65 protein-coding genes, 1 tRNA gene and 2 pseudogenes (2 of these 68 running past the window's edge) are annotated in these 56,183 nt (G+C 34.4%); 31 read left to right on the top strand and 37 right to left on the bottom strand.

Translation table 11 applies throughout. The annotated features are described in order from the left end of the window. Positions 1-1,423: the 3' portion of a YfhO family protein gene (locus FBR08_RS00925; RefSeq protein ID WP_158960734.1), read on the top strand. The gene continues 1,046 nt to the left of window position 1, outside the view; only the last 1,423 of its 2,469 coding nucleotides appear in the window; its start codon lies beyond the left edge, outside the window; its stop codon occupies positions 1,421-1,423. Between the two features lie 101 nt (positions 1,424-1,524). Here the strand turns inward: FBR08_RS00925 and pstB are convergent, their stop codons facing one another. The 6 genes from pstB to FBR08_RS00895 all read right to left on the bottom strand — a co-directional run bounded on the left by pstB (position 1,525) and on the right by FBR08_RS00895 (position 6,397). Then, positions 1,525-2,271 carry a phosphate ABC transporter ATP-binding protein PstB gene (gene pstB / locus FBR08_RS00920; protein ID WP_158960731.1) on the bottom strand — a complete coding sequence of 249 codons (747 nt, stop codon included), beginning with the start codon at positions 2,269-2,271 and terminating at the stop codon, positions 1,525-1,527. Continuing rightward, positions 2,261-3,118 (bottom strand): phosphate ABC transporter permease PstA, encoded by an 858-nt coding sequence (pstA, locus tag FBR08_RS00915; RefSeq protein ID WP_158960728.1) that lies wholly within the window; start codon positions 3,116-3,118, stop codon positions 2,261-2,263. Before pstA ends, pstB begins: the two co-directional genes overlap by 11 nt. Then, a complete protein-coding gene (gene pstC / locus FBR08_RS00910; protein WP_158960725.1) occupies positions 3,108-3,998 on the bottom strand; it encodes a phosphate ABC transporter permease subunit PstC in 891 nt (296 codons plus the stop codon). Before pstC ends, pstA begins: the two co-directional genes overlap by 11 nt. Further along, a complete protein-coding gene (locus FBR08_RS00905; protein ID WP_233266184.1) occupies positions 3,988-4,770 on the bottom strand; it encodes a substrate-binding domain-containing protein in 783 nt (260 codons plus the stop codon). Before FBR08_RS00905 ends, pstC begins: the two co-directional genes overlap by 11 nt. 280 nt (positions 4,771-5,050) lie before the next feature. Next, on the bottom strand, positions 5,051-5,941 hold the full coding sequence (locus FBR08_RS00900; protein WP_158960719.1) for a hypothetical protein: 891 nt from the start codon (positions 5,939-5,941) through the stop codon (positions 5,051-5,053). An 84-nt stretch (positions 5,942-6,025) separates the two neighbouring features. After that, positions 6,026-6,397 (bottom strand): hypothetical protein, encoded by a 372-nt coding sequence (locus FBR08_RS00895; protein ID WP_158960716.1) that lies wholly within the window; start codon positions 6,395-6,397, stop codon positions 6,026-6,028. A gap of 179 nt (positions 6,398-6,576) precedes the next feature. On the opposite strand from FBR08_RS00895, the gene FBR08_RS00890 reads away from it, so the two are divergent. Continuing rightward, a complete protein-coding gene (locus FBR08_RS00890; RefSeq protein ID WP_158960713.1) occupies positions 6,577-6,912 on the top strand; it encodes a type II toxin-antitoxin system HigB family toxin in 336 nt (111 codons plus the stop codon). Beyond that, positions 6,909-7,271: a helix-turn-helix domain-containing protein gene (locus FBR08_RS00885; protein WP_158960710.1), complete on the top strand. Its 363-nt coding sequence runs from the start codon at positions 6,909-6,911 to the stop codon at positions 7,269-7,271. Before FBR08_RS00890 ends, FBR08_RS00885 begins: the two co-directional genes overlap by 4 nt. A 75-nt stretch (positions 7,272-7,346) precedes the next feature. Here FBR08_RS00885 and FBR08_RS00880 read toward each other — a convergent pair whose 3' ends face one another. Continuing rightward, positions 7,347-9,353 (bottom strand): hypothetical protein, encoded by a 2,007-nt coding sequence (locus FBR08_RS00880; protein WP_158960707.1) that lies wholly within the window; start codon positions 9,351-9,353, stop codon positions 7,347-7,349. A gap of 380 nt (positions 9,354-9,733) precedes the next feature. Here FBR08_RS00880 and FBR08_RS00875 point away from each other — a divergent pair, with 380 nt between their 5' ends. Continuing rightward, a complete protein-coding gene (locus FBR08_RS00875) occupies positions 9,734-10,774 on the top strand; it encodes an alpha/beta hydrolase family protein (RefSeq protein ID WP_158960704.1) in 1,041 nt (346 codons plus the stop codon). A gap of 164 nt (positions 10,775-10,938) precedes the next feature. After that, positions 10,939-11,412: a hypothetical protein gene (locus FBR08_RS00870; protein WP_158960701.1), complete on the top strand. Its 474-nt coding sequence runs from the start codon at positions 10,939-10,941 to the stop codon at positions 11,410-11,412. Between the two features lie 67 nt (positions 11,413-11,479). Here FBR08_RS00870 and FBR08_RS00865 read toward each other — a convergent pair whose 3' ends face one another. Both FBR08_RS00865 and FBR08_RS00860 read right to left on the bottom strand, forming a co-directional pair. After that, entirely contained in the window at positions 11,480-12,601 is a 1,122-nt protein-coding gene (locus FBR08_RS00865; RefSeq protein WP_158960698.1) for a hypothetical protein, read from the bottom strand. Between the two features lie 329 nt (positions 12,602-12,930). Then, positions 12,931-13,323: a hypothetical protein gene (locus FBR08_RS00860; protein WP_158960695.1), complete on the bottom strand. Its 393-nt coding sequence runs from the start codon at positions 13,321-13,323 to the stop codon at positions 12,931-12,933. 195 nt (positions 13,324-13,518) lie between these two features. Between FBR08_RS00860 and FBR08_RS00855 the strand changes: the two genes are divergently transcribed. Further along, the gene (locus FBR08_RS00855; protein WP_233266182.1) at positions 13,519-14,640 is read left to right on the top strand and encodes a hypothetical protein; all 1,122 of its coding nucleotides are present in this window, start codon (positions 13,519-13,521) and stop codon (positions 14,638-14,640) included. Positions 14,641-14,653: 13 nt separating this feature from the next. Here FBR08_RS00855 and FBR08_RS00850 read toward each other — a convergent pair whose 3' ends face one another. From FBR08_RS00850 to FBR08_RS00825, 6 genes are all read right to left on the bottom strand, one after another. Next, positions 14,654-15,001: a hypothetical protein gene (locus FBR08_RS00850; protein ID WP_158960692.1), complete on the bottom strand. Its 348-nt coding sequence runs from the start codon at positions 14,999-15,001 to the stop codon at positions 14,654-14,656. A gap of 138 nt (positions 15,002-15,139) precedes the next feature. After that, positions 15,140-15,517: a hypothetical protein gene (locus tag FBR08_RS00845; RefSeq protein WP_158960689.1), complete on the bottom strand. Its 378-nt coding sequence runs from the start codon at positions 15,515-15,517 to the stop codon at positions 15,140-15,142. A gap of 182 nt (positions 15,518-15,699) precedes the next feature. Continuing rightward, on the bottom strand, positions 15,700-16,182 hold the full coding sequence (locus FBR08_RS00840; RefSeq protein WP_158960686.1) for a DUF3592 domain-containing protein: 483 nt from the start codon (positions 16,180-16,182) through the stop codon (positions 15,700-15,702). Positions 16,183-16,296: 114 nt separating this feature from the next. Then, entirely contained in the window at positions 16,297-16,764 is a 468-nt protein-coding gene (locus FBR08_RS00835) for a hypothetical protein (RefSeq protein WP_158960683.1), read from the bottom strand. A 97-nt stretch (positions 16,765-16,861) separates the two neighbouring features. Continuing rightward, complete coding sequence (locus FBR08_RS00830) at positions 16,862-17,425, bottom strand: hypothetical protein (protein ID WP_158960680.1); 564 nt, start codon at positions 17,423-17,425, stop codon at positions 16,862-16,864. Between the two features lie 92 nt (positions 17,426-17,517). After that, positions 17,518-18,312, bottom strand: coding sequence for a hypothetical protein (locus FBR08_RS00825; protein WP_158960677.1), 795 nt, complete (start codon positions 18,310-18,312; stop codon positions 17,518-17,520). 211 nt (positions 18,313-18,523) lie between these two features. Here FBR08_RS00825 and FBR08_RS00820 point away from each other — a divergent pair, with 211 nt between their 5' ends. Both FBR08_RS00820 and FBR08_RS16825 read left to right on the top strand, forming a co-directional pair. Continuing rightward, on the top strand, positions 18,524-19,162 hold the full coding sequence (locus FBR08_RS00820) for a CPBP family glutamic-type intramembrane protease (protein WP_158960674.1): 639 nt from the start codon (positions 18,524-18,526) through the stop codon (positions 19,160-19,162). A gap of 138 nt (positions 19,163-19,300) precedes the next feature. After that, entirely contained in the window at positions 19,301-19,495 is a 195-nt protein-coding gene (locus FBR08_RS16825) for a DUF5808 domain-containing protein (RefSeq protein ID WP_233266180.1), read from the top strand. A gap of 124 nt (positions 19,496-19,619) precedes the next feature. Here FBR08_RS16825 and FBR08_RS00815 read toward each other — a convergent pair whose 3' ends face one another. The 3 genes from FBR08_RS00815 to FBR08_RS00805 form a co-directional block, all read right to left on the bottom strand. Further along, entirely contained in the window at positions 19,620-19,829 is a 210-nt protein-coding gene (locus FBR08_RS00815) for a hypothetical protein (RefSeq protein WP_158960671.1), read from the bottom strand. A 205-nt stretch (positions 19,830-20,034) separates the two neighbouring features. Further along, on the bottom strand, positions 20,035-20,430 hold the full coding sequence (locus FBR08_RS00810; RefSeq protein ID WP_158960668.1) for a hypothetical protein: 396 nt from the start codon (positions 20,428-20,430) through the stop codon (positions 20,035-20,037). A gap of 164 nt (positions 20,431-20,594) precedes the next feature. Next, a complete protein-coding gene (locus FBR08_RS00805; RefSeq protein WP_158960665.1) occupies positions 20,595-21,065 on the bottom strand; it encodes a lipocalin family protein in 471 nt (156 codons plus the stop codon). Between the two features lie 290 nt (positions 21,066-21,355). On the opposite strand from FBR08_RS00805, the gene FBR08_RS00800 reads away from it, so the two are divergent. Further along, positions 21,356-21,832, top strand: coding sequence for a DUF6932 family protein (locus FBR08_RS00800; RefSeq protein ID WP_158960662.1), 477 nt, complete (start codon positions 21,356-21,358; stop codon positions 21,830-21,832). Positions 21,833-21,896: 64 nt separating this feature from the next. On the opposite strand, the gene FBR08_RS00795 is transcribed toward FBR08_RS00800, so the two are convergent. From FBR08_RS00795 to FBR08_RS00740, 12 genes and pseudogenes are all read right to left on the bottom strand, one after another. Further along, positions 21,897-22,568, bottom strand: coding sequence for a DUF4328 domain-containing protein (locus FBR08_RS00795; protein WP_158960659.1), 672 nt, complete (start codon positions 22,566-22,568; stop codon positions 21,897-21,899). A gap of 117 nt (positions 22,569-22,685) precedes the next feature. After that, a pseudogene (locus tag FBR08_RS17105) lies at positions 22,686-22,847 on the bottom strand (PDDEXK nuclease domain-containing protein); the annotation flags it as partial. Positions 22,848-22,995: 148 nt separating this feature from the next. Further along, entirely contained in the window at positions 22,996-23,370 is a 375-nt protein-coding gene (locus FBR08_RS00785) for a hypothetical protein (protein ID WP_158960657.1), read from the bottom strand. A gap of 373 nt (positions 23,371-23,743) precedes the next feature. Then, entirely contained in the window at positions 23,744-24,040 is a 297-nt protein-coding gene (locus FBR08_RS00780) for a Bor family protein (RefSeq protein WP_158960654.1), read from the bottom strand. A 10-nt stretch (positions 24,041-24,050) separates the two neighbouring features. Next, on the bottom strand, positions 24,051-24,737 hold the full coding sequence (locus tag FBR08_RS00775) for a nucleotidyl transferase AbiEii/AbiGii toxin family protein (protein ID WP_158960651.1): 687 nt from the start codon (positions 24,735-24,737) through the stop codon (positions 24,051-24,053). Positions 24,738-24,739: 2 nt separating this feature from the next. After that, on the bottom strand, positions 24,740-25,243 hold the full coding sequence (locus FBR08_RS00770) for a helix-turn-helix transcriptional regulator (RefSeq protein ID WP_158960648.1): 504 nt from the start codon (positions 25,241-25,243) through the stop codon (positions 24,740-24,742). 423 nt (positions 25,244-25,666) lie between these two features. Next, positions 25,667-25,948 (bottom strand): annotated as a pseudogene (locus FBR08_RS00765) (ATP-binding protein); the annotation flags it as partial. A 704-nt stretch (positions 25,949-26,652) separates the two neighbouring features. Continuing rightward, positions 26,653-27,225: a hypothetical protein gene (locus FBR08_RS00760; protein ID WP_158960645.1), complete on the bottom strand. Its 573-nt coding sequence runs from the start codon at positions 27,223-27,225 to the stop codon at positions 26,653-26,655. Between the two features lie 9 nt (positions 27,226-27,234). Next, positions 27,235-27,708, bottom strand: coding sequence for a hypothetical protein (locus FBR08_RS00755; protein ID WP_158960642.1), 474 nt, complete (start codon positions 27,706-27,708; stop codon positions 27,235-27,237). 774 nt (positions 27,709-28,482) lie between these two features. Beyond that, entirely contained in the window at positions 28,483-29,076 is a 594-nt protein-coding gene (locus FBR08_RS00750; protein ID WP_158960640.1) for a hypothetical protein, read from the bottom strand. Between the two features lie 166 nt (positions 29,077-29,242). After that, positions 29,243-30,025 carry a hypothetical protein gene (locus tag FBR08_RS00745; RefSeq protein ID WP_158960637.1) on the bottom strand — a complete coding sequence of 261 codons (783 nt, stop codon included), beginning with the start codon at positions 30,023-30,025 and terminating at the stop codon, positions 29,243-29,245. A 170-nt stretch (positions 30,026-30,195) separates the two neighbouring features. Further along, positions 30,196-31,587 carry a KAP family P-loop NTPase fold protein gene (locus FBR08_RS00740; RefSeq protein ID WP_158960634.1) on the bottom strand — a complete coding sequence of 464 codons (1,392 nt, stop codon included), beginning with the start codon at positions 31,585-31,587 and terminating at the stop codon, positions 30,196-30,198. Positions 31,588-32,404: 817 nt separating this feature from the next. On the opposite strand from FBR08_RS00740, the gene FBR08_RS00735 reads away from it, so the two are divergent. Together FBR08_RS00735 and FBR08_RS00730 are read left to right on the top strand one after the other, a co-directional pair. Continuing rightward, a complete protein-coding gene (locus FBR08_RS00735; protein WP_158960631.1) occupies positions 32,405-32,878 on the top strand; it encodes a hypothetical protein in 474 nt (157 codons plus the stop codon). 424 nt (positions 32,879-33,302) lie between these two features. Continuing rightward, complete coding sequence (locus FBR08_RS00730) at positions 33,303-33,836, top strand: hypothetical protein (RefSeq protein ID WP_233266176.1); 534 nt, start codon at positions 33,303-33,305, stop codon at positions 33,834-33,836. Between the two features lie 75 nt (positions 33,837-33,911). Here FBR08_RS00730 and FBR08_RS00725 read toward each other — a convergent pair whose 3' ends face one another. Together FBR08_RS00725 and FBR08_RS00720 are read right to left on the bottom strand one after the other, a co-directional pair. Then, positions 33,912-34,310, bottom strand: a complete 399-nt coding sequence (locus FBR08_RS00725) for a helix-turn-helix domain-containing protein (protein WP_158960628.1) — start codon at positions 34,308-34,310, stop codon at positions 33,912-33,914. Positions 34,311-34,516: 206 nt separating this feature from the next. Beyond that, positions 34,517-35,185 carry a class I SAM-dependent methyltransferase gene (locus FBR08_RS00720; RefSeq protein WP_158960624.1) on the bottom strand — a complete coding sequence of 223 codons (669 nt, stop codon included), beginning with the start codon at positions 35,183-35,185 and terminating at the stop codon, positions 34,517-34,519. Between the two features lie 1,562 nt (positions 35,186-36,747). Between FBR08_RS00720 and FBR08_RS00715 the strand changes: the two genes are divergently transcribed. The 9 genes from FBR08_RS00715 (at position 36,748) to FBR08_RS16815 (ending at position 41,991) form a co-directional block, all read left to right on the top strand. Further along, on the top strand, positions 36,748-37,296 hold the full coding sequence (locus FBR08_RS00715) for a hypothetical protein (RefSeq protein ID WP_158960621.1): 549 nt from the start codon (positions 36,748-36,750) through the stop codon (positions 37,294-37,296). After that, complete coding sequence (locus tag FBR08_RS00710) at positions 37,293-37,616, top strand: hypothetical protein (RefSeq protein WP_158960618.1); 324 nt, start codon at positions 37,293-37,295, stop codon at positions 37,614-37,616. The genes FBR08_RS00715 and FBR08_RS00710 overlap by 4 nt, the downstream gene beginning before the upstream one ends. Before the next feature lie 128 nt (positions 37,617-37,744). Next, positions 37,745-38,350: a hypothetical protein gene (locus FBR08_RS00705; RefSeq protein WP_158960615.1), complete on the top strand. Its 606-nt coding sequence runs from the start codon at positions 37,745-37,747 to the stop codon at positions 38,348-38,350. A gap of 202 nt (positions 38,351-38,552) precedes the next feature. Continuing rightward, positions 38,553-39,038: an imm68 putative immunity domain-containing protein gene (locus tag FBR08_RS00700; protein ID WP_158960612.1), complete on the top strand. Its 486-nt coding sequence runs from the start codon at positions 38,553-38,555 to the stop codon at positions 39,036-39,038. A gap of 130 nt (positions 39,039-39,168) precedes the next feature. Then, on the top strand, positions 39,169-39,420 hold the full coding sequence (locus FBR08_RS17100; RefSeq protein WP_158960609.1) for an Imm17 family immunity protein: 252 nt from the start codon (positions 39,169-39,171) through the stop codon (positions 39,418-39,420). A gap of 3 nt (positions 39,421-39,423) precedes the next feature. Then, positions 39,424-39,543 carry a DUF2625 family protein gene (locus tag FBR08_RS17095; protein ID WP_158960606.1) on the top strand — a complete coding sequence of 40 codons (120 nt, stop codon included), beginning with the start codon at positions 39,424-39,426 and terminating at the stop codon, positions 39,541-39,543. Between the two features lie 1,265 nt (positions 39,544-40,808). Then, positions 40,809-41,129 carry a hypothetical protein gene (locus FBR08_RS00685; protein WP_158960603.1) on the top strand — a complete coding sequence of 107 codons (321 nt, stop codon included), beginning with the start codon at positions 40,809-40,811 and terminating at the stop codon, positions 41,127-41,129. A 26-nt stretch (positions 41,130-41,155) separates the two neighbouring features. After that, the gene (locus FBR08_RS00680) at positions 41,156-41,452 is read left to right on the top strand and encodes a helix-turn-helix domain-containing protein (RefSeq protein ID WP_158960600.1); all 297 of its coding nucleotides are present in this window, start codon (positions 41,156-41,158) and stop codon (positions 41,450-41,452) included. Positions 41,453-41,544: 92 nt separating this feature from the next. Then, complete coding sequence (locus FBR08_RS16815) at positions 41,545-41,991, top strand: hypothetical protein (protein WP_233266174.1); 447 nt, start codon at positions 41,545-41,547, stop codon at positions 41,989-41,991. Positions 41,992-42,104: 113 nt separating this feature from the next. On the opposite strand, the gene FBR08_RS00670 is transcribed toward FBR08_RS16815, so the two are convergent. After that, a complete protein-coding gene (locus FBR08_RS00670; RefSeq protein WP_158960597.1) occupies positions 42,105-43,379 on the bottom strand; it encodes a hypothetical protein in 1,275 nt (424 codons plus the stop codon). Positions 43,380-44,264: 885 nt separating this feature from the next. Further along, positions 44,265-44,349: transfer RNA gene (locus tag FBR08_RS00665), tRNA-Ser, on the bottom strand. Between the two features lie 233 nt (positions 44,350-44,582). Between FBR08_RS00665 and FBR08_RS00660 the strand changes: the two genes are divergently transcribed. From FBR08_RS00660 to FBR08_RS00650, 3 genes are all read left to right on the top strand, one after another. Next, a complete protein-coding gene (locus tag FBR08_RS00660) occupies positions 44,583-45,530 on the top strand; it encodes a hypothetical protein (RefSeq protein ID WP_158960594.1) in 948 nt (315 codons plus the stop codon). An 87-nt stretch (positions 45,531-45,617) separates the two neighbouring features. Then, positions 45,618-46,670 (top strand): hypothetical protein, encoded by a 1,053-nt coding sequence (locus tag FBR08_RS00655; RefSeq protein WP_158960591.1) that lies wholly within the window; start codon positions 45,618-45,620, stop codon positions 46,668-46,670. Positions 46,671-46,681: 11 nt separating this feature from the next. Then, on the top strand, positions 46,682-47,020 hold the full coding sequence (locus tag FBR08_RS00650; protein WP_158960588.1) for a n-acetylglutamate synthase: 339 nt from the start codon (positions 46,682-46,684) through the stop codon (positions 47,018-47,020). A gap of 38 nt (positions 47,021-47,058) precedes the next feature. On the opposite strand, the gene FBR08_RS00645 is transcribed toward FBR08_RS00650, so the two are convergent. Together FBR08_RS00645 and FBR08_RS00640 are read right to left on the bottom strand one after the other, a co-directional pair. After that, a complete protein-coding gene (locus tag FBR08_RS00645; RefSeq protein WP_158960586.1) occupies positions 47,059-48,081 on the bottom strand; it encodes a quinone-dependent dihydroorotate dehydrogenase in 1,023 nt (340 codons plus the stop codon). Positions 48,082-48,274: 193 nt separating this feature from the next. Further along, the gene (locus tag FBR08_RS00640) at positions 48,275-48,649 is read right to left on the bottom strand and encodes a DoxX family protein (RefSeq protein WP_199268616.1); all 375 of its coding nucleotides are present in this window, start codon (positions 48,647-48,649) and stop codon (positions 48,275-48,277) included. Positions 48,650-48,820: 171 nt separating this feature from the next. Between FBR08_RS00640 and FBR08_RS00635 the strand changes: the two genes are divergently transcribed. From FBR08_RS00635 to FBR08_RS00600, 8 genes are all read left to right on the top strand, one after another. Continuing rightward, entirely contained in the window at positions 48,821-49,195 is a 375-nt protein-coding gene (locus FBR08_RS00635; RefSeq protein ID WP_158960583.1) for a winged helix-turn-helix transcriptional regulator, read from the top strand. A gap of 105 nt (positions 49,196-49,300) precedes the next feature. Continuing rightward, entirely contained in the window at positions 49,301-51,253 is a 1,953-nt protein-coding gene (gene thrS, locus FBR08_RS00630; protein ID WP_158960580.1) for a threonine--tRNA ligase, read from the top strand. A 103-nt stretch (positions 51,254-51,356) separates the two neighbouring features. Further along, a complete protein-coding gene (infC, locus tag FBR08_RS00625) occupies positions 51,357-51,863 on the top strand; it encodes a translation initiation factor IF-3 (RefSeq protein ID WP_158960577.1) in 507 nt (168 codons plus the stop codon). Positions 51,864-51,926: 63 nt separating this feature from the next. Then, positions 51,927-52,124 (top strand): 50S ribosomal protein L35, encoded by a 198-nt coding sequence (gene rpmI, locus FBR08_RS00620; protein WP_158960574.1) that lies wholly within the window; start codon positions 51,927-51,929, stop codon positions 52,122-52,124. Positions 52,125-52,237: 113 nt separating this feature from the next. Then, a complete protein-coding gene (gene rplT / locus FBR08_RS00615) occupies positions 52,238-52,582 on the top strand; it encodes a 50S ribosomal protein L20 (protein ID WP_158960571.1) in 345 nt (114 codons plus the stop codon). A 458-nt stretch (positions 52,583-53,040) separates the two neighbouring features. After that, on the top strand, positions 53,041-54,138 hold the full coding sequence (locus tag FBR08_RS00610) for a DegT/DnrJ/EryC1/StrS family aminotransferase (protein ID WP_158960568.1): 1,098 nt from the start codon (positions 53,041-53,043) through the stop codon (positions 54,136-54,138). Beyond that, positions 54,138-55,433, top strand: a complete 1,296-nt coding sequence (locus FBR08_RS00605) for an O-antigen translocase (protein ID WP_158960566.1) — start codon at positions 54,138-54,140, stop codon at positions 55,431-55,433. Before FBR08_RS00610 ends, FBR08_RS00605 begins: the two co-directional genes overlap by 1 nt. After that, positions 55,434-55,859: a sugar 3,4-ketoisomerase gene (locus tag FBR08_RS00600; protein WP_158960563.1), complete on the top strand. Its 426-nt coding sequence runs from the start codon at positions 55,434-55,436 to the stop codon at positions 55,857-55,859. It begins immediately after the preceding gene. Here FBR08_RS00600 and FBR08_RS00595 read toward each other — a convergent pair. Continuing rightward, positions 55,842-56,183, bottom strand: partial view of a glycosyltransferase gene (locus FBR08_RS00595; protein WP_233266171.1) — the 3' portion only. Its footprint extends 750 nt past the window's final position; 342 of the gene's 1,092 nt are visible here — the last part of the coding sequence; its start codon lies beyond the right edge, outside the window; the stop codon is at positions 55,842-55,844. The two genes, FBR08_RS00600 and FBR08_RS00595, sit on opposite strands and share 18 nt — an antisense overlap.

Genomic DNA, 56,183 nt, shown 5'->3' with positions numbered 1-56,183 from the left:
TATCGTTTTTTTTCTCGCCGTTTTGTGTTTCCTTGCAGATAAGCGAAAGATCAAATACGTTTTTCTTGCTAGTATTGTAGTAACGCTCTTCTTGTCCTGGGGAAAAAACTTTCCTTGGTTGACGAATTTATTTATTGACTATGTGCCTTTATACGATAAATTTAGAGCGGTTTCTTCTATTCAAGTTATCGTGGAGCTGTGTATGCCTATCCTCGCTATTATGGGCTTGCAAACCTATTTTAAATTAGCACCACAAGATCAGAGCAAATACTTACTTCAGAGCGGTGGTGTTTTTTTTGCTTTAGTCGTTGTCCTTTGGTTGGGAAAACAAGGATTTAGCTTTACTTCTTATCGCGACCAAATGTATGTGCAAACAGAACAAGGACGCGCCTTTTTAACAGAGTTGATCAAAGAAAGACAACGCGTGTATACTAGCGATTTACTGCGTTCTTCTCTATTTGTTGGCGCTGTTATCGTTGCGCTGTTCATGGTGTCTAAAAAGTATCTATCTGTTGTGGTTGCTACTGTTATCGTAGGGGGATTCATGGTGACCGATTTAGTGCTTATAGACCGTAACTACGTGAATGACGATAATTTTGTCACTTCTTATGAGATGAGTGTTCCCTTTAAAATGAGCAAAGCAGATGAATATATCCTCCAAGATAAAACATACTATCGCGTATATAACCCTCAAGGACGCTTACAAGCCAGAACCAATTTCTTCCATAAATCAGTGGGTGGTTATAGTGCGGTTCGACCACAAAAGGCAGATCAAGTATTCCTTTATCAGGTAGAACCTCAATTGCATACGCTAATCGGCCATATCAATCCAGAGACCTTGACTTTAGAAGAGAGTCTCCCCGTATTAGATATGCTCAATGTCAAATATCTGATTTTAGAAACAGAAGATAGAGAGGAAGTGCCTGTGGTCAATCCTGGAGCAAATGGTCCTGTGTGGTTCGTTCAATCTTTGAAAGTAGTTGAAACCGCTGATGATGAAATGAAAGCGTTGGCTACTTTAGACACAAAAAGAGAAGCAGTGGTCAATGGAACCAAGTTTGCTGAAATAACAAAACAAACCGCTTTTGTCGTTGATTCAACAGCAACAATTACGCGAAGTGCCCATCGTCCAGATCAGTTGGAGTATGAAGTAAACAATGAACACGAGGGATTTGCCGTATTCTCAGAGGTGTATTATCCAAAAGGATGGAATGCCTATCTCGATGGTCAACTTATTCCGCATTATGAAGTGAATTATTTATTGCGCGGATTGCCAATCCCAGCGGGAAAACACAAGTTGGAATTTAAATTTGAACCAGAGGTCATTCAAAGGGGAACGACAATCACGTTACTTACTTTAGTAATGGGACTATTACTTTTTGGTTTGGCTATTTTATATCAATACAAAAAAGGGAAAAAATAAAACAACAAAAGGCAACTCATATTCAAAAGAGTTGCCTTTTCTTATACTTGTTTATTTACGACTACAGATGGTTTATGTTGAATAACAAAACGCACTTGTTTTTACCCAAACACCCCATTGATGTAATTCTTCGTCATTTCGTGTTTCGGATTTTCAAAAATATCTTGGGTTAAACCACTTTCTTTTACTTCTCCTAAATACATGAAATACGTTTGATCTGCGATGCGTTGGGCTTGTTGCATATTGTGCGTCACAATGGCAATGGTGTATTTCTCTTTTAGATGAAGAATTAATTCCTCAATTTTAATCGTACTCACTGGATCTAATGCCGAACAAGGCTCATCCATTAAAATAACTTCTGGACGCAGCGCCACGGCTCTGGCAATACAAAGGCGTTGTTGTTGTCCTCCTGATAAACGATGCGCAGGCATTTTTAAATCGTCCTTTACTTCATCCCATAAGAAGGCCTCTGTCAACGCTTTTTCAATCACACTTTTGTCGTGCGGAAGGTTGTTTATTTTCAAACCGTAAGCAATATTGTCATAGATGCTCTTCGGAAAGGGATTTGCCTTTTGAAACACCATTCCAATGCGTTTTCTAATTTCTGTTACGGGTATATTTTTTGCATAGATATCTTGATCTTCTAATTGGATTGTTCCCTGAATTTTAGCATAAGGAACCAAGTCGTGCATGCGATTAAAGCTGCGCAATAACGTACTTTTTCCACATCCAGAAGGACCAATTAAAGCGGTAATTTTATTTTCTTCAAATTGTACACTTACATTCTTTAAAACGTGTTTGCTTCCAAAGCTAATGTTTAAGTTGTTCGCTGATAATTTAGTTTTCATTTTTTCTGAATTTATAACGGATATAAAATGCGCTTAAGTTTAATAAAAACACCACAAGAATTAAGATTAAAGCTGTTCCATAAGCAATCGGTCTTACTTCATCAATGGATTGGTGTTGTGTAGATAACATATATAAGTGATACGGAAGTGCCATAAACTCTTGGTTGATGTATCCGTTGGTATCGCTGATGTAAAAGGCGGCTCCCGTAAATAGGATGGGAGCGGTTTCTCCAGCTGCTCTTGACAGGGTAAGTACAACACCTGTTAAAATACCTGGAACAGCAGAAGGAATTACCACGTCTTTAATGGTTTCAAATTTAGTAGCACCCACAGCCAAAGCCGCTTCTCTGGTACTGTTGGGAATTTGCATTAAAGCCTCTTCTGTGGTGGTGATAATGTACGGAAGAGACAGTAGACCTAAGGTCAATCCCGCTGCCAGAAGGGAAGTTCCCAATTGAAGGGTTTGCACAAATAAAGCCAATCCAAACAAACCGTATATAATAGAAGGTACACCCGATAAATTTCGAATAGCTGCACGAATGATACGCGTTAACCAGTTGTTTTCCGCATATTCATTCAAATAGATTGCACAACATACACCAAAGGGAATACTGAACAAGGCCGTGATGAGTGTAATGAGTACAGTTCCAATGATTGGAGTTAAAATTCCCCCTTTAGTCATTCCTTCTTTAGGAACGCTAGAGATGAATTCCCAAGAGATACTTCCTGCTCCTTTGCTGACAATTTCCAAGAGGATAACAACCAAGAAAAAGCAAACGATAAGCGTTGTTCCAACAAGGGTTCCCCATTCAATGATAGAAGATAATTTAAATTTATTAAGCTGCATGGTATTTTCTTAATCGGTTGATAAAATATTCACCTACAAGATTCGCTATTAAAGTCATGAAAAACAGTACTGTAGCTAAGGCGTATAATCCGTAGTAGTGCGTGGTTTGGTAGGGTACTTCACCCATTTCAATGGCGATTGTTGCGGTCATGGTTTTTACCGAATCGAAGAATCCAGACGGAATTAAGGCGGCATTACCTGTAGCCATTAACACGGTCATTGTTTCTCCAATAGCGCGACCTACCCCCAACATAATCGCTGAGATAATACCAGGAGCAGCTGCGGGAATAATCACTTTTCGCAGGGTTTGCCACTTGGTTGCTCCAACGCCATAACTCGCTTCTTTATAGGTTTTAGGTACGGCGTGAATCGCATCTTCTGCAATGGTGATAATGGTTGGCAAAGCCATAACAGCAAGTAGAATGGCGCCGTTTAATGCATTTAATCCGTTGGGTAATCCAGCCATATCGGCTAAACCTGGACTTACGACAACAATACCAAGAAATCCAATCACAACAGAAGGAACAGCAGCTAACATTTCAATCGCTGGTTTTAAAATGTTTTTCAATCGCGTACCGGCATATTCAGAGATAAAAGCAGCCGTACCAATGCCCAAAGGAATAGCAATTAACATGGCTCCAAAAGTGACAAGCGTTGTGCTCAAGATTAAAGGAAGCATCCCATAAGCTGGCGTTTTGGCTGTCGGATTCCATTCCATACCCGTGATGAAATCAAGGGGCTTTACAGCTGCAAAAAAGGAAAAAGAATTGTAAATTAACAAGGCTAAAATTCCGCCTAACAAACAAAGGACTAAAAGCCCTGTCGCTTTAAAGATATATTGAAAGACAATATCTAAACTTATTCTAACTTTATATTTCATTTTGTGGTCGTTCTATGATGTAATACCCGTGATCCTTAATCAATTGTTTACCTGTTTCGCTACTTTCAAAATCGATAAAGGGCTTTACCTTTTCCCAAGAGTCTTCCAAAATAAATTGATACAAGGGGCGCTGAAAAAAGTAGAGACTATTATTGATAGCATGTGAGTCAATCGGAGAATAGGCAATTGAAGAAGCAGTTTCTTTGATGCTGAGAATTTTTACCGTCGGATTCGTTGCTGTTTCATGAGAAATATAACCCGCGCCAACATAGCCAATACCCGATTTGTCCGTTTTGATTCCCTCGAGGATTTGAGCATTCCCGGTCATCTCCTTGGCCGCATTTGAAAATTCTATTTTGAGTTTTTTCTTGATAAAAGAGTGAGTACCTGAACTACTCTGACGCCCGTAAATGTTGATGGGAAGATCAATGGAAGTCAGCTGATTCCAATTGGTGATTTCCCCTTTCATGATTTTGGCTAGTGTTTCTAAATCAATTACTTCGAGAGGAAGATCCTTGTGTACCACAAAAGCAGTTGCATCTTCTGCAAAAATTACCGTGCGTACTTTGATGTTCTTGTCTTCGAATTGTTGGATTTCTTTATCAGATAAAGGACGAGAAGAGTTCGCAATATCCGCTTGACCATTTAACAAAGAGGTAATTCCGATTCCCGATCCACCACCGGAGATTGCAATACTAAAATCGGCATCCACTTCTGTGTATTTCTCTGCTAAGTTTACCGCGAGGTTTACTTCTGTATCCGATCCCTTCATCTTGATCGAATGGTTCTTGTCTCCACAGGAAAATAGTAGGAAAGACGAGAAAATAAGCAGACTTTTTTGTGTAAGAATGTATAGCTGTTTCATTACCACAAAAAACATCGTTTACTTTGAAGTAAAAGTTACTACAATGTTATCAATAGGTTAACGATGTATTGAAAATGTGAGAATGGTAATACAGTATTCTCATAGTCGTTAAATGAGCGATTTTCGTAGATATAAAAGTGATGTGATACGATAGCTAGAAGATAAGCCCTTATAAAATAGAGTAAAGCTATTGAACGACAGTCAAAATGTGATTTACGATTTCGTGATTAATCCCTAATTTTCCACGCCAAGCCGAAAGCGGGAAATTCACTTCTGTTCGGTGGTTTGGTGCCTCTTGATGGAGTTGTTCTTCCCAAGCGCGTACTTGATGATAAGGAGAGAAACGGTGTAGCATACTGTAATCCTCAACGAGTTTGTTGTTTAAGATGCCTAAAGCAGCTAAAATACGCAACAACCAAGTTCTGGAGGTGCTATTGCTATTAGGAAGTATTTTCGCTTTGGAAATTCGTTGTAATAAATCTGTAGGTGTTTCCTTTTCAGTCGCTTGTTCTATGCAGGCAATCAGCTTTTTAAAAACCGCTATATCGTCCTTACTCGCTTTTATCGAATCAAAGGTTGAGATTTCTTTCAGATCCAAAAGCGTTTCCGTATAACCGCCAATGCGACAATAGCCGATATACAAATCATACAAGTTCTTCCCTTCATTTTCCCAATTATCTTTGGGTAACCCACATATTTTACAAGGATTTCGAAAGGCGTCTTCCTCAAAAGGTTCAAAATGATGATCGGGGAGATGCTTCGCATACCCATAACTAATTATAGGCTGTAAGCCGCGATGAAATCCAGTGCCAATGGCTTGGATAAATAAGTGGTAGATTTTAGCCTCTAGTCCCTCTTGATTGACGATTGTTCTCAGATTCTGAACAACCTGATTGTGTTGGTAATGTTCGATTTGATTTACTTCGTAGCCACTAGCAGCTAATAGGGAAAGGTCTTTTTCTTTTACATTATCAGGTTGTAGTTGATACGTATACACCTGTTTATCGGAATCATACGCGACTGTATTTTGGTGTAAATAAACTTTAGAGAGTATCTTGATTAGTTTTGGATCGATCATAGGGATTGGGTTGTGCTGTAGGTAAGGCTAAAGTAATTGAAATCGGTGGAGTAGGAGTATAAAGGAAAGGTGTTTCCTTCGCGTTTATTTTAATGTATTCTGATATTTTTTTCTTTTAAAGCCGTTGTAGTCTTCAATGATAATACCATGGTCCGTTTTAAAATAGATGGAATCTGAATCTTTGCTCTTTATTACGGAGTCGCCAATTTTTAGTTGATCAAATAGGGTTCTTTGAATCCTTAATTCTGGACCATTGTGGAGGTATATCGTATTTGCCCGTGTTGGGTTTTTATCTAATTTATCTTGTACCGTTGCTTTAAATTCTACTTTTCTGAAGTTGAAATAATCACTTTTGATAGGATAATTTGTAGAAGTAAACCAGATGAATACCCCAAAGATGATAGCAAAAATGCTAAGTATAATAAATCGTGGCTTTGCGAAAGTATCATCTTTCATTGGATCTCTTATTTGTTCCTTTTTTTTTAGCTTACAACTTTTATTATTCGGTTGGAGGCATTTTTCTTTTCTGCTAAATTAATAAAATGCAAGTTGAAATGAAGATTACTCGCATTAAATTTTAGTATGCGTAGGAAACAAAAGTTTTCTATTTGCAAACTTTTGTTTAAATTTGATCTATGAAAATCTTAGTTAAGAAAACAATTCTATTTTATATCACTAAATATCCAGTGGCAGAAATTCCGCTCTTAGTTTGGTATAATGAATTTTCAAAACATACGTTTAAGAATTTTAATGAATTAAAGCGCGTTTATGGAAATGCAAGTATTGTGAATAATAACAGGGTTGTTTTTAATATCAAAGGCAATGATTTTCGCTTGGTAGTTTCGATAAATTTTGTGCAAGAAGCATGTTATGTCATTTGGTTTGGATCACATCAGGAGTATGATAAGATTAAGGTGGAGACGATTACTTTTGACACCACAATTTTAATAGGTAAAAAGGAAAAAGAATGAATTGGAAAGTATTGAAAACAGAAGAAGATTATACTAAAGCTTCTATGCGTATGATGGAAATTTTTCATGCAGAACCAAACACACCTAAAGGGGATGAGTTGGAGTTGTTATTGGTTTTAGTTAAGGATTATGACGAAAGAAATTATCAGTTACCTGAACTAGATGCGCTTGAAGTTATTAAATATAAAATGCAGGAAAAAGGATTGAAAGCAAAAGATTTAGAATCCATTATTGGAACTAAAGGTCACGTTTCTGCTGTTCTTTCAGGAAAGAGAGAAATCACCTTAAAAATGGCCCAAAAGCTAAAGGATTATTTGAGTATTCCTGCGGAAGTATTTCTACATAAAGCGGAATCATAGGGTTGTGCTTTATACCATTCAATTTTAGCGTTAAGTAGTGGTTGGGATGGTTTTAGAAGCACAAGATATGCCTATTTAGCTATCGCTTGAATAAGCAAAGGAAACAGGTTCAGGATGATCCTCTTTGAGATAATCCTGGGAGGCTAAATAGTTCATCCAAGAAACGGCTCTTTTTCTTGGACTACAAGCATACATGTGATTGGACATGCACAATTTTGTGGGGTAACCCAACGAAGTTTGGAAGTGTAATTCTAGAAGCTTAAGAATAGCGTATACTCCATTGTCGCTAGTTCCACCATTACTGCCTACCAAAGGATCACTTGAGTCATATTTCAAAATGGTGTAAATTTTATCAAAATCCAATTGCCCGTTAGCCGCTGTAAAATCAATACCGGCTTGGGTTAAATAATGGTGATACAGTTGATATTCACTTAAGGTCATATACTGTTTTAAAAAATCTTGTCTTACTTTTTTTTGCTTAAAATTTCCAATAAAAGAGAAACCAAAATCTCGATTCATAAACGAATACAGTAAATCCGGGTCTAATGTCATTGGTTTTATCGCTAGAAGAACTTCTTCCAATTGATTATAATGCACCTTAGAAAGCAGAAGGATAAGACTTTTCTGATATGCCTCGCGGTTCTTTATGTTCTTTTTGATACTATCTAAAGAAGTAGTAAAATTCAGCGGTTGACTCTGATAATTTCCACTCCATTCTGTTGTAGTTAATTCAGTGTATTGAACAGGAACATCACATTGTTGTATCGCTTTTTCGATTTGTTTTTGTATGGTTTGATGTTCTGTCGACAAAGAAGTTAGATAGGTTTTTGCCCCATTTGGATTACCCGTGAATTTCAATAGGTAGTTGTTGCCATAACCAACAATACCCAGCTGTTTATACAAAGTTGATTTCAATACGTAAGTCTCTAAATATAACGGATGTTGTAGTAGTTTCTCCCAGTTTTTAGAATAAAATTTATCTAAAATTCGACCTGTTGAGTTACGAAGCTGCCCATTCTCTTCTTCAATCAAACACCAATATTCAAAAGAAGTGATATTGTCTAAGGTGAGTTCATCAATTAAACGATTCTCTAGGGCTCTGCGTGCTTTAAAAGTTAATTCAGATTGCAGTAGTTGAATATCTGCTAGTAGCGCAGGACTCCCTTTAAAATCAATATGGTTCTTTTTCGCATAAGCTGTTAATTGAACCAATTGTTTGATAAAAGAGTAGGGAAAGGTTGGTAGAACATGATCATTGGTTCTTGTAGAAACTAACAAAGGTTTGTATTGTTCAACTAAGGTTGTTATTCTATCCGAGTCGGCCTGACTAAGTTGAATAAAAGAATTCAACGCAACAACATCATTGTTGCTGGAAAGTTCATCAAACCAATTATTTTCTTTCGTTGTTGGATGGATGTTTGCTTTACTATTTTCAAAGTAGTTTTTTTCTTTATTCCAATGATATTCTTGGTAGTGAGTAGCAAAATAGATTACCAAGTTAAGTGCTGAGGTTTCATCGTACTCATGCTCTATATAATAGTTTAGTTTTCCATGATCATCAGGTACAGCGATGTTAGAATGGGTTAATAGGCGAAGTAAATCTGCTATAGCATCTACATCATCATAAAGGTTTCTGTTCTGTAAGAGTAAAGAGGCTAAATACACTAAAGATTTTGGATCTCTTTGCTGAATTAATCCTTTTATCGGAGTAGACTTTAGTTTTTTGTCTTTTAAAAGCTTGCTTCTGTTTATTTCTAAGGATTTTAATTTTACGTCAGAGAGGGCAAATAGATGATAGTCTGTTTTCCTTTGTTCAAAAGGTGTAATCATAAAGGCATGAGTCAAATCAGAATAAGCAATACGATGCTTATTTGTATGTAAGAAATCTCTAAATTGTTGCGTGGTAGTGGTTGAGTCAATCACTATCTCATGATCTAAAAAAAAGGAATTTTCTTGTATTATATTTTTAGCAAGATTAGCTTCATTCGTCTTCATTATCCTATTGATGAAGATTGTGTTTATCGGCTCTTTGTGATCGAAATATTCTGCTATGTCTACAAGGGCTTGAAAATCTCCTTGCATAATGCTAGCTTCCAACTCTTTTATTCTAGGGTTTACATTTGAAATGATTCTCTGCGCACTTATAGTGTTTGAGAAGAGAAGAATAAGGAATAACAGTGTTCTTATGTTGAAAGATGAAGGAAACTTTTGTTTTGATCTTGGATTACTCATACTGATGTTTAGTACATCTAGTGCATTTAGTTGTTGAGGTAGTATGTTCATAGCGAAAACCACAATAAAGATTCTAGGCTAAGATAAGCAACATTGCGGTCTTACGGGGAGTATAAAAAAGAAATCCATATGTTAAATTAAACATAACCCTTCTGATTATTAGGTTGGGTTTAATTAAGTTTATTTCTCTATAGAGTGAAATAAGTATGAATCAAATTAAATATTTAACTATGAAGATACAATATCTTGGAGCTTTTCTTTTGCTAACGACCTTTTGTTTTGGACAAAATATGTGTGTTGGACCCGAAGCCTTTGTCCCTAGAAAAGACAACTATTCTTTTTCCACGATCAATTTTAATGTACCTGCATTTGATTATAGACAAAAAATGGACAGTGTGTCTTTTGAAGGAAGTTTAATCCTTCCCAAAGATGGTTTTGATAAAGTTGTGATTATTAAACCCGGAACGGGCTATAATACGCGTAATACTCATAGCCCTTTAGCTGAAGCTTTATTGGATAATCATACCGCTGTGTTTCGATATGATGAACGTGGAAAAGGAAATTCTAAAGGAGAAGGAGGAGGTGATATGACTTACACAGTTACCATGATGGGAGAAGAGTTGGTTAGTGCGTTTAATATGGTAAAGAAACATCCAGATTTACAAGGAAAAAAAATAGGGATTATCGGTCATAGTCTAGGGGGTATAGCCGTTCTAGAAGCCTTAGAACATGAGATTAATCCAGATTTTTTAGTGCTTTTTGCTGCACCCGTTGTTACAGGTAAACAACTATTCCTCTATCAATTACAACACAGTGAAAATGGATTTAATGATTACTTTCTCTATGATACACTCGAAGAAAAACAGAAAGTATGTTCGGAGTTAATTGATTTTTACCTCGCCAATCAAAAAGAAAAAAGCTTTTGGAAAGTGTACAAAAAAGAAGCAAAGAAACTCGGTTATACAAAGAAAAGATATGCTACTCATTTTCGTTTTTTGCTTGGTGGTGGTTTAGATCGTGATTTAGTGTCAAAAGATCGTATTGATTGGTTGAAAAACACAACTATACCCGTCTTTTATATGATTGGTGCGGAGGACGTACTTGTCGATCCAGTAGCAAATACAACACGTTTAAATAACCTAGCTAATCCCGCAATATCAGCGACCGTATTAGAGGGGGAAAACCACTTTTTTTCTGATGGAGAAAGTACGCCTTATGCAATACACGAACAACCGAAACAAAAAATTGTGGAGTGGATTGTCAAGCAATAACAAAAAGGGTTTCGTCCTTTTTGAAGCGCCCTGTGTTCATTTGAAAAATTCAACTAAATTAGTATAGTTATTCAGTCGGCTTTTTAGTGTTTACTGAGAAGGGAAATAGAAGGAATAACAATCGTATTGATCCTCTTACTAACTTTGAACCTATAAAAATCAAAATGAAAAATAGCTTAAAAACCGTTGTAGTGCCTCTTACTTTTCTTGTGTTACTACTCGTAACGGCATGTAGTGATGACGATTGTTCAGGTATCGCCAATTCCATACCGCCTCATGAAACAATAGTGCTTCAATTTATTGATCAAGAGGGAAAAGAAGTTCTTTTGGATACTAAATTAGTTAGCTTCACCGCTACGGATCCAAATGAAAAGATAGCGTATTTGGGAACTTCTTCTTTTTCTGGTTTTTTAGTTGGTCATACCAAACCTGTGCGATCGAATCAGCTTGATATCACCTATAAGAAGGAGGATATACTAACACTAAATTACACCAAAGAAAAGCGCAGTAGTTCATGTCATGGCGATCATTATTTTATACAGGATATCGCAATCAAGAGTTTATCCGAAAACTACAAGATAGAGAGCCAAAGTGAAGGGACAATGCATTTTGCTTTTGTTATTCGCGTGATGGAGTAAAAAAAATAGTTGGTGTGCGGTTTTTAAAAGCGTACGGCGTCTATAGACGCCGCATTTTTATTGAATCTTAGAAATCTTCTCGCTTTAAATTCATTTGAATCGTATCTTTATACAAGATCATGTTCCATTGCATCACGTTATCCTTCAAATGGTTAATCTCCACTGGAATCGTATCGGGTTGATGTAGATTCATTTCGTAGGATATAACTTTAAAATTCTGGTCGTTTTCCTCGTGATGGTACTTCATAAATATCGACATGCTATCCACATACATATAGGGATTGGTACAATAATACATTTTTCCTCTTTCTTCAATATAGAGTGTTTTCCACGCTAAGGTATCGTGTAGCCAATCATTTTCTGCTACTAATTTTCCATTGCGGATCATTTCTGTAACTTTCCATTTTCCAAAATACTTTTTAGAGCGATGTACATCATAATTATAGTACATAATAAATACTAAAGGAATCAGCACACACAATATACGCGCAATTGATCGGAAGAAAGGAGTCCCTATGGAAGGTAATTTACTTTGGTATTGCTTAAAAAAGTGGATGATATCAACTTTAAGCTGTAGAAATAAAACAAGCAAACCAAAGGTGATGAGGAGCGATGTAAACAGTGTTATGGGGCCAATGCCATAAAAAATATTAATCAAAACAATGTTGAGCATAACCGGTAAAAGGATCGTAATCCCCAATAAAAGGGTGCGTTTGAATAATAAAAGAACGCTGCCTATTATTTGAAAAAGGGCTAGTATTACTGCAAGTCCGTACGAATATCCATAATATTTCCACGTTAATTCTTGTCCCGTTAATGCGCCGGTTAAGGAATCATTGATGTGGTAGGAATAATTAAAATTAACCTCAAATATTTTTTGAAACCCAAAATCCAAAAGTAAAAATGCAATCCAATAACGCAGTAAGACCGAAAGCCGAGTCGTACATTTTATCGAGTTAAACGCGTTTTTCTTCTCTTTTCTGTGCCAATAAAAAGAAAACCCAATAGAAAAAAGAACCGACAGTCCTAAGGCAGAAAAACCTAAAGGAAGTATAAGCTGCGAAAGTTTATAGGGTAAAAGAGGGGCAATGATAAAAAGGGCCGTATTGATACTACCCACAATCGCTAAAAAGGATAACGAAAATTTAGAAAACCAGTTGGTCTTGTTTAACTCTTCCGTTGTACGCATAGATTTAATTCATTAAGATTTACAATTTCTGCTTGTACAATAGCATACTCAGCAGTATTTTATTACAAAATAAAAGACGTAAGAGTTTCATTAAACTACCTGTATTCGTACGACGTTAGATTTGGTGCTAATATAGATTATTTTTCGCTAAATTAGATATTTAGTAAAAAATTCTTATAGAAAGTAAAGAAGAGTAGGGTATAATGGAAATATTGGGAAGGGGATGCTGAGTAAATTATAAAAAAGTTAGTGAAAAGGAATTGAGATAGATACTCGAATGAAAGTGGAGGAATTAAAGACTTTACGATTGGACTAAGTCCATTGCTAGGCTAATCAATCATTAATCGGATATATGTTTTACCCTCTATTTCTACCTCTTGATTATACACTCTTTTACCGACAATGTTTAGTAACTCTTCCATGCTATCTTGCCAGTTTTGCGTACATAACTCTAGGATCATTTCTTCGGAATTGGAATCATTTTGTATAAATTCAGCTACATGAGCGTAGTATTTATCTAATAGATCTTCCAAGGGATATTGTCTATTCTCAATTTCATTTAATTCTTCTTCTAAAGTAAAGGATAGCGTGGTAACAAAATTTCCCTTATCTACGAGTCCATTTTCATAAGCGTATAGTGCTTTATACATGCCTTCTGCTATTTTTTCGAACTTTGTTGCATCCGCGTATTTTTCTTGTATAATGAGGTGAATGTTTTTCATTGGTTTTGCGTTTTTACGATGTTTAAAAGGTTGGTTACTAAGATAACGAACTTTTCATAAAAAAGCCCTAACTAGACGCATCAGGTGACAATTTGCCTTAGGCTTTTCTAAGGGATAGATTAAATCACTAAATTAGCAGTTCACTTTTCGAAAGGCAGGGTAGAGCTTGTTTTTTCACACAGTAAATATAAGGCTATGATATTCTCCAAAATGACGCTAAAATACTTCTTTCTAGTATGTTTAGTAACGGGTTTTAATTCCACTGTAGTTGCGCAACGTAACGATACCTGGACGGCCTTTTGGGCGAATGACAGCATACACATCGGCTATAAAGATTCACGTGGTATGGTTCAAATCGAACCTAAGTTTATGGGGTATTCCTCAGCGCATAAGTTTGACAACATTATCGCGGTATCCGAAGAGACCGATGGAGGATGGAAGAACTACTATCTCACCAAAGAAGGGAGAGAAGTAGGGTTGGGCCAATTGCATATTTACGACAATGGGGTAGACTGCGAAAGTGAAGGTTTTATTCGCTTTAGAGACCCTGAAACTGATCAAACTGGACTATTTAACAGCAAAGGAGACATCGTTATTCCAGCGATTTATAATGACCTCACCCGAGTGAGAAACGGCATGGTAGTGGCATTAAAAGGGGCAGAAAAAAAATATTGGAATCACGGAAATCACGCCGGCTGCAATCATTTTAGTTGGTCGGGTGGGGAAGAAGTACTGCTGGATACAGCGAATCAGGTGCTAATTGAAAATTTCGCTTACGATAACGCCATCAACTTGTATTCCCTTGAAAAATCGAGTACCCCTTCTCTTGATTCAACGCGAAAAGAGTTTGTAGGGACAGATGGCTTAACCTATTCTTTTGTGGATTTCGAAACTGAGTTTAGGCAATGGCTGACTGATGATTTGTTTGTGAACCTCACCGAAGAAAAGTTAATACAAGCATCGTATCACACCCTTACGTGGGAATCAGCAACAGGGTGGGCAACTACAAACAAGGAGCAATTTATCAAAGATAACTTTGCTATCCTTAAAAAGGGATTGTTGGAGATTGTACAACCCAATTGCGATTACTTTATTTCTCAAGATGGATTGAATTCCTTTATATTTGAAGGGGCGGAGTTTGAACACTATTTTACGAATTGTGGGGAAGCCAAAAACTGGCAATATCCAACGATGACGCTTGTAATCTCGCATCAAAACAAAAAGAGCTTTACCCAAAATCACTTTGAGTTTTTACGCACAGCTGCAGGGTATCAATTGATAAGTGTGACCATCCGAAATGAAAAAGTAAAGGGATAGTTCGTGGGGTATTTTATTTCTCAGAGGACATAAACTTTTTACCTAGTCTTTTTGATGCTTCTTTTAAAGAGGGTTCATTTTTTTGTTTAATCAAATCTAAAATCTCATTTCTATAGTTGAATTCATCAATTAAATTGATGATAGTCAGCCGATCAGTCTTTTTAGTTACTAAATTACTTGATAAAATTAATTCAAGAAAGTTGATGAAATATTGATTAATTTCTTCTTTATTATCAATAATGGCATTAGTTTTATATTCAGATTTAATTGATCCAAACATAAAAATATCTTTTATACTTTCAAGTAAATCCTCTTCATTTTTGAAAGTTGTATTTTGTTTGTATTCTTTTAATAAATCCATATCATACTTCTTCTAATGTTATTGTAATTCGATTGCTATTATTATTTATATCTAAAACTTTAAAAGTAGAATTATTTGTAAATAATATTTCTTTTTTATTTTGTCCCGTTCTTTCAGGATATAAGTAAAGATAGTCAACTATTCTACTTCGAGTTGATTGAATTTATCAACGAATAATTTTAGTCTTTCCTCATTTATAGATCCATCTTTCTCAAAAACATTGAAATTTACAAATGCAAAAATTAAGTCGTTTCTGCCTACAATTTCTGGGTTTGAAAACGTGATATCTTGCGCAAGAAAATGAATTGTACTTTTAAACTTTTGATATCCTATATTTTCAATATCTTCCTCAATTAAATTTTGTCCTTTTTTGTCTTTTATAACAAAGTGATTCTCTATTCTTTCGTATTTATAAGCAATTTTGTGATTTAAAATAATATGTTCACTGTCGAAAGATACTTCCGTTACATGAGGCGGGTTGGAGTCACTAAAATTTCTATGCTGAGCAGTTGCCACAAGGTTGAACAAGAAGAAGAATGTTATACTAATTAAGTGTTTTTTTATTGTTTTTAAAGTTAAAATTAGAAGTACTATATGATTTTGCTCATGCTACATCAACGCTTTGATTCGTTAATGCTTTTTTCTAGTGGTCGTAAATAGTACGTTACACTTTAATAAGCGTAGTGGAATACTAGTTATTATTCCATTCCATCCAGGCTTATACTTTTATAAAGTTGAACTAAACTAATTAATACAAAGAGTAATCCAACAAGTCCAGCGAATATTAAACTGAAGTAATTAAACCCTTTTTCGGATTTAATAATAAATTTTTCAGGACATCTTGGGTCATATAGTATTGAAATTGATTTGTTTATCTTGTTTTTATAGGTTTTGAGTATACTTAAATCTGTTGATGCATAGTAATACGGTTTCTTGACTATTTGTTCTCCATTTATTTCAAATTCAACTAAAGGGGTTTTATGTCCTTTTCCCTCTGTTTCATAGGATAAGATTGTGCCTCTACTTTCTTTACCGTGTTTATTGATATGGTTTAAAAAAGTAGCATAGTGAACAACATAATAAACACATAATGCACCAAGTTGTAAGCCACAAAAAATAGGGTTGTAAAACATAAAAAAGACAAATGCAAGGAGAAATATCCAACTAAGTATTTTTTTCATTTTTAAGATTTCAATTTTATGGATTTACAAGTATAAGAATGGATAAAAAAATAAAGCAGAAAATTCCTATTTAGCAATGCTGTGAAAGCGAAGTATAGGGGGCATCTGTGGTTTTCAGTTATCAGAAAAATAGATTTTACTATTCAAGAGCTTAAATAATTTTCTTGTTTCGGTAGATAGTGTATCTACTTGACATACTGAAGTATAATGAGCAGAAAATGATGAATTAAAATTGCGAATTGTTACATGTAGATTTCCAACATAATCTGTACAAAATAGATCAGTTTCTATCGGGTTCCTAATTATTTGTTGAACATAAATGGCAATACTATCCTTTTCTGAATTTGAAAATTTGATCTGTTTGCGTTCGGTTCCAATGCGTTTTGTGTAGAAATCATTATGATTTATAGTTTCATATATTGGTTTTATAAAAGAGGCTGTGTCTAGCTCTTTATAAATGATGATTTCTTCATGTGAATTCCTTATTGAGATATCAGACCAATTAAAATTAGGTGTTGCTTCTTTCTTTTTGCAAGAAGTTGATAGCATTACAAGAAAAAGTAAAATTAGTTTAATATTCATTTGGCTGTAAAATTAGGCATCAGCTTTCACGGTTTTAAATCATGTATTTTGTGTCTGTCTTTTTAGGAAGCAGATCAACATTGCTTTACAGTTTTTCTTAACTACCACAAGCGATATAACAAGTAGGAATACCCTCAATTAGTATTGGTTTTTCATCCGTACCTTCAAAAAATACGTGATCACCAAGTTCTTTGTTTACCTGTTGGTTGTGTGTTTTTAATAGAAATTCTAAAGCTGTAAAATGCTTGCCATTATCAGCGGTTAACTTCGCTAAAAGCTCCACCTGATACATATCATCCTCCTCTTCATCAGGTTCTTCTTCAAAGACATCTCGATCCTCTTCAATCAAGGTTTCGTTTTCAAGTAAATCGGATGCTCCTTTAACCCAAGCCATATACTGAATTTGTAGTTCAGAAAAATCAAAAACAACTTCGTTGGGCTTCCAATTTTCATTTGTTTGATAGATAAGATTTTGGTAATCGATGACTTCTTGGTTAAACTCTTCCGTATCCGTATAAAACTTAGCCGAAAAAGTCCAAGCTATTTTGTTTAAGGTAAAAGGGGAGTCCACTGCAGTTGTTGCTGTTTCTTGCACGGGTTTAATCTCGTTTGCTTGTTGGGTTTTGTTTTTTGACCCGAAGATTTTGCTGAAAAATGACATAGATGATAGGAAATTTAGGTTATGGATGTAGTTAATTGATTGTTGTATAAGTTAAACGAAAGTATTGAAATCAATTGAAGGAATGGATTCTTTTACTTTCCAAATAATCGTTGCCAAAATCCTTTTTTATTCTCTGGAACAACTTGTTCAGGGGTGATGATTACGCGTTCCGTTTTTTCGAGAATTTCCATGTCATTTAACCCTTGATTTCCCTCTAATTCCCTTAGTTGCTCCAGCATCGCCTCTTCATACAACAAGGCCCCTTCGGTATCGCAATTAAATAAATTGGAATAACAAGTCGATTCATTGAGATTCAGCGGATTGGGTTCAATCACTTCCGTAGCTTCCAAAAGCCCAAGGTTATTTTCTTTTGCGTCAGTTAGCGCTCTAAGAAAAACGTTGATTCGGTTATGTGAATAAAAGTCGTCTAGCTCTTTTTTTACTTCTTCCTTCGTTTGATAATCAGCTAGTAGTTCAACCACGTTGGCTGCCGTCATATAAACGCCTGAACTGTAGTTCTCCACCAAGCTGTTTGCAATTGGATTGGGTACTTTCACTTGTAAAACTTCTTCCCAAGGCGTAGTGTATTTTTTAAACTGAGGTTTGTCTTGAATTAAAAACGAAAAAGCAGCACCACGGGTGTAAAAATACGTTCTGAAAAATCCCTGTATCACCGCTATATAATAGCCATGTGTTTTATCAAAATAATCCGTAGCAGCAGTTTCTTTAGCAATGCTGATGGTATTGCTATACTTTTCAACGTAGAATTCGTCTATTTGATGCGCTTGTGCTTGTTTTTCAAGGGTTGACTCATCTTCTAATACATCGAAATACCAAGTTTGTATTTCTTGTTCATTGATTGGGTGGTAACTGATATCGAATCCCATAGTTGTGTTGTTTAGCTTTATTGAACGGCTTTTGTTTTGTATAGGGGGATAAAACACTCCGCTATATCGGTAAAAAGACTAACGCTAAGATAATTAACATTTAGTTTCAAAAAATATAAAAGGCTTAAATTAAAATAAATTTCTGTATTTTGATCAAAAATAGAGTAGGCAAGGAATTATATCAACAGAAAAACTATTCTTTTAATCAAAAATGAACGTAGTACTCAAATTTTTACTCCTATTAATCGCAATCAAACTATTTTTTTTAGCGATTATATTCTTTTTGGTCGATAATAATTGGATTGAAGTTCCGATGAATCATTCTAAAGTTGAATTAATACAAAAAACGGGTTGGTATAGGTTTGTTCTAATTGTTTTGATTGGACCCCTATTGGAGGAAAGTATGTTTCGGTTAGCTTTAGTTTTTAAGCCAGTTTATATCAGTATTTCTTGTGCTATTTTATATCTCTATTTATACTCCTTTTATATGGGGGTTCAATTAGATTCATTTGATTTTCTTGTAACTAGAGTGTTAACCGCTAGTTTGTTATTTCTGTTGGTTTATAGCGTTTGTCTTAGGTATACGGAGTTTTTAAGTAGCTTATGGAGAAAGAGAAGCACTAGTATGGTACTGATGCTGTCTTTTCTTTTCGGATTCTTTCATCTTGTAAATTACGAGGTACAGCGTTTGTCTTTTTTGAGTATTATGGTAATCGTGATTCCCTATTTTATATCTGGATTAATTTATTCCCATATTCGCTTGCAGCATAACTTTCGTTTAGCCGTACTGACACACTTCTTATTTAATGGTCTCGGCTTTTTGCTAACGCAAGTGTTGTTTATTGGATAAACTGCCTTTGCTGTCTAATTTGCTTTATTCTTGTGTGTAGAAGAAGTGAACGGGCCGTCGTGAAAAATTTTCTTATCTTTCGATAGCTATAGAATACTAAGGAATTTTTCAATGAAGAATCTATAAAATGAAAACAAAATGAGCAACTCCAATTTTAACGATCCCTCCCATTGGAAATGGGGTGTATTTTATTTCAACCCCCAAGATAAACGACTTATTGTACCCAAGCGAGTGGCTAGTTTTGGCCTAACGATTAACTTTGCCAATCCTTGGTCTATTTTGTTTGTTTTGGGTCTGGTTTTGATCCTTCTCACTATTGTAATGCAAAACTAGCTGCATCAATAGAAAAAGGGTGACACTTGCTAGCACCTCGATTCAGAAACTGTTTTATTCTTTTATATCCTTTTTTTGTTTACTGCAGACGATTAAGGCTGTTGGGTATTTTGACGTTTTTTAATTAAATCCAATACGTTCCATTGTGCAAGCTCCCTTCATAATCCGTTACTTGACAAAGGATGGTATAAAAATCACGATACGTATTTGATCGTTTAATTTCATTTGCTGCCCAAGTATAGATACTGTCAATTTGATTTTTGGTGCGATAGGTGTAGAGCCCCGAATTGCCTTTCAATCTAATTTCCTTGAATAGCTCAAAATCTTTCAACATCTTTTTTTGAGAGAAAGAATCATCTATTGATTGAGCGAAACTACCGTTAGAGAAAACAAAAAAGAACAGTAAGAGGGGTAAAATAGTTTTCATTCGCATACTAGGGGATTTGATTAAGGCGGAATTACAACGGATGTATAGGCTGACTAAAACCGCAGTTTACATTTACTTCGAGAAAAGGTTTCTAAATGAGGCTGTTCAATGATTACTTAATTTCTGTTGCTTCGCCCATTCCTGCAAAGATAGCCTTAGAAAAGTCTAACTGTTCGTCAGAAATGGCAGTATCATCTACTACAATGGCTACATTGACAACCGTATGGTTGGCTCCTTTTTGTAAAGGTTGTCCCTGAAATCGACCACCAATTATGAGATAATTAGCTTTTGCATCAGCCGTAGCTGCCGATTCGCTATATTCAAAGGGTTGATCAAGCTTTACTGCATAGTATTCACTGCCATCGGAACCTTGTAATTGCTTGGTGATTTCGCCCTGTACTTCTTTTCCTTCTTGAGCATAATCCGCTAAACCAGGTTCTCCCTCAATGGAATTTAGTTTGATTCTATAGGTATCCGTTTGTGTCCTATCTGCCGTTGTTGATTCCATTGGTGTATTGTTCTCCTTCTTTTTTGTGCAACCCATGAAAAGAAGGGTGCTGCATACTATAATTGTCAATTTCTTCATGTTGTAAAATGTGCTATTACTGTTTTTACTTGGTGTTCTGGTTAGAAATCCTTGATTAGTCTGTAAAAAAACGTTCAATCTCTTTTCTATTTCACTCGTTTGCATCGAATTTCTGTATATTTAATCGCATTATCTTTCTCATTTAGCGGATTAGGTAGGGAAGTCATAAAAGTGAATTCATCCTCGGTCAAATGGGTGATGAGCATTTCCTCTTTTACCCCCGTATCGTCTACGGTATGGATGGTGTGATCTTGAAGGGTATAACTTAATCGGATTATTTCTTCCAGGCACTGGCCGTTTTCGCCTTTTCCTACATACGTCAAAATCTCGATTTGATCTGTGGTAAAAATCCAAGTTAGGTTTCCACACCCAAATTCATCCTTCGGCGTTGTTTCAGTTAAAAACTTAGCTTCTCTATCGTAAAGCTTTGCTGAGGAGAGTTCCCAAGTTCCTACTACATCCGCTGTTTCAAAGGTTTTCGTTGCTTCTTGCTCTTTACAACTACGCATGCCCAAAGTCAATATAACGAGTAGTACAAGGGGAACTATCTTTTTCATATTTTGTTATTTTTAGGTAAAGATAAAATTTTTAGGAATGTTTGCGATCACTTCTATTCAAAATAAGAAGGTAATAGTTGGTTTTACAATGCCAAATAGCATAGATAGTCCAAAGGAGAATGATAGCGGTTTTCCTTGGTTAAGAAAGGAAAAACTCTTGTTAGCTAGTTTACACAATTGTTTTTAGCAAAATGGAGAACATTAATCTTTAATCGTAGTTTTTCCTTATTTGAAAACAGATGTTAATAGCAGTTTATTTCGTGTATTTGATTATCAATATTTAATTTATTATGCTGATTTTTAATAACTCAGGGTTACTTGTACCTGCTAATAAAATTGTTTCAACATGGGCAGAATTAGAATTGGAATTCGCAACTACTATTCCCTCATCAACAAGAAAAGAAGTAGTTGAAAATTATTTCAAATACAGTGAAGATTTAAAAAAAGTTTGTGATTTGGATACTTTAAGACAATGGGTAGATGGTTCTTTTGTGACTAAAAAAGTTAATCCTGGAGATATTGATTTTATCAGTTTTATAGATCGTGCAATAATAAATCAATTCGGTTCAAAGTTAGATGATTTTAAGTACCCCAATGCAGAAAAAAAATATGGAGTAGATGCTTATATAATTGAAGAATTCCCTGAAGGGCATCCAAAGAGAGCTGTTTTTGTACATGACATGGCGTATTGGATAAACTTATTTACAAAAACTAGAAGAATTCACGGAAACCGTCTATCTAAAGGTTTTTTAGAAGTTTCATTTTAAATTTGGTTTTATGCAAGATAATAAATTATATACCATTTTAAATAGTCCTTGTGGTAAACACTTGTTAATCATTCCGTGTTTCTTCCTCACTTTTTAGTAACAAAGATTCAACTGCCGCATAGTTCGCAATAACTTTGATGGTAACTAAAGCAAGGAGAATACCTATGGTGTTGGCTACCATACTTGTTACTGTAGTTATCGTTAATTCGTCTATTGTTTCAGCATGCTGTGCGTACCGAAATACGAATTGTCCTATTGCATTAGTTAAAAGCCAAAGGGCCCACCACAATCCTAAAGCATTTGTAGTAAAATTCGGATTGAAATTAATCCCCTTTTTTACCAATACTGCTTTTGTTTCCTCATATAATTCTCTCATGATCTGGTAGGGTCTAAACAAGCAAAGAATCGGCACAAACCAACTACCTGCAGCCCAACCTTCTGCATGCGATAAATTAGATACTTTTTGATGTAAATTGTAATACGCCCGTCTGAACCATTGAATGAAGGTTACTGCCGAGATGATATAGGTAATCAAGTAGAGTAGACTGATTATTTGTTCTCGGGTGTCATTTGCATTTGCTTTTTCCATGGAGATTTCATAGCCATTGGCCACAGCTTGAAGGAGATCGTATTGAAAATACTTCGAAAGTAAAGCTATAATATCTAGTGCTAACATCATCCATATCAATAGGATTGCATTTTTAGCCCTTTGCCCATTGGGTTTTAATTTTGCCATTTTTTTTGTTTGTGTTTTTATTTAAATCAATGCTATCCTTTTGAGACCTAATGAAGTGGCTGAACTTTTAATTTTCTATTGGCAGTACATCCAGGGTATAGGCAGCAGTTTTTTTGATTATTTTTCTTCGCCATTTTCGTTCAGCTTGTCCCTATTTTCTTTTATCAACTGTTCCAATTCGTATGAAGCAACACCCAATGGTCTTGTCAAACCTCGCATTGCATATTCTACTTTCACCTTGCTTTTTGAAGCACACAACAAAAGTCCGATTGTAGGCTCCGTCTGCTGGTGTTTTTAGTTTATCATCTATAGCACTTGCACAATTGGAAGTTGTGGATAAGCTTCCGAAAAAGCCCTCATATATTTAAGTTTCGCTTTTTAGGTTCCAAGTGGAGTAGTGTAACAGTTACTGCTGTTAGCGGTAGTTTTATCTAATGACAACCCTAATTTTGTCTACTTCTACTTTTCTAGGAAAAAAAATGTTGTAAAGAAACAGAAAAGGATGCACTTTTTGTAGTAGTAAAGTCTCGGGATTGTGTATTGAAAAGGTTAAGCGAGATGATTTTACTAGATTAAACTGAAAAGCAAGAACCGCTTTTTGTCCTTTTATAAAATCTTGTTTTCGCAAGCCAAAAAAGTTGTTAGAAATCAGTGCTATTTTTTTATTGGTTTCTATATCGATAAGCTCAACGTCTAATTCCTCCAGGTTTTTAATAAACCAACCACCGGTGAAAAATATTTGGTAGCTACCAGCGCTTAATTCTAGGTCAATCGATTTTTCTTTTAAATAAAATTCGTTCATTTTTTGGTTTCGTAGGTGAAAGTAAGGGTAATGTTTTAAGCTTAACACAGTGGTGGGAATTAGAAATAAAATTCAATTTAAACACTTAACTGGGCCAAAAATATATTGTAAGTAGTTCCTTTTTACCGTTTTTATTTAGTTCTATGTTTTATAGTTATCAGTACAATTGTTGTGAAAACAACTAATAAAATCACTTTTCCTGTTAAGTAACCATATCCATATTCGGTAAGTCGATTTAAATCAGATATCAAAATATTTAAAATATTGATTAATAAGAGAATTGATATTCCTAATGATAGATAAAAAAGTATTTTTTTCATAAAATTTAAACAAGAGAGTTTGATATTAAATAACAAACTCTCTGCGTTAGATGTTATTTGGTTACGGTCGTTGTTGAAGGTGTATATATTCCGAAAGTTATAGCAGAAACTAATCCGTTCACAAAAGACTGTCTTGTATGGACTGTGTAATTTGCTGCTCCGTCAGCCATTTGTTTTGAGTCAGAAACTCCAACGGGTGCTAATCCATAAATTACATAGTGATTCCATTTTGTCGTTTGATTGTTACCTTGGGCTCCACTTCCTACTACACTGGTGTAAGAATAACAAGAAGTTAATAACATTGATACAGTACATACAACTGTCATCATTTTCATTGTAGTTTTAATCATTTTGTTTAATTTAAAAAGATAATATTTTTTGTGTAAATTTAAGATAAAAATCAATATAATTGGCTTTTACTGTATCAACAATATCCTCCTTTATAAATTCCCAATATTTCCCTTTTAAACAGATTGGATCAAAATCATCATCAGCAAGTTCAAAATTAATGAGATTATCCAATATAAGTTCTTCATCATGTGTGTAAGGATAACGTTCCTGATGGAGAGAAAGCATGGTAGAAATAGTGTATTGGAGTAGTAATTCATGCAAATCCCAGAAATCTTTCTTGCGACCTATACGTTGTACTACATCAATTTTCATAGCAATGATTTCTTCGGTAGTAGCCATTCTGATTTCATCCACAATCAAAGGAGAGTGTATAAAAGTATCCGTATAAAACACATCTAATTTTACCACATTTTCCTTATCTGTACCCACACTGTAAGATTTACCCATTGCCGGATTAAGATTTGAAAAATGATGGTGGTAGGGAAATGTATTTTCTATGAATTCATCAATAGCTTTAAAATCAATAGAATCATAAGGGGCATCACTAAACAAATCTATATCTATAGACAAACGATGTCCTAATTGAAGGCTTAATGCTGTACCGCCTACTAAACGAAAAGGCTGAAATACAGAGGACTCCATTAGCGTAATCAATGTGCTTTTTAAAAGATCATTGACCGTGTTATAATACATCATAATTAGCCTGTAGTTTTATTGGATCTATAAATCGTGTAAGGGTTTCTGATATTGGACTCCTGCAAAGCTTGGTTTACTTTTTCAGTACCATAAAAGCGGATAATCTCATTTTTGTCATTCTCATTTCCTCGCTCAAAAACACGTTGAATAACAGCTCTGTATTGTCGATTCCAATCGATGTGTTGAATATCCGTATCCCAAAACAAAGCTTTACTCAGGATATGTAGATCAGGAGTGCTTTTGCTTTCTTTTTCTTTGATTTTTTGAATATCATAATAGGCTTGCAATATCACCAAAGTACCTTCTTCCAACCCAAGTTCTCGCTCAATCTTCAATGCCAATGCCGTGCTGATACCTCTTTTACCTTTGGTAATAGCATTAAACGTTTGAGGATGTTCCTCTAAAGACAAAGCAAAAGGACGTTGTTTGATAGAACGTTTTTTTAATTCTCTATCAAGTACAATACCCGGATGTATTCCTTTATATTTCTCAAATTGCTTAATCATAGTACAAATATAAACATTTTTGCTTACATAATTATCCTAAATGAGCTGAATCAAGTGGCTCATAATGAGAGCGTCTATGTTTTTATCAATCGTCGAGGCAATCAAATGAAATTGACCTTACCTAAAAATCAAGTAGGCAAAGCTTTTGCTTACTCCCAAACTAGATGGGATAACCTAAGTGCGTATTTATATGATGGAAATTTACAGATAGATATTAGAATGCTCGAGAGTATTCCAACCCAGACCGTACTTCCGCTCAGTATGTCCATGAGAAGGCGTTGTCATCTTGACGAAGGAAGGGGAAGGGTCACATCCTCTGAGTCCACCACGCAAATGGGAAGAACAAGGGTTGTGTGGTTATTTCAGTCAAATGGTGCCACTTTTAAAAGTTATACAATAATACAAAAAAAGTTATTTCAAACGCTAAAAGTTTGTCTTCCTCATTGATTCTCCATTAAGATCTATTCTATGAGAAGAGTTGACGATTCGATCAAGAACCGCATCTGCAATAGTATTTTCCCCGATTAAAGGATACCAAGCAGCTACAGGTATTTGTGAGGATAAAATAATAGAAGCTTGATTATACCTTTGATCAACGATATCAAAGAGCGCTTCTCTAATCAGATTATCAAAAGGTTGTAGTCCAAAATCATCCAAAATAAGCAAGTCACATTTAAGTACCTTCTTGATTTCTCTCTGATAAGTTACATACAGACACTATAGAATAATTATATCTCACAAGATGTACTTGCTCGGGTGGATACATTTGAATGTACGAGAGTATTCCCAGACCGTACTTCCATCCAGTATGTCACCCTGAGGCAACGAAGGGTCGCATCCTCTGAGTCCACCATGCAAATGAGACCAACAAGGGGGGAATTGGAGCGATTTATTTTCGCTAGGCTTCGATTTGTTCCTGCATTGAAAGGCATACTATACAGGCAGCATTGTGCTTATTTTCATGCTCAAAAAACAGGAAGAGAGTAGAAGAAAGGGAGTACCTATTGCCTTTTGGGTAAATAAACAAAAAAACCAATAACAAGCGCTATCGGTTTTTGTAGAGAAAGAGGGTTAGTCTCTTTTACTCCGTATGCTTTATAAATAGGGATATTCACTTTTTTGGATTGTCGTGAGCACCTTATTCGGAAAGTTTTACACTATGATTGGAATCGTTTGATTCTAAAAAGTAAAAATACGTAATTTATATGGCAAGTATTTGTGTAATAAAAAAAGTACTGTTTATGATGTTTTGTATGATTTAATTATTTTTTCCCTTTATTAATAATCATTTTTGATATTTATTTTTAATCATAAAATTTATAATTTAGGTATTAACTACCTCTAAAGAATGGGGAAATAAAAATAAGTAAGCCCTAATAATATCAGGGCTTACTTATTGTTTTTAAATATTAAAATGATACACCTTGTCCTTGACTTAATGCCCCTGGAATTTGACTCGATATTTCATTGTCCATCGTGATAATAACATAATCCATCCCTTTATCCGAAAATTCCTTTAATACTTTAAAATAATCATTTATGACGTAATCTAGTTTTTTTGAATAAACTAGTACTGCGGTCATACTATCATTTCCAAAATTAAATTCCGTGTCATCTACAATCCTTTTTAATTTAATTTTAGTGTAATCTTTTCCTTTTCTTAAATGTTTTCTCACATTTTCAATGTCCAAATTATTCAAAGCTAGTCCGCAAACTTTTTTATTCCGTTTTCTTCTTCCGTCTAAAATTTCAGCACTTGTAGAAAGCTTCCCTTCTACAAAAGATAATACAGATTCATGAAAGTTAGAGGCTAATTTAAAGAGTGATGTTTCATTTGAAATGTATACAATTTTATTACTATCAACTTCCCATATATTAACTATATGATCAACATACTCTTTAGGAGTGTCTTTTATTTCCATTCCTTGCCCAAATACAATAAATGGAAATAGGAATATAATAATTTTAAAAAATTTTCTCATAAAAAAATATTAATATATATCTACTGCATAAGCATAATTCCCTTTACTGTCATATTGTTTAGGGTAATCTCCTGGTTTTAATACTACACCTTTTTCAACTACCATATCTTCATAGATAGTAAATTCAGCAACATCAGATTGACTAAATTCATTTAAAGAAGTTAAACTATTTGGGGCGTAAAAAATTACTCTCTTATTATCTTTGTCAACTTTATAAACCAAGGCAACATCTTCATTTTCTAAAACTTCAGGTTTATGTTTATATGGAACTTGATACCACGTGATAAGTATACCACCACATACTCCAAATCCAAAAGAGCAATCAATACCACCACCTCCACCTGTTGGGCTAATCCTTTTAGGAACTTTTAAAAGTTTCAAATAGATTACGATTCTAAAATCATTAACATCAAAATCAGGAATGGGTTTTGCTTCTACTTCTTCATTGCTAATATCAACGATTTTTTGCGTGTTATTGAACACTTCTTTATTTTCATCACTACAAGAAAGGATAAGTGATGAAAATAAAATTCCAGTTAATAAAAAAATAGTTTTCTCATGATATAAATTTTAATTATTTAACATTAATTTAATGCAATATAATAAAAAAATTATAGAAAAAACAATTAGTTAAAGTTTTAAAAAAAAATATTCAGACAATTTTATTAAAATAAAAAGAGTATTGTTTTTTTTTATGAGATCAAAATACTTAAATGTAAATCGGAAACATAGTTTTAAAAATCTCAACTATTAAAGATTCATCTTCTATCTCAATAAAAAACGATCGACTTCGGAGTTGTTTTCCAGCACTCTGCAAAAGCAAATAGGAGAGAAGTTCTATTTCAATTTTGAGTGCCTCAAAACATAACTAGCTGTTACCTTTGCTGTTACCTTTGTGGTAATTTTATTAGTATACTTTAAAGTTGTTCCTGCATTGCAAAGCCATACTATACAGGTAGTATAGGTTTTGTTTTGATGCTCAAAAAACAGGAAGAGAGTAGAAGAGAGGAGTATATATTGCCCTTTGGGTAAATAAACAACAAAAACCGATAACGAGCGTTATCGGTTTTTGTTGAGAAAGAGGGTTAGCCTCTTTTATGCCGTATGCTTTATAAATAACGGGGCACTTTCTTGGATTGGGGTGAGTAGCTAATTTGGAAAGTTATGGGCTCCTATTTATATATTCTAATATAGTTCACTTCTTGTTTCAAGGATTAGTTTAGTTTTAAATGAACCTATCTAAGCGTTTTATTTTACTTAGATTAGTTCCAGAAATTTATTTCCTTTACATTTAAAACATATGCCATTTTGATAATAATGGAATTCAGATAAATATCCGCTCCCATTACATCTATCACATGATGTTAAATCCATTTTGTCAATCATTTTCTCGTCAGTATAGACAGGAATTTCTTCTGTGTCATGTGTCTCTTGATGACAACCATGGCACAACGTTATCAAAGCATCATCTAAATAATCCCAAGGCAATTTACCTTTTATATAATATTTATGATGTACATGTAAAATTATTGGTTTGTCTGTTAGGGTAGAAATAGGAATTGCTGCTTTAGCATGTCTTCCAAGTCTAGCGAACCATTTTTTAGCTATATCACTTTCTTTATATTTTTTTATAGCAGCTTCTTTTTCTTCTTTCGTAGTTTTCCTATAAGGTTTTCCACATATGAATTCTGATGGTTCAGATTTACATTTTTTACAAATATTATTATCTCTATTCAAAATAACTTTTCTTCTGTTCTTCCACTCAAGTGTATTAAGAAGATCAGAATAAAAAATAGGTTCATGGTTGCTTTGTTTTTCTTTTTGAAGATCTGTATAGCTTTTCAATTCCATGTCATTTATATTGTTTAACAATTGGGATGTTCACTTTTTTAAACTGTTGTGCGCACCTTATTACGAAAGTTTTAAACTATGATTGGGATGTTTAAATTCTTTAACAAAAAGAAATAATCTATTTGAATTCCTAATTATAAACTAAACCAACCACATTGTGAAAACTTTATGCTATTCTAATAATTTCTGCATCAAAGTCAGTCATTAAATATACTCTATCAAACTCAGATAACATTTCATAGTTTTCATTCTCCTTTAATTCATAGGATGCCGATGAAAGTGAACCAATTAAAAGCACTAACCAATACTCTAAAATTTCTGTTTCTCCTTTTTTATAAATTTCAAGTCTTGTTTCTTTTTTCCGAATTGCTTCTTCTAAACGTTCTTTAGTCAAATATCCAGCTTCCCATTTTTTTTCTTTATAAGTAAAGTCAATCTGTGAATGTATTCTTGTTCTAACATTTTCAATAAATGTTGGCTTTTCTACTGCAATTTGATTTTTTACACAATTAACGTATTTAGCAATTTCGATTGCTATTGATTTTTTTTCACTTTGTTTATATTCAATATTGTCATCAATGATTGAAATAGTTGCGTGAACTTTATCTTCTGGAAATATTTTTCTATAAACTTTTTCTGAATATTCTATAATAGATTTAGTACGATTATAATTGTCTGCATTCTCACTAAATATTCTTGTGTGTTCTAATCCTACTAGTTTTGAGTCATATTCAATTATAAAGTCTGGCCTTGGCGGTTTTGGTTTATCTACAATATTTATTTCGCAATCTATTTTATATACAAATTTCCCTATTTGACAGACTTCTAAAATTTCTTTTTGTGGCAAATTGAATTTTTCGATAATTGGATTAATTATTCTGCCTAAAACTTCTCTTTCTGTTTTTGAAGTTTCAATCAAGTCTTTTAATGCTTGTATGTTTATCTGCATTTTTTATAAAGATTTTTCGGATAGATTACCGCTAACATAACTACTTATTAAGATAATTTCAATACGAATCTCGAAACAATTAAATAATATTATTTTCTTTTCAAACATAAAGTAATTATCCTAATATTTATTATTGAATTCCGGAAATACTATTATTTCTTATTATATTTTTAATTGATAATTACCCCATTAGTAAGTTCTATCCTATCAAGCAAATTATCAATTGAATCATAAAACGCATTATAAAATCTAGTTGAATCAATACTCTTCAGTTTTCTTATAAAGAGTTCATTATTGATTTTTGATTCAATAAGCAGGTCGTAGTCATCTGAACTATTAGATTTACTGTTATAAATAGCATAATTTCTAGGACTTAAACTAGAGTAATAACTTTGTAAAAAGAATGCTTCTAAACTAACCATGTCATCTTCTTTAATTTTTATTAGGGGCTTAATTATAGCATAAAAATCATTATGGACTGTTTGGATATCTTCTTTTCCTATTAGTTTTAAATAAAATTCTTGATGTATAATTTTACAATAGACAAGAAAAACTAATAGATGAGAATGAAATATATATCCTTTAGGACATATTCTCAGTACTATTCTTATATGTGACATGATTTTTTCTTGTTGTCTTAAAGTTAGGTTAGACAACAAGTTCTTACAAGATATTTGAAATAATTCGTCATCTTGGTTATAATTTATTCCAAATCTTTGAATCCTATCCGAATCATAAAAAAAGGACTTAAAATCAAAATAGTCATATAGAAAAGGAATATAATTATCTGGTTTAGGCAAAGAATATTCTATATCTATAAATCTTCTAAGATATTCTTCTGAATCGATTTTATCATTACCATAAACACCTTTAATAGCATTTCCTAGTTGAATTTTATCAATGGATAAAATAAAGACAACATTAGGTACAGAGAATAGATGTTTAATCTGTTCTAATAGTAATACAGAATAATTAGGCCTGCATCTATCTAATTCATCTATTATAAAAATAAGGGGTTTATCTTCTGTATTATCTGCAACGAATTTTGAAAGAGAGGTTTTGAATTCTTCTATTGATTCTTTTCTATCATTATATTCTTTTATATCCTTTTCAAATAACTCCATTGTTCCTTTAGAGATTCCGTCAATTGCATCTACTATTATTTCTGTATCAATATATTTGCTCACAACAGCCTTTACCAAAGTTGGAACTGCATTTTTAGCTACTGTAATAGCTTTTTGAATAACTGGTGCAATATTATTGTTCTGTTGAAAATGTGAATTCAATTCACCTATTAAAGCAAGAAGAGGGTTATCTTCAAAGTCATTTTTCCAAGCATTGAAGTATATCGTTTGAAAGCCTTGATTTATTAAGTGTTGCTCCCACATTTGTACAAATGTAGTTTTACCGTATCCCCATTTGTTATTGATGGCAAGAACAAAACCTTGATTATAATTTTCAATTATACTTGTCAAAGTAGTAGCGTAAATCTGTCTATTTAATTTACAGTTTTTAAATGGAAGAGCCTTGTCTATTTCTACTTCATTATTTTTGATGTTCATAGTTTTTTTGTAGTAAAGTGTATTTTACTAAGATAAGTATTTTTTAGATTTTGAATAATATCATGATATTCTATTAATAAATAAACCCTTATTGTTTTCAAACATATAACCCCATTTTTTAATAAGACAGGGAAATCTATAAACCCCTCAATATTTTGAGTCTACCTACTATTTAACCAAAAACCCAACAACTCCAAAGTAGTTTTCCAGCCCACTGCAAGAGCAAGTAGGGAAGTTCAATTTCAATTTCGAGTACTTCAACCATCACTTGATCCAATTTAGTTTTTAGATCAAACAAGAAGTACTTGCTCAGAGGGATACGTTGTATTACAGCTTGTTTTTAATGTCAACTTTATAAAAAGAAGCAATAATTTCAGCAATTTCCAACGCTTCGTTTTTATCCGTCGTCCTGAATAACGTTTTATTACTGTTCGATTCGCTAAACACGTTGATGCATATTCGTTCATCTTTTAGCGTGGTTGAAGCTGCTAGGGGCTGACGTTGTAGCTAAATAAAGCCCTGCAAAAAAAGAAAAAAAACTAAGTACAAAAGTAATGCATTGATTGAAATGAGTAGGGACAAAGCACTAAAAATAAGGAATAAGGCTCCCATAGCTTGCTTTACAAACGAAATCTTTTTTAGATATAAGTACGTATTCATAGCATTTGGATAAAATAACAATTACGGTTTCTAAATTGTCCTAGTCAAAACACAAAAACAACAAAAACAACAAAATTTATAATAGAATGAAGATTTAATCTTATATTTATTTAGAAAATAAAACAGCTGATCTGTAAAGAAATCACGACCTAATGATATGGGAACCATAACTTCTAAATTTAGAAATCTATACATTTTAAAACTGATTTTTGGATATTTCGCTGCTATTGTTAGCATTGGTATATGTCTTAAATTTTTGGATGGAAATTATTACCCCACAAAAGAGAGAGCAGCCCTCATTTTTATCTTTGTTATTATTTTATTTGTACTAGGTGGAACATATGAATTTTTAAAAATTACAAAAATAATTGTAAGAAATAATGCAATAGAAATTCAATATTTCTTAGGACTGAGAAAAAGAAGTATACCGTATCACGAAATTGTACGAATTAACCAGCACAAAACTTTCTTACAAGGAAGAACAGGGCAAATAAGTGATGGATTTCACCTCAATGAAATCGTTTTAGCTGATAAAAGCTCCTTTATTCTATCTCCAGATAAATTTGGGAATTATCCTCAATTAATAGTAGCGATTCGAAGAAACCTGAATAACATTCCTCACAACAAATAGGTGAAAATGGGATTTATTTAACGCACTAAATATAGTACTCCAAACATACAAGAAGAATCGGTTGGTTGAAATAAACGAAGTCATAAAAAGAGGATGTCATTAAGATGTTGTTATTTGTAGGCTTCCCTACAAATGGGCAATGACTTAGCGAGCACAAGAAGCAACGCAATAAAACAAAAACTTTAGTCAAGCATTTATGGGGGAATTTCTTGTTAGTGAACCGCTAGGCATGGCCTAACTTTGTGTAATCAGTAATAAAAAATAAAACCTAATAATTCTTTTCTTTTAGTTCTGATTTTCTATGTTTTAATGAGTCTTATATTTTCAAAATCAATAATACTTTTATAGCAGATAATTTACCTATCAAACGAATAGTTTACTGATATAAAGCATGATAATTTTAAATAAACCATAAAAGATATGAATGATGAAAAAAGTAAAATTTTCTTTAGAAGCCCATATGTGGTATGGAGAACCAATCAAGAATCCTTATTATATGTTGTACTGCTTATTTGATGTAGTTCACCCTCCTGAGTTAAAATTGCATCTATCAGAATTAATGAATCACACGCATAAAAGTGAAATTTATCTACAGAAAACCCCTCATATAGTTTTCTTGATCTATTCTTTACTGCGTTCGATTGTACGTTGCAGTTATAAGATAGTAAGCAACCCAAAAAAATACTATTCGATAAGTCCAATAGACAAATCAGAAGTTTCCAAATTGATGACATTCTTGGGCTCGCTTTCGCAAGAGGAATATTTAAATCCCTATTTAGTATTTGAACATGTTTTTGAAAAACAATCTGTAGTTAAGTTAGAAAGTGATTTATTTGAAATAACACAGTTTGCAATTGGAGACTTTATAGAACCACCATTAATAGAAGTTAATACCTCTTTTATTAGTATAAATAGATTAATAGAGGCATGTTGGCTATTATATCAAAGGGATGAATAATCTATATAAGCAAAAAAGGCAGAATACCCTCTCTAGTAATTCTACCTTTTTTCTGTTATATATAGAAACTTATATCTACCTAGTTTGAATCAACTTTTCCAAACGAGCCATCATCTCCTCTTTCTCTTTAAGCATACGCTCATACAAAGCAATCTTTTCTTCGTGAAGTTTTACAATTGCTTCTAAAGGATTGTTATTGTTAACTATGACTCCGACAGCATTATCATTAAATGTACTAGAAATAATATTAATCGCCTGCTCTTCATCAAAACTCTCAATTGCTTCAACAGGAATCTTCAGCACCTTAGAAATCTGCTGTAAGAGCGAATGATCAATCACCTCTTTCTGTTCTAGTAAAGAAATTTTCTTTTGATTCCAATCTTCTCCTAAATCAAAAGCAAGAACCTCTTGTTTGATTCCAAGCATTTCTCTAAAACGCTTGACATTTCTTCCTTGGTGTATTTTGTGTTCCATAGTAATAGCTGAATTAACAAGGCTCAAAGATAAAGCCATTGATTTAAAAAGATTGAATGGTAAAGTTAGAAAATTATTCGGTAAAATATTCCAATATAAGATCTTTCTCTTATTCGGGAAAAGAGGAAATTTTCAATAGACATCACGATGGTTTCTTGGAATACGAGGTTTAATGTATAATACTATTACCTTTTTTTGGGTTTACCTTATTTTTTGGTTGTTAACCAACCTTGGTAAATGGACGATTGAAAAAAACGAAGTGGCTGCTCAAATCCAGCTTCAATACACAAGGCTGACAACCTTTCTTCTGAAACAGAAAAAAGTTCATTTTCTATTCTATTCAAGCGATTACTGATTTCTGTTTCGTCCAAACCATCTGGTAAAAGAAGTTTAAGCACGTTTAAATTTTGCTTAATTTGTTCTTTATTACCTGTAATATCCAACATAACAAATGTTGCCCCCGACATTAATCGATTGGCGATATCTTTCAATAAATTTAATTTTTGCCCGTTATCGTCAAGAAAGTGCAAAACCAATAAGAGCGTAGCTACATCATACTTTTTTTCGATATTTAAATCGGAAACTAAACCTTCAATTAACGTTACATTCTTGTTGTTTTGCAGTTTATCACTCGCCTGTTTAATCATTTCTGGTGAAGGATCTATACCTGTTATGGTCCAAGTTTCAGGTGATTGAATAAATCTTTCTATTTCATTTCCAGTACCACAACCCACTACTAATACATTTTTATGGTTTGCTCCGCTCAATAGCTTAGGCAAACGATCTAAAAAATAATTATAATTTGGTATCCACGTTTCTACAAACTGATTGTATCCCGCTGCTCTTTCGTTCTCAAATATTTCTACTTTGTTCATTTTTTTTAATTTAGTATGGCCTCCAAAAATTAGATGTATCGAATTAACTAGAAAATAATTCTTCTCATTGCAGCTTATTCCACAATCAAATTTAGGTTTGGTCTTTTTGTTTATATTAGGGCAAAACAAAGCGGTTTATACACCAAGTTAGCTGATATCAAATATCAAGATTAATTAAATACAATTTACGTTCATAACAACATAAAAAACACCCTTTATCTGCAAAATCGTACTATAATCCATATGTACTTGAAAAAGATATTTTAAACGTTTGGAATCAAGAAGATGAAGAGGATACTTAACATAGAGACTACCTCGTTTCACTCGGTATGACAAAGAGTAGGTAAGGAGAAAAGGGGATTACCTATTCCATTACTGAAACACAAGTAGAGTAGGACATTATGCCTTATCAAATGAAAAAATAGAATCCAAAAGAGCAGATTAAAGTTTTAAAGACAACGAATCGTTCAATATCAAGATAATTTTCGTTGACCTCCTAACCAATTCTGAGCGTCAAAAAGGTGAAATAAGCGTAAAATGAAATCGTAACGCAGTGGAGATTCATCGAACTCCAAAATAAAATAATAACTCGGTGGTTATTGATTTTTTTAATAGCCTCTAGGTGGTCTTCTTTTTGGGTTTGTTTTATCTTTCTTTTGTGTTTGTTCGGTAAAAGGCCCTCAAACCAAGCAAACCCAAAGCAAACACCGAACAAACCCAAAAGGAACTCTAAACTTATTCTTGTTAGTGTAGTGGTTATTAGTTTGTAGTGATTTTTCGTGCAAAACAAAAAAGAAAATTTACACCTTTTTTTTTCAAAAATGGAAGAATACGGAAGGGGGTATTGTACGTTTTTTTGTTTTTTTAGTATTACAACGTGAATAGGAGTGAAGGTAGCTAGGACGCATACTCTCAAAAATGAGTAGTAATCAAGTAAACGGTGCAATCATGGGGAAAATGGGCAATGGATGAGCAGTGAATGGTTTCATCTGAACGAATATATATTTACCTAGTTCATTGATGGTTGGTAAACTCTCTTTCAAACGAAGCTCTTTGATTTGCTCTGGCGTAGGCTTCCCTACAAAATACCCTTACAACCAACTAAAGTATTCTCTTTGCTAGTGGATTTTCAGGAAGAATAACTCCACTCTTTAGATACATTTTCTTCTAACACTGGTTGGAAATAAAAACCAATAGATTTTATCATGAACAGCAATAAATATCACACTATTTAGAGAATACAATCATTTGTCTTGTTGTTGTATAACCTGGTTTAGCACCAACACCAAAACAACCATTATCTGCTCCTACATAAGTAGATACACTTTCTAATCTACTATAAGTCCATCCTTCAGAAGCCTATTTATTAATTAATACTTTTAGTTGCTCTGCAACCCGTATTGAACTAAATATAGTACATTTGAGTCCGACGGTCTAGTTAACTTTTCAACCGGAATTATGGCACAGGATTCTACAGATATAAACCCTAGAAGGCAAAGCCAAAAACCAGAACTACCATTATACATCAACATGGCTAACAGCATAAACAAAGTGAACGTACAATGATAAAATATTATAAAACTGACGACAAAGAACAACTATTTTACAAAGAAACTTGGTTTGACGAAAAAAGAAAAGTAGCAATTGTTCACGATGGAAAAGTTGGTTACAAAGGAAAAGTAGAAGAGATTCCGATGGAAACAAAAAATGAAAATGACGATTTTGTAAACAAGTTTTGTAAAGACTGTGAAAACAAGGGCTATTATCAAATTGATCAAGATAATCATCACTGGGTTGTTGTTCAGTTTCCTTTAAAGAGTGATTTAGGGAATAAAAGAGATTTATGGCTTAAAGACAAGGTGCAAGAATATTTAAAAAACCATCTTGGTTGGAATGGATTAGGCGATGTTGATGGTTTTGATATGGGGCAAAAGAAAATTAATATTTTTTGTAGCGTTGTAGATAGTGAAAAAGCGGTTAGCAGTATCAAAACTTGTCTAAAAGAATATCGACTTGATCTTAACCAAGCAAGAATTGCAACAAAAAAAGCAGGAGAAATAAATTATACGCTTAAATTTTCTCACAAAAAAATAGATAATTTTGAATTATGAAAAAGCTAGAATTACAAAAGATTGATTTCAAGCAATCGCTTCCAGTCGTTTATGAAGATTTAGAACCAATTCTAATGGTCGAACTCAATTTGCTTCGAGACCAATTAATTGCACTTCCCGAAAACACAGAAAGTAGCGAAATACTTAATTTGTTTGAAAATTGTGTGCTATCACTAAACAAAATTGAAGATAACGATGGTATTGAAAGTACCATCGACACAGAAGAAAGAGAAGGATTATGTGCCGCTTTATATAAAATGGGCACGATTGTAGGGCTTGATGAAAAAACTGAATATATTGATAATTGGCGAGAATGGTAACTAAAAAGCAACGATTATACATCTAATTTTGGCAGCTTGTCGTTACTTTAAAGTGGAATATACAAGTTAGCGGAAACCGATAAAAAATGGGTAATGACAGAAACAAATAATATTTAAAAGACACAAAAATGAACTTTGATTTTGCAGAACAAATAAATTCTGACCTTGAAAATCTTGACTTTGAGAAAGCCATTATTACTGCGGAAAAAGAGCTTAGTGAAATTGCTACAACAGAATTTCACGATATTATGGGTAAATCCTTTACAAATCCTACCGACGATTTAGTCAATTGGATGGACAATTTTTACAAAGAAATTTCAAAGAAAATAGAAATTAAAGCAATGTACTTTGAAATGAACGAATTTGACATAAACACGGATGTTTGGTACATAGACGGCATTGCCTATAAAGAAGACGGCGGACTAGACCTTGAGGACATGGAATGGCTCTCGGACTGTAAAAGAGAGGTAATGACAACAAAAGAATTTGTCTTGACAGGTTACGAAAAATTTCAAACTCTCTTTGAAACGATTGAAGAAAAGGAGGAAAATGACGAATGGACCGATGAAATGCAAGAGGCAAGAGATTGGTGTGAACAAATTATAATTGCCAGATTTATGGAAATAATGAAAAAAGCACACGAAACGGCAAAAGAAAGAAAATTAGATTGGGGCAATATTCCGATCTATTTTACCGAACACGCGTATGATTTTATAGTAAAATCGTACGTTTGAAAAAATCCCCGCTGGCAATAAAATAAGGGTCGGAGGTTAGGGGGATGAAAAGGTTCGATATCACTTTTTTCACTTCGGTGTAAACTTGTATTTTAATTGAAAGTTCCGGCTTCAATTTGCCTGCCATCGCCATGCCTCGAAATCTTGTGTTCCATTTTTAGAACAACGCTTCAGCAATAAACACAAACTAAAATAAAAACAAATGGCAATAGAAAAATGGAAAGACACCGCATTTGGAAGTGATTATGGTGGAGACTTTCAACAATTTTTGGAGAAAATTCCAAGTAAAAAATTAACGCTGACGGAAATTTATAAACGTTGTGACTTAAAAAAATATTTTGATCAACCTGATCTACTCAGTCAACGCACAGATAACAACGTCCGACTTGAAAATCCAGACTTCGATCAGTTTGTACATTATGAAGATGCGGTAATTGCACTAACAGCAATTGTTGCTGAAAGTGAAAGAAACGGAAGTGCTGATTTGACAAATGCTTACGGCTCAAAAATTCTAACTTTTGACATCTCAAAAGAGGAATTGCTAACATTAAAAAAGGCCCTGACTGATATTCACAATAATACAGATAAATTTGTGTTATTTGAAATGCTAGGAGATGATAAAGAGGATATCCTTGTTGATATTTTAGAAATTATCGCGTGCATAAATGAAAGTAGTAATAAAAAGTAAAACGCTTTTTGTTTCATTCAACAAATAACGGAACAAATGAGGGGTTTGCAATTGAGATATTGGGGTAAAAAGCTTTCTTCTCGCTTTCTACTAGTAATTTTACAGCACACAACCAAAGAGATAAGATGCAATGAACATCGACGAAATTTTTGACCATATAAAAAATAACCCCAAACTCGCCTATATGACTGTTGGTCTTATTTTTACACTAATTTTAATAGGATACATAAAGAGATGGAAATGGGCAACAGACCCAACGGGAAACAGAAAAAGCAGGATACTCGTTGAATATTTTGGTTATGAAAACTACCGGAAAATAATGATCGTAATCCTTATCCTTGGCATACTAGCGATCAGTTCTATTTATCTACTAAGTACCTAATAAATGAAGACACTAAAAGAATTAATAAACTTAGACGAACCAGGTTGGGAATTAGTCTCTGAATGGCTAAAGGAAGCCGAAAACGACTACGAGATAGTACCAAGAGATAGTACCAAGAGATAGTACCAAGAGATAGTACCAAGAGATAGTACCAAGAGATAGCGCGCGCAGAAAAAGAACGGGTAAATGCGCAATGGATGAACAGCGAACGGTTGACAGCGAACGGTTGACAGTGAACAGCGAACTGTGAATCGGTTAGGAAGGTTAATCGGTTTAACCCATCTAACCATTTCTCCTTTGTCGAAGGACATGAGAACTGTAAACTGGACTATAATAAGAGGATTAGGGTTATTGGCCCCAACTTTTGCGCTTGATACCTCGTTGCACTCGGTATCGTCATTTTTTTATTTCCAAAAATGGATATTGTGAGTGAAACAAACCTAAATTAACTGATATGACTAAATTACTACTTCAGCACGTCATACAATTAGAGTACGCAAATTTAGATACCATCAAAGATTTTTGAGCAATATCAAAGTGACGGTGAATCTTGCTGAACTCCGACAGAGAGAACAAGGACAACGATTACGGAATGCTTTTGAGCAATTTCATCGAGAGATAACAAAAAATAATGAGGAGCTTTTAAAAGTACATAAGACTGTTAGTTCTAAAAGGTTGTTGTACTTGATAGTGCTGAACATTTTTCTACTTTTAGTAACAGGGTTTTCTATGTATGTAGCTGTTAAGAATACCATTGATAAATCCCAGTTTGAGCGTTTAGCAAATGAAAAGGAGCAATTAATAAATTAACTAGAAAATGTAAATCAGTTTTTTATAGAAAATCCTAAAACAGCTAAATTTTTCAAAGCGTGGAGAAAAAGAAGTAAAATATTAATCAAAGTTATTCTATAGAATTTTTTAGAGCTGTGAGGATTTAAAATTTCACAGAATAACTTTATGGAATATATACATACTATTTTAAAAGATTTACTAACGTTTTACAGCTTGGTGAAGTAGTGAATTAACACCGCAAAAACTTCGATTATTGCCAAAACTGAGCAACGCTATTTTGCCAAACTGTTGTTATGTGAAGTTTTTTTTAGAATATTGTAATTAGTAGTAACAAATAAGATTAACTTATAAGTTAATCTTAACTTTGACAATTAAAAATAATGAGTACATTTTTCTAAGACAAATGGCATGAAGACTTAAGGTGCACTATTTATTCTGTTAGACAAGATATTGACGATGAAGATAGTTATACTGAAGCTGATAAGTTTTTTGAAAAGTATGGTCAAAGTGAGGACTCTACTATTAAGGAAGCAGCTCAATTATTATTACAATTTGTAATTAATGAAATTTGTAAGGTTCACGGAGCTAAGGTAGAATTGTTTAATAGAAACGAGGCTAAAGCTCAAGCATTACCGTATATAGTTGATAGAGGAAGTAGTAGAATATTTGAATTAAATTATTTTTATAAAAATTTTCCTTTGAGATTATATTGTTATAGAATTTCAGACAATATTTTAGTTTTGTTTAACGGAGGAATTAAGTCATCAGAAAAAGCGCAAAATAGCCCAGATGTTTCTATGAAGTTTCATGAAGCACAAGGATATGCATCCAAAATTGAAAGTGCTATTATTGAAAAAATAATAACTATAGAAGAATCACAAATTATTTTTGATGATGACACTATAATTTTATATTAATTATGAAAAGTCAATTTGTAAAAAACATGATTAATGAAATACCTGAGGATATTAAATTATTCTCAAGTATTTATGCTGAATTAACTTTAAAAATTAATGAAGCTTTAAAATCGCAAGGTTTAAGTAAAAAAGAACTTGCGGAAAAATTAGAAAAAAAACCATCTGAAATATCAAAATGGTTAAATGGTGAACATAATTTTACATTACGTTCATTATGTAAGTTACAATGTGAATTAGGCGTAGAACTTATTAAAATACCAAAAGAAGATGATTTTAATGAATTAATTAATGATAATTATACTTCGCACGAATCTATAAAATAGAAATCAAAAGTTACAAAAAAATCTAATTGTAAAATACCTCCTTCAGAAGTTTATTATAATAGACAATTTAACGAAATAGCTAACTAATAATCATGTTTACCCCTGAATTATTAAATATTATTTCCTATAAACTTCATAAGTTAAACATTGATAGTGTATCTGATATTAATGAATCGGAGGATTTCTATTTTACGGTAGATAATAAAATAGACTTAGGATTTAATGACGAACACTTCTTGATACAAGCTATTTTGGATATTGAAATCAAGAAAATTTTAGATAAAAATGAAGATGTTGTAGCAAAATCTTTAATATCAATTGAATATGTTTTTCATGTGGAAAATTTTGGTGAATTACATACTTTTGATGATAAAGGTATTATAAGCGTGGATAAAAATTTAACCACAAATATAGCTGCAGTTGCATATTCGACGACTAGAGGATTATTATTAGATAGATTTAGAGATACTGCTTTCGATAATTTTATTTTACCTATTGTTGATATAAATAAAGATATTATTACTAACGCTCAATCTTAAAATTTTACATAACGTTTCGGGGCTTTGCGAAGTGGCGGAAATAGAAACGAAAAGTATCAATTTGGCCGTAAACGTAGCCATTTTGCCAATGCTATGTTGTGCGTTCGGTCATTTTATTCACCATTTTTTAGTCTTTCTATTTCTTCTTTAAGTACAAATTTTGGTGATATTTTTTCGTAGAATTCTAATTTTCTTTTGTCCGTCCAATTTGTGAACGTATTGATGTCAACTTTTAGGGAATATTTACTCACTGCATTATCTTTACAGTTTATGAAACGTTCAACCATTTGTTCGTTAATTTCATAATTAAGAATATTTAACGCATCGAGATATAAAGTACTTGAACCGTTATGTTTTTCCTCTCTTTTAATAAAATAGTCTTGTAATTTTTGTTTGATAATTTGGCTTTGAAACTTATTTGGAAGTATTTCTGTCAGCATTTCATCATAAGCCTCATAAAGTACTCCACCTCGATTATAAACTTGCAATGTTACTTTTTCTTGATGCTGATTTGATAATAGGTCAAACCATCTTTCATCTAAATTCTCAAATAAAGGTCTGGAAAATGAAAATCTCGTATCAATTTCTCCATATTTATATTGTCCCCAAAATAATAGTCCAACGTGTTTTTCTATGTTTTTGTCAAAGTACAATGTTCCAAAAGTGTCGTATAGAAATCCTACATCTACTTTGTTATTGAGTTTGTCTAAAAAATTATTGAAAACATCATTGCTTGGTTGTGTAAGAAGTCCTGAAATAAAAACGCTAGACAACCAATTGTCAGCATATTTTTTATAAAGTTCATTTGCTAGGGTTATTAACCTTTTGTCCAAGGTTTTTAAAATTGACATTGATAGAACAGCAGGAAAAATCTTTTTAATGTCGTTAGCTGTTGGATTGTAAAAATGAATGTAGCTATTGATAAGCAAACCTTTTGAACTTCCCTGAAAATTAAATGAGCTTAATTTTTCGTTATTCTCTGCAATGAGCCAATACAAATTCTGCATTTTTTCACTTGCTTTACCTAACATTAACGAAATATAGGTTTTAAAATCAGTTAGTTCGTTTTCTGTTAGTTTATAACCGTTTGGTTGTTTAAATAATTTGGTTAAAAATGCTGAAAATTCGTTTGCTACAATATCCGAAATAGTATCTGCTGTTGTTTGCAGAAATATTTTTTCGCCTTTAGTTTTGCTATTAATCAGTTTTTTCCAAGTTGGCAAAGCAGGTTCATAATTAAACGTAGCCAATGCTTGCAATGCAGATTGTTTCACATTTCCTTTTTCAGATGTAGTTAATGAAAAAAGAAGTTCTGCATTTTTAATATCATTCGCAAGGGAAAGAATTGCTTGTATCTTTTTTTCTCCTTTAAGTGATGTTAAGTCCATATGGTGTTTTTTATACGATGCGTCTGTTTTGACTGATGCACAACATTGTTATTTCGCGAAATAAAACACGGTGTAGTTTCGTAAAATAACACCTATATGCGCATTTCGTAAAATCTTACGCTAATTTACTTAAATAAATTCCATAAAAAAACCAAATTTACATTTTCGGGTGTAAAATTGGGTGTTTATGCTTTTAATTAATTATTATAAATACTGAAGGATTGCGGATTCCAAAGTGGTATGCCGCGTTGCACTCGGTATGACATTGGATACTTTCATTTTTATTAAAAAGAGAGATTGCGGATTCCAAAGTGGTATGCCGCGTTTCACTCGGTATGACAAAGAATAGTTAAAGAGGGATTGCATATCCCATTCGGGGGTAATAGACACAAAGAAAACCAATACTTCGTTGGATTTGTCTAACGAAAACATCTACGCTTTATACACAAGGGATTACAGATCCCAAAGGGGGTTAATTGACACAAAGAAAACCAATACTTCGTTGCATTTGTCTAACGAAAACAATTACGGTTTATACACAAGGGATTACAGATCCCAAAGGGGGGGTAATAGACACAAAGAAAACAGATACTTCGTTGGATTTGTCTAACGAAAACATTTACGGTTTATACACAAGGGATTACATATCCCAAAGGGGGTTAATAGACAAAAAGAAAACAGATACTTCGTTGCATTCGATCTAACGAAAACATTTACGGTTTATACACAAGGGATTACATATCCCAAAGGGGGTTAATAGACACAAAGAAAACAGATAAGCTACGCTTATCCACTTTTTTATTTTGTAAAAAGAACGCAGAAAGCGAGCTTTCCGTTCTTTTTACAAAATAAAAAAACCGATAGTTACACTATCGGTTTTCTTTGCGGAGAAAGAGGGATTCGAACCCCCGGACCTGTTACAGTCAACAGTTTTCAAGACTGCCGCAATCGACCACTCTGCCATTTCTCCAGTAGTCTGCGTTACTTCTGTATTGCGAGTGCAAATATAGGATAATTTGCATGTAATACAAGGGATTTCAAGGGGTATTTATTCCTTTTTTTACTAAAAAAAGGTAAGTGATTTATTCTCTGTGTTTTACTCGTTATATTTTTAGCTTGTTTTTAGGGTATCGCTACTTTGGTAGGGGAAAGGAGGGGTAGATTCACGAATTAAAAGTATATTTAGCCTGAAAAGAAATCCAGATGAAAAAGAACACCCAACCCGAAATCTATTATAGCGACCAGGGGATTAGTCTAGCGAGTCCGCGTGCCTTCTTTTGTGATAACTCCAATTATGGGAGTTTTGTCTATGACTTGGAAGAGCAAAAGAAATATCTTGTAGCCAAGAAACCCAAAGAAAGTGAAATTGTAGCCCTATCCGCAGATGGAAAACAGGCCCTTACAATCGATACCACGTTCGACACCCGCAAGCGATTTATTCGAATAATAGAAGTAGAAACGCAAGAAGAACAGATGGTAACCAAGATTGCCTTTGGCTATGAAGGGTTGTTTTCGCCCGTAGAAAATCTGCTTGTTATACGAGGCGATATCAAAAGAAAAGAAAAAGTGTTTATTTACAATTGGCAAACAGAAGAAGTGGTATACACTTTTCCTGGAGCTCATCCGCTTACTTATGGTCATTTGAATGAGCAAATGCAAACCTTTGTTTTGCCGAATCCCAGAAAAAAAGCAGAAGCGTTTCGCTACGATTTTCAAACAGGGGAAGGGCAGGTTGTTTCCTTGCCATCTAATCGATTGATTTACCGCCTGTCTTTGATCGATACAGAAACCTATTTCTATATTGATGGGGATTATATCGCAACGTTGTACAAAGAAGGACAAGTAGCATGGCAGATTAAGTTGGATTTTGATTCTTCTTTGCACTATGCGCCGGACTATTTTATCAAAGGAAATCGGGTGTATTTCTCTTATGTATACGATACCGTTGTGGAGGGAACTGAGGAAGAACAGGCTTGTTTCTATACCATTGATGTGGAAAAGGGTAAGTTGGAGCCAATACTCCTCCCTCAGAACGATCTTTTTGGTTCATTCTATCCTTTTATAGGCAATCAGGTGATTAATCATTTTGGAGGATGTTTGGATTTGAATACCATGGGATTTTCTACCTTAGGTGTTGAGGTATTTAAGTAGATACAGCTGAGAATAACTGTTATTGTACGTTGATATAGTGTAATCCAAAGGGATAGAGAGTCTATTCCATATTAAAAAATTAAGGCTATGAAAATCATTGCTTTTGTATGTAGTATTGTACTGTGTATGGCGTTGTTTAACTGCAAAGATAAACAGCAAATAAACCAACAGGAAGAAGTGAAATTCACCCTTCAGTTAGACAGTCTTCCGGCTTTAAAGAAAGTAGTGGAAGAACTGGAAGCTTACAATGTTGTTGAAAGTGAATATGTTGGGGATGGAGGATATGCTTCAGAACAGTGGAAGAGGTATAATCAACTAAAAGAGATAGCTACAATGGATCAATTGGCAGCCTTAACCGATTATGCTAATCCAGTAGTGCGTTGTTACGCCTTTAGGGCTTTAGCGGCTAAAAACTCAGATCAGGTATTTCCGATTTTATTGGCTCATTTGCAAGATACAACGAGAGTAGAAACGTTGAGCGGTTGCTTGGGAGGCTCTGAATACACAGGCGACTACTTCGTTGGAGTAGTAAAATATTATGAGGAAGATTACCAAGGATACAAACTAAATGAAGTGGAACAAACCACGTTAGAAAGTATTTTTATCTATGATGAAAACATAGTGCTCTATGAAAGAAGAAGCGTGCTAGAGGACTTAGCGCCCCAAGCGGAATATTACAGTAGAATAAGACAAGTAGTGAAAGAGAAAAGAGAATCAGCGGCTTTGATTCCTTTAGCGAGGTATAAAAAGCAAGAAGATAAAGCGTTAATTGCTTCCTTTCTTCAAGAAGAAGAATCACCCTATCAGGCTTTACAAGCGATGTTGGAATTTACCGATGACTATTTTTACGAGGAAGTGGTGCAATTTTTTGAAGAGGGATTGAATAATGATCAATTGTCTCATTCTCAATTGCGCTTGTGTTACCAAGTATTGGCTAAATATCCCAATGAAAAAACCGTGGAACTGTTTAATCGAACCTTTCAAATCGAAAACGAATATAGAAGAGAAACATGTTGCGAGTACCTTTTATTGGCTATATTAAAGTATCCCAATGCGTTATACAATCCAATCCAGGCTAAAATAAAATTGAGTGATTACAGCATGGAACAAGTGAAATATCAACTGGAGCATACATACTAAAAAAGAACAACATGATTAACTACAACAACAAAATATTTAGAGCAGCAAGTAATACACCCAATGGGGAAACCTCCAACGAAACGGTGTTTCACTACAAGCAAGAAGGGAATATCTTAACGGCAACTTACCAAGGCGGAAAGATTGTGCGTGGGCATTTACTCGGACTTGTAAATGAAAGAGGAGAGATTGACATGCGATACCATCAAATTAATGATAAAGGAGAGTTAATGACGGGTAGGTGTCAATCAAAACCTGAAATACTAGCTCGTGGTAAAATTCGCTTGCACGAAGTGTGGGAATGGACCTCAGGGGATTGCTCAAAAGGCACGTCAATGCTCGAAGAAGAATGAGTATAGCATAAAAAAATCCGCCCATTGGCGGATTTTTCTTATTTGTATTGTTCTAAGATTTTCTTGTTGATTGCTTGAATCAAAGCTGGACCTTCATAAATAAATCCGGTGTATAACTGAATCAATGATGCACCGGCTTCTAATTTCTCTATGGCGTCTTCAGGGGAGTGAATTCCACCCACACCGATGATTGGGAAAGCGCGGTTGCTCTTATCTGCTAAGAAGCGAATCACTTCTGTACTGCGTTGCGTTAAGGGTTTTCCACTTAATCCTCCTGTTTCAACCTTTTTGTCCGATTGTAAACCTTCGCGACTAATCGTTGTATTGGTTGCAATGACACCGGCAATTTTCGTATCCGCCACAATGTCAATGATGTCCAACAGTTGGCTATCCGTCAAATCGGGTGCGATTTTCAAGAGAATCGGTTTGCTTTTCGGTTTGCTGTTGTTTTTCGTTTGCAACGCATTCAACAAAGCTGTAAGCGGCTCTTTATCCTGTAGTGCTCGTAAGTTTGGCGTGTTCGGAGAACTCACATTCACTACGAAATAATCCACATAAGGAAATAGCGCATCAAAGCAAATCTCGTAATCGTCAATCGCTTGCTCGTTTGGCGTAACTTTGTTTTTACCGATATTTCCACCGATTAAAGTCCCTTTGTTTTTCTTCAAACGCTCAATCGCCTGATCAATTCCCCCATTGTTGAATCCCATGCGGTTGATTAAAGCGTTGTCCTCCACTAAGCGGAATAAGCGCTTCTTGGGATTTCCGTCTTGTGCTTTAGGGGTAATCGTTCCAATTTCAATAAAACCAAAACCGAAATGCTCCAACTCACTGTACAATTTCGCATCTTTATCCAAACCAGCAGCTAATCCAACTGGATTTTTAAACGTTAATCCAAATACTTCGCGTTTCAGACGCGGATCATTCACCTGGAATTTCGAGCGAATCATGGCAGATACTCCCGGAATTTTGTTGATGAATTTCAACGAGTTGAACGTAAAATGGTGCGCCTTTTCAGGATCTAAAGAAAAGAAAAACGGTTTGAGAATACTCTTGTACATAAAATGTGTGTGTTGCGTTGTAAAATACAGTGCGAAAGTACACTTTTTGTTATAATTTTTGAAACCTTCTGCTAAGAATACTTTTTTGCCGTTGCTATTTTCCTTTTTGCCCTCTAAATGCATTGAGGTAATTAAGGCTTAGCAAAGAGGAGGGAGTACTAGGAAGTTTGCCCTCCCTATATAGCCCTCTGTTTTATTTTGCTGAATTGCAAGTGGTGCTAGGGTTGAATATATAGGAAACAAGCAATAAAATAGCCGCTACAAAAATAAGCGTTAAAGAACCGATACCCTCACCAACGGCTAGATGAGCAATTGCTGCACCTATAATATTAATGGTGAAACCCGCATAGGCAAATCCTTTCAGTATGCGAGGAATAAAAGGAAGCAACAGTGCTAGTGCACCAAGTATTTTTGCAATTGCAAGTTCAATTCTAAAATAATCGGGATAACCCAAATAGACAAAAGCTTCCTTAAAAGTAGGATCTGTAAAATAGCCATATGCGCTGAATAACATAAAAGCGCTGAATAAAGCGGTTGATAACCAGTAGATTATTTTTTTGTTCATCATGTTTGTTTTTGATTTGTTAGGCAAAGTTAGGTGGATTAAAACGAGAAAATAGCAGGCCTAACCAAGAGGTAAGTAGTTACTTTTTGGTAACTTGATGGTGCAGGGAGATAAAATAGGGATAATGTCGTTAATTTTTCATACCTTTACCTCTCGCGTAATTTTAGTACAGCAATGGAGGAACAACGAGCACAGTGTAAGACCAATGTAATGGGAATCAAAGACAGCATGTCCATTTTAAGTGGAAAATGGAAGTTGCATATTCTCGGTACGCTATTATTACACGATAAATTGCGCTTCATGGAACTGCAACGAGCACTAGGCGATATTTCAGCTAAAGTACTCAGTAAAGAATTGCGAGATTTAGAACTCAATCAATTGGTGCTTCGAACGGAACTAGATGGGGCTATCGTAGCTGTAGAATACGCCATCTCTCCCTTTGGAATAACGTTGACTCCCGTCATTCAATCCCTCGCGAATTGGGGAAATACGTATCGCCAAGAAATTATCCAACAGATGGAAAAAAACAAGGGTTTAAAATCCAAATGAGTCATGCTGCATTAATTTCAGTAGAAAAGCGTGTAAAGCGAATAAAATGTATTGCTATTATTCGCTAAAACCTGTATCTTTGCAACTCATTTTTTAAAAATAATTATGATAAAAATTACATTACCAGACGGATCAGTGAAAGAGTTTGCCTCAGGGGTAACTCCTTTCGATGTTGCTAAAAGTATAAGTGAAGGTTTAGCGAGAAATATTATTTCTGCCAACTTCAATGGTACCACCATCGAAACCACCACTGCTTTGACCACGGACGGTAGTCTAGTTTTATATTCATGGAATGACACAGAAGGAAAGAAAGCATTTTGGCACTCTTCTTCTCACGTAATGGCGCAAGCGCTATTGGAATTATTCCCAGGCATCAAATTAACCATCGGTCCAGCCATTGAAAATGGATTCTACTATGATGTGGACTTCATGGAGCACAAGGTAACAGATGCCGATTTTAAGAGAATTGAAGATAAGTTCTTAGATATCGCTAGAGGAAAACACGAGTTTTCGATGCGTTCAGCTTCTAAAGCAGAGGCACTAGCAATGTATAAAAACGAAGCAAATCCATATAAAGTAGAATTAATTGAAAACCTAGAAGACGGTACAATTACGTTCTGCGATCACGATACATTTACGGATTTATGTCGTGGAGGACATATTCCGAATACAGGAATTATCAAAGCGTTTAAAATCTTGTCTATTGCTGGTGCATACTGGAGAGGAGATGAGAAAAACAAACAGCTAACGCGTGTATATGGTATTTCATTCCCTAAACAAAAAGATCTAACGGATTATTTAACTTTATTAGAAGAAGCTAAAAAACGCGATCACCGTAAATTAGGAAAAGAATTAGAGTTATTTACGTTCTCTCAAAAAGTAGGACAAGGGTTGCCTTTATGGTTGCCAAAAGGTGCTGCGCTTAGAGATCGCTTAGAATATTTCTTGCGTAAAGCACAGAAAAAAGCAGGATACGAACAAGTAGTAACTCCGCATATCGGACAAAAAGAGTTGTATGTTACTTCGGGACATTATGCTAAATATGGAGCAGATAGCTTCCAGCCGATTCACACACCAGTAGAAGGGGAAGAGTTCTTGTTGAAACCAATGAACTGTCCACACCACTGTGAAATTTACAACGCTAGACCTTGGTCATACAAAGACTTGCCTAAGCGTTTTGCTGAGTTTGGAACCGTATATCGCTATGAGCAATCAGGTGAATTACACGGATTGACACGTGTACGTGGATTTACGCAAGATGATGCGCATATTTTCTGTACGCCAGATCAATTAGATGAAGAGTTCAAAAAAGTAATTGACCTAGTATTATACGTTTTCGGATCTTTAGGATTTGAGAACTTTACAGCTCAAGTATCCGTTCGCGATTTAAGCAATCCCGAAAAATATATCGGATCATTAGAGAACTGGGAAAAAGCAGAGCAAGCGATTATCAATGCAGCCGAAGATAAAGGATTAAATTACGTGATCGAGAGTGGAGAAGCTGCTTTCTATGGTCCGAAATTAGACTTTATGGTGAAGGATGCTTTGGGAAGAAGCTGGCAGTTGGGAACGATTCAGGTAGATTACAACTTACCAGAGCGTTTTGAGTTGACCTACAAAGGATCAGATAACGAATTACACCGTCCTGTGATGATTCACAGAGCACCTTTCGGATCAATGGAGCGTTTTATAGCTATTTTATTAGAGCATACAGGTGGAAATTTCCCACTTTGGTTGATGCCAGAACAAGCTATAATCCTGTCTTTGAGCGAGAAGTATGAAAAATATGCGAAAAAAGTTTTAGATTTGCTAGAAAATGACGAAATTCGCGCGGTCGTAGATAACAGAAATGAAACGATTGGTAAGAAAATCCGTGAAGCAGAGGTGCAGAAATTCCCTTATATGCTGATTGTAGGAGAGGAAGAAGAGAAGAACGGTACCATTTCTGTGCGCAAACACGGAGACGACGGAAAATCAAATCAAACGATGAAAATTGAAGAATTTATTGCTTTTGTTCAGAAAGAAGTGAGTTCGTCAATGAAGCAGTTCGGAGAATAAAAACAAATGATGTATAACGCTTGTAGAACCAAGCATTTAAATTTTTAAAGCCATAGCAGTAAGACAAAGAGGGGGATTTAGACCTCGCGAAGAGAAGAAGGATTTGCATCGAGTAAACAACGCAATCCGTGTTCCTGAAGTTCGACTTGTCGGAGACAACGTCGAAACGGGTGTATATAAACTAGCTGACGCTTTGCGTTTAGCTGAAGAGCAAGAGTTAGATTTAGTGGAGATTTCTCCCAATGCAGAACCGCCCGTTTGTAAAGTAATTGACTATAAAAAGTTCCTTTACGAGCAAAAGAAGCGCGAGAAAATGTTGAAAGCTAAATCAACGCAAATTACCGTAAAGGAAATTCGTTTTGGTCCTCAAACTGATGAGCATGACTATGAGTTTAAGAAGAAAAATGCTGAAAAGTTCTTAAAAGAAGGAGCTAAATTAAAAGCATTTGTATTCTTTAAAGGTCGTTCTATCATCTATAAAGATCAAGGACAAATTTTGTTACTGAGATTAGCGCAGGATTTAGAAGAATACGGAAAGGTAGAGTCTATGCCTGTATTGGAAGGAAAACGTATGACTATGTTCATCGCTCCTAAAAAGAAGACCAAATAATTCTTTCACTCGAAAAGAATAAAAATAGAATTAAGTAAGATAATCATAATACCTAGGAACAAAATGCCTAAAATGAAAACTAAATCTAGTGCTAAAAAGCGTTTCAAGCTAACAGGTACTGGAAGAATCAAAAGAAAACACGCTTTCAAAAGTCACATTTTGACTAAAAAATCTAAAAAGCGTAAATTAGCTTTAACTCACTCTACTTTAGTGTCTAAAGCAGATGAGAAAAGTATCAAAGATCAATTAAGATTAATCTAATTCTAGGAAACTAGATTTAGATTTGGTTAAATTTATTTAATAACCCTGGAGTGGTGCTTAAGCATTTAGAAGAACTTGAAAAAGTCGCCCACTACAAAAAACACTTGTAAAAAATGGCAAGATCAGTAAACGCAGTAGCTTCAAGAGCTCGAAGAAAAAGAATTTTGAAGCAAGCCAAAGGTTACTTTGGAAGACGTAAAAACGTTTGGACAGTAGCTAAAAACGCGGTAGAAAAAGCAATGCTTTATGCTTACCGTGATAGAAAACAAAAGAAAAGAAATTTCCGTTCACTTTGGATTATGCGTATCAACGCTGGTGCAAGATTACACGGATTAAGCTATTCTGTATTCATCGGTAAATTGAAAGCTAATAACATCGAATTGAACCGTAAAGTTCTTGCAGATTTAGCTACAAATCACCCTGAAGCTTTCGCAGCTATCGTTAATAAAGTAAAATAAGAAACGTTTGTCAAATCAGATTAGTCTTACTTAATATAGTTAAAAGCCCTACTCATGAGTAGGGCTTTTTTTTGTTATCAGTTATGAGCTGTTATGAGTTATCGGTTATGAGTTATCGGTTATGAACTGTTATGAGTTAGCTGTTATGAGTTATCGGTTATGAGTTATCGGTTATGAGTTATCGGTTATGAGTTATCGGTTATGAGTTATCGGTTATGAGTTATCGGTTATGAGTTAGCTGTTATGAGTTAGCTGTTATGAGTTAGCTGTTATGAGTTATCGGTAGATTTTTCTAAAATAAAATGATGTTTTCTTTAAACAAATCTCACCACCTCACCACCTCACCACCTCACCCTCTCACCACCTCACCAAACAACGAACAACGAACAACGAACAACAAACAACAAACAACCACAAAAAAAACTCCTATATTTACTTTTTAAACTCACATCTATTTCATGATATCATTTTTAGATTTACAACAGATTAATCAACCTTTTGAGGATGCTTATTTGCAGAAAATAAAGCAAATCTTTCACGATGGTATTTATATGCTAGGAAATGAAGTGGTAACATTCGAAGAGCAGTTTGCAGCCTATTGCGGTACTTCTTTCTGCGTAGGTGTGGGCAATGGTTTAGATGCATTGAAATTGATCTTTGATGGGTATATTAAATTGGGAAAACTCAGTGTCGGAGACGACGTATTAGTACCGGCAAATACCTATATAGCTACAATTTTAGCCTTGTTGGATTGTGGACTGAATCCAGTTTTGGTGGAACCCAACTTGGATAGTTACACGATGGATGTTCACGGGATAAGCTATTCCATGACTTCAGCTACCAAAGCGGTATTGGTGGTTCATTTGTACGGGCAAGTGTATGAAATGGATAAAATTAAACACTATTGTCAGGATAGAGCCTTGCTATTGATCGAAGATGCCGCTCAAGCCCACGGAACAGTATTGCACGGTTGCAAAGCAGGTGCTTTTGGTGATGCGGCTGCTTTTAGTTTTTATCCAAGTAAGAATTTGGGTTGTCTAGGAGATGGAGGAGCTATTACGACCAATCATTTGGATTTAGTAGAAGTGATTCGCGCTACCCGCAATTACGGATCACATATCAAGTATCAAAATAAATACAAAGGATACAATTCGCGTTTGGATGAAGTTCAAGCCGCTATTCTCAATTTAAAACTACCCCAGCTAGATGCAGACAATCAAAAACGCTTGATTGTTGCTTATCGCTATTTGCGCGAAATTAAAAATGTAAAAATTATCTTGCCACATCTCTCTTCAGAAGGAGGACATAATTTTCATCTCTTTGTCGTTCGCGTTGCGGATCGAGAGCATTTTCAACGTTATCTCTTGTCAAGGGGAATACAGACGCTGATCCATTATCCGATTGCTCCTCATCAACAACCGGCTTTAGCAGAATTTAGCTATTTGCAGCTACCAGTAACAGAGTTAATTCATCAAGAAGTAGTGAGTATTCCCATGTCTCCCGTTCTCAAAGAAGAAGAAGTTACGCAAGTGATTGAAGCAATAAACGCATATTAATGGATAAGTCAATTTGGCAAAAAATAAAACAGAGTGAATTTACAGCTGTAACTTTATTGAATACAATCGGTATTGTTGTTCGATTGGTTACGGCTTTGTTTTCTGCCAAGATACTGGCCCTTTTTGTTGGAGCTTCGGGGATGGCCTATATGGGAAATCTGCGTAATATGTTGGCTTCCTTAGAAGCTTTTACCTCTTTTGGATTAGCCAATGGAATTGTACAATACGTAGCCTCTCATCGAGCGGATCAAAAGCGAGTGGAGCAATTTGTAACGACTTTGTTGCGTTTTATGCTCGTCGTTTTGCTCCTGGTTTCCGTGTGTTTATTCGTTTGGCGGAGGGAATTGGATCTCTATCTCTTTGAAGGAGCTTTTTCGATGACCAATTTGTTTATTTGCTTGGCTTTTGCCTTTCCTTTACAAGTGTTGAACGGTATTTGGATGGCCTTTTTAACGGGATTATCTCAATTTAAAAAGGTAATTTACCTCAATATGATTGGGAATGTCTCTGGTTTGCTGCTTACGTTCTATTTAGTATATACCCAAGGATTAGGTGGGGCCTTGTATGCCATGATCTTAAGTCCTGTAGTTTTGTTTTTTGTTTCCCTGTTTTGGGTGAAACAATTGTTGCAATTAAAATGGCAACCGTTTGATTTTTCACTAATCAAACCTTTGTTTTCTTATGCGGTAATGGCCTTGTTTTCCGCTGTTGTTAGTCCGTTGTGTTTGCTGTGGATACGCAAGCTGTTGATGAAACACACCGGAGTAGAACTCGCCGGTATTTGGGAAGGTATTCAGCGCATTTCAGGCATTTACATGCTGTTTATTACGACCTTGGCTTTTACTTATTTTTTACCTCAATTAGCAAAAACACACCTTTTTCAAGAGAAGAAAAAAGTTATTCGATTGTATTTAACCGCAGTTTTACCTTTATTCGCTTTGGGATTAGCGGTGGTTTACCTAACGCGTAGCTGGATTATTCCACTCGTTTTAGACGATAGTTTTAACCCCATGATTGATTTGCTTCAATGGCAATTAGTCGGCGATTTTATCAAAGGAGCTGTGTTAATTTACGGGTTGCTTTTCTATACTGAACGCCTACTTTGGCCTTATCTCTTTTGTGAAACCTTGTTTTTTAGCTGTTATTATGGGTTTACCTATCTGTTAATTGATCATTTTGATATGGAAGCAGCCACTTTAGGCTACACTTTAGCATATATAATTTACAGTTGTGTTTTAGTTGTCTATTTTTCTTGGTATTTTAGCCGTTCGGAGTCCAAACATACCCAAGTATAGATGAAAAAATATAGCATTTTTGATTGTAGTGAAATGAGTGTCCCAGAAATACAAGATGAGAGAGGAAATCTCGCGGTGATTCAAGGGGATATAATTTCCTTTGATATCAAACGCGTATTTTTTATTTACGAGGTTCCTCGTGGAAAAAGTAGAGGAGGGCATGCACACAAAGAACAAACAACGATTCTCTTTGCGCTTAATGGCAGCCTTGAAGTAGTATTAGACGATGGTATCCAAAAGAGAACTGTTGTTTTAGACAACCCCGCTAAGGGATTAATTCTTCAACCGGGTATTTGGAGTATATTGCAAAACTTTCAAACAGGAACGGTTTGCTTAGCCGTGAATTCGGGATTATATGATGAATCGGATTACATTCGTTCATACGATCAGTTTCTAGAAATGGTAGCCTTAACGCAAGAGTGCTAACCATTGTTTTCCTATGGCTTGAATGTCAAAAGAACGTACAGAATCTAAAGCGTTAGCCTTCAGATTTATGCGTTGATTCTCGTCTAGAGCAAGTTTTTCCATTGCTTCCTGAAGTGCGTCAAAGTTTTGATTTTCGATTAGTAAACCATTGTACCCTGATTGGATGATTTCACTGGGTCCTGTGGGACAATTAAAACTAATCACGGGTATACCACAAGCCAAAGCTTCTAAAAATACGGTCGGAAAACCTTCCAATCGACTACTGTGTACAAAGAACAAAGCCTCTTTAAAAATAGGAAAAGGATTCTCGTAAAAGCCAGGAAG

The sequence above is a fragment of the Myroides fluvii genome, assembly GCF_009792295.1.
Lineage (GTDB): Bacteria > Bacteroidota > Bacteroidia > Flavobacteriales > Flavobacteriaceae > Flavobacterium > Flavobacterium fluvii_A.
Note: the sequence above shows the minus strand (reverse complement) of the source record. Positions and strands in the feature narration are given on the sequence as shown.

Excerpts from the sequence above, each read along its gene's own strand:
- pstB (WP_158960731.1), bottom strand. The coding sequence starts at position 2,271 with ATGAAAACTAAATTATCAGCGAACAACTTAAACATTAGCTTTGGAAGC.
- pstA (WP_158960728.1), bottom strand. The coding sequence starts at position 3,118 with ATGCAGCTTAATAAATTTAAATTATCTTCTATCATTGAATGGGGAACC.
- pstC (WP_158960725.1), bottom strand. The coding sequence starts at position 3,998 with ATGAAATATAAAGTTAGAATAAGTTTAGATATTGTCTTTCAATATATC.
- FBR08_RS00905 (WP_233266184.1), bottom strand. The coding sequence starts at position 4,770 with ATGAAGGGATCGGATACAGAAGTAAACCTCGCGGTAAACTTAGCAGAG.
- FBR08_RS00900 (WP_158960719.1), bottom strand. The coding sequence starts at position 5,941 with ATGATCGATCCAAAACTAATCAAGATACTCTCTAAAGTTTATTTACAC.
- FBR08_RS00895 (WP_158960716.1), bottom strand. The coding sequence starts at position 6,397 with ATGAAAGATGATACTTTCGCAAAGCCACGATTTATTATACTTAGCATT.
- FBR08_RS00890 (WP_158960713.1), top strand. The coding sequence starts at position 6,577 with ATGAAAATCTTAGTTAAGAAAACAATTCTATTTTATATCACTAAATAT.
- FBR08_RS00885 (WP_158960710.1), top strand. The coding sequence starts at position 6,909 with ATGAATTGGAAAGTATTGAAAACAGAAGAAGATTATACTAAAGCTTCT.
- FBR08_RS00880 (WP_158960707.1), bottom strand. The coding sequence starts at position 9,353 with ATGCAAGGAGATTTTCAAGCCCTTGTAGACATAGCAGAATATTTCGAT.
- FBR08_RS00875 (WP_158960704.1), top strand. The coding sequence starts at position 9,734 with ATGAAGATACAATATCTTGGAGCTTTTCTTTTGCTAACGACCTTTTGT.
- FBR08_RS00870 (WP_158960701.1), top strand. The coding sequence starts at position 10,939 with ATGAAAAATAGCTTAAAAACCGTTGTAGTGCCTCTTACTTTTCTTGTG.
- FBR08_RS00865 (WP_158960698.1), bottom strand. The coding sequence starts at position 12,601 with ATGCGTACAACGGAAGAGTTAAACAAGACCAACTGGTTTTCTAAATTT.
- FBR08_RS00860 (WP_158960695.1), bottom strand. The coding sequence starts at position 13,323 with ATGAAAAACATTCACCTCATTATACAAGAAAAATACGCGGATGCAACA.
- FBR08_RS00855 (WP_233266182.1), top strand. The coding sequence starts at position 13,519 with ATGATATTCTCCAAAATGACGCTAAAATACTTCTTTCTAGTATGTTTA.
- FBR08_RS00850 (WP_158960692.1), bottom strand. The coding sequence starts at position 15,001 with ATGGATTTATTAAAAGAATACAAACAAAATACAACTTTCAAAAATGAA.
- FBR08_RS00840 (WP_158960686.1), bottom strand. The coding sequence starts at position 16,182 with ATGAAAAAAATACTTAGTTGGATATTTCTCCTTGCATTTGTCTTTTTT.
- FBR08_RS00835 (WP_158960683.1), bottom strand. The coding sequence starts at position 16,764 with ATGAATATTAAACTAATTTTACTTTTTCTTGTAATGCTATCAACTTCT.
- FBR08_RS00830 (WP_158960680.1), bottom strand. The coding sequence starts at position 17,425 with ATGTCATTTTTCAGCAAAATCTTCGGGTCAAAAAACAAAACCCAACAA.
- FBR08_RS00825 (WP_158960677.1), bottom strand. The coding sequence starts at position 18,312 with ATGGGATTCGATATCAGTTACCACCCAATCAATGAACAAGAAATACAA.
- FBR08_RS00820 (WP_158960674.1), top strand. The coding sequence starts at position 18,524 with ATGAACGTAGTACTCAAATTTTTACTCCTATTAATCGCAATCAAACTA.
- FBR08_RS16825 (WP_233266180.1), top strand. The coding sequence starts at position 19,301 with ATGAGCAACTCCAATTTTAACGATCCCTCCCATTGGAAATGGGGTGTA.
- FBR08_RS00815 (WP_158960671.1), bottom strand. The coding sequence starts at position 19,829 with ATGTTGAAAGATTTTGAGCTATTCAAGGAAATTAGATTGAAAGGCAAT.
- FBR08_RS00810 (WP_158960668.1), bottom strand. The coding sequence starts at position 20,430 with ATGGAATCAACAACGGCAGATAGGACACAAACGGATACCTATAGAATC.
- FBR08_RS00805 (WP_158960665.1), bottom strand. The coding sequence starts at position 21,065 with ATGAAAAAGATAGTTCCCCTTGTACTACTCGTTATATTGACTTTGGGC.
- FBR08_RS00800 (WP_158960662.1), top strand. The coding sequence starts at position 21,356 with ATGCTGATTTTTAATAACTCAGGGTTACTTGTACCTGCTAATAAAATT.
- FBR08_RS00795 (WP_158960659.1), bottom strand. The coding sequence starts at position 22,568 with ATGGCAAAATTAAAACCCAATGGGCAAAGGGCTAAAAATGCAATCCTA.
- FBR08_RS00785 (WP_158960657.1), bottom strand. The coding sequence starts at position 23,370 with ATGAACGAATTTTATTTAAAAGAAAAATCGATTGACCTAGAATTAAGC.
- FBR08_RS00780 (WP_158960654.1), bottom strand. The coding sequence starts at position 24,040 with ATGATTAAAACTACAATGAAAATGATGACAGTTGTATGTACTGTATCA.
- FBR08_RS00775 (WP_158960651.1), bottom strand. The coding sequence starts at position 24,737 with ATGATGTATTATAACACGGTCAATGATCTTTTAAAAAGCACATTGATT.
- FBR08_RS00770 (WP_158960648.1), bottom strand. The coding sequence starts at position 25,243 with ATGATTAAGCAATTTGAGAAATATAAAGGAATACATCCGGGTATTGTA.
- FBR08_RS00760 (WP_158960645.1), bottom strand. The coding sequence starts at position 27,225 with ATGAGAAAATTTTTTAAAATTATTATATTCCTATTTCCATTTATTGTA.
- FBR08_RS00750 (WP_158960640.1), bottom strand. The coding sequence starts at position 29,076 with ATGGAATTGAAAAGCTATACAGATCTTCAAAAAGAAAAACAAAGCAAC.
- FBR08_RS00745 (WP_158960637.1), bottom strand. The coding sequence starts at position 30,025 with ATGCAGATAAACATACAAGCATTAAAAGACTTGATTGAAACTTCAAAA.
- FBR08_RS00740 (WP_158960634.1), bottom strand. The coding sequence starts at position 31,587 with ATGAACATCAAAAATAATGAAGTAGAAATAGACAAGGCTCTTCCATTT.
- FBR08_RS00735 (WP_158960631.1), top strand. The coding sequence starts at position 32,405 with ATGGGAACCATAACTTCTAAATTTAGAAATCTATACATTTTAAAACTG.
- FBR08_RS00730 (WP_233266176.1), top strand. The coding sequence starts at position 33,303 with ATGATGAAAAAAGTAAAATTTTCTTTAGAAGCCCATATGTGGTATGGA.
- FBR08_RS00725 (WP_158960628.1), bottom strand. The coding sequence starts at position 34,310 with ATGGAACACAAAATACACCAAGGAAGAAATGTCAAGCGTTTTAGAGAA.
- FBR08_RS00720 (WP_158960624.1), bottom strand. The coding sequence starts at position 35,185 with ATGAACAAAGTAGAAATATTTGAGAACGAAAGAGCAGCGGGATACAAT.
- FBR08_RS00715 (WP_158960621.1), top strand. The coding sequence starts at position 36,748 with ATGATAAAATATTATAAAACTGACGACAAAGAACAACTATTTTACAAA.
- FBR08_RS00710 (WP_158960618.1), top strand. The coding sequence starts at position 37,293 with ATGAAAAAGCTAGAATTACAAAAGATTGATTTCAAGCAATCGCTTCCA.
- FBR08_RS00705 (WP_158960615.1), top strand. The coding sequence starts at position 37,745 with ATGAACTTTGATTTTGCAGAACAAATAAATTCTGACCTTGAAAATCTT.
- FBR08_RS00700 (WP_158960612.1), top strand. The coding sequence starts at position 38,553 with ATGGCAATAGAAAAATGGAAAGACACCGCATTTGGAAGTGATTATGGT.
- FBR08_RS17100 (WP_158960609.1), top strand. The coding sequence starts at position 39,169 with ATGAACATCGACGAAATTTTTGACCATATAAAAAATAACCCCAAACTC.
- FBR08_RS17095 (WP_158960606.1), top strand. The coding sequence starts at position 39,424 with ATGAAGACACTAAAAGAATTAATAAACTTAGACGAACCAGGTTGGGAA.
- FBR08_RS00680 (WP_158960600.1), top strand. The coding sequence starts at position 41,156 with ATGATTAATGAAATACCTGAGGATATTAAATTATTCTCAAGTATTTAT.
- FBR08_RS16815 (WP_233266174.1), top strand. The coding sequence starts at position 41,545 with ATGTTTACCCCTGAATTATTAAATATTATTTCCTATAAACTTCATAAG.
- FBR08_RS00670 (WP_158960597.1), bottom strand. The coding sequence starts at position 43,379 with ATGGACTTAACATCACTTAAAGGAGAAAAAAAGATACAAGCAATTCTT.
- FBR08_RS00660 (WP_158960594.1), top strand. The coding sequence starts at position 44,583 with ATGAAAAAGAACACCCAACCCGAAATCTATTATAGCGACCAGGGGATT.
- FBR08_RS00655 (WP_158960591.1), top strand. The coding sequence starts at position 45,618 with ATGAAAATCATTGCTTTTGTATGTAGTATTGTACTGTGTATGGCGTTG.
- FBR08_RS00650 (WP_158960588.1), top strand. The coding sequence starts at position 46,682 with ATGATTAACTACAACAACAAAATATTTAGAGCAGCAAGTAATACACCC.
- FBR08_RS00645 (WP_158960586.1), bottom strand. The coding sequence starts at position 48,081 with ATGTACAAGAGTATTCTCAAACCGTTTTTCTTTTCTTTAGATCCTGAA.
- FBR08_RS00640 (WP_199268616.1), bottom strand. The coding sequence starts at position 48,649 with ATGATGAACAAAAAAATAATCTACTGGTTATCAACCGCTTTATTCAGC.
- FBR08_RS00635 (WP_158960583.1), top strand. The coding sequence starts at position 48,821 with ATGGAGGAACAACGAGCACAGTGTAAGACCAATGTAATGGGAATCAAA.
- thrS (WP_158960580.1), top strand. The coding sequence starts at position 49,301 with ATGATAAAAATTACATTACCAGACGGATCAGTGAAAGAGTTTGCCTCA.
- rpmI (WP_158960574.1), top strand. The coding sequence starts at position 51,927 with ATGCCTAAAATGAAAACTAAATCTAGTGCTAAAAAGCGTTTCAAGCTA.
- rplT (WP_158960571.1), top strand. The coding sequence starts at position 52,238 with ATGGCAAGATCAGTAAACGCAGTAGCTTCAAGAGCTCGAAGAAAAAGA.
- FBR08_RS00610 (WP_158960568.1), top strand. The coding sequence starts at position 53,041 with ATGATATCATTTTTAGATTTACAACAGATTAATCAACCTTTTGAGGAT.
- FBR08_RS00605 (WP_158960566.1), top strand. The coding sequence starts at position 54,138 with ATGGATAAGTCAATTTGGCAAAAAATAAAACAGAGTGAATTTACAGCT.
- FBR08_RS00600 (WP_158960563.1), top strand. The coding sequence starts at position 55,434 with ATGAAAAAATATAGCATTTTTGATTGTAGTGAAATGAGTGTCCCAGAA.